Source organism: Actinoplanes sp. NPDC019969 (assembly GCF_055562375.1).
On sequence record NZ_JBVHFK010000002.1, the window covers coordinates 1 to 57,671 of the forward strand.

The window sequence follows — 57,671 nt, forward strand, 5'->3', positions numbered from 1 at the left end:
GACCGACGAATGGGTCGAGGGCCGCCGCTACATGGGCCTAGAGATTCTCGGCAAAGCATGTCTGACCAGCGTCAATGCCGAAAGACACGACACCGAAATCGTCGAAACGACAGCAATCGCCGCATAAGATCAACACACACGGATCAGCGCTGGCCGCCTCTTACACCACGCCAGCGGACGTGACCGAGCGCTGGCGTCCCCGCATCGGCGAGATGCCGTGCGCATAGCTGCCCCCTCCCCGAAGACTTTGGGCTTTCAGGACTTCTGCCTGCGGGGTACGGGTACCGTTCCGGCCGTCAGATCGACAGCGCGTGCTCCATTGCTCCTGAACGCAGAGCGACGGTGATCAACGCCACGTAGTGCGCGCGTGACACTGACCAAGCACGGATTCTGAGGGTCGGTTACCGCCCGCTGAGATCTTGTGCGGTTCACGCTGGTTTTGCCTGCTCAAGATCGGCGGGGTTAGCAATGTGGTGCAAGCAGAGCCGGGTTTCCGGAGCGGCATGCGCAAGATCGGCGGAGGATTTGATCTTGTGCGCTCAGGTCCGATGCCAGGTCCACAGGATCTGTCGCGGGTGGCGGGTGGTCCGGCGGTCAACTGCAGAAGATCGCGAGCATTCACCTGCCCCCGCCGAGCAGGGGCGGAGGGCGCAGGGGACGCGGAAGCAGGCGCGGAGGACCGAAAGCGGGCGCGAGAACGAAGGCAGGCGCGGAGGACGGCGAAATAGGCACGAAGGAGGGCGCGGGCGGGGCCGTCAGGCCATCGATGTCTGGTGGGCGCCGGACGTGGGGGCTGTCCGTGGCAGTGGCACCACCAGGGGCGTACCGGTCGCCGGGTCGGGGACCACCATTGCGCGCAAGCCGAAGACCGACTCCAGCAGGGCCGGGGTCAGGACCTCCTCGGGAGTGCCGCTCGCCACGATCCTGCCGTCCTTCATGGCGATCAGCCGGTCCGCGTAGCGGGCGGCCAGGCTCAGGTCGTGCAGCACCATCACCACGGTCCGGCCCATCTCGGCGTGCAGGCGGCGGACCAGGTCCAGCACGTCGATCTGGTGCGACAGGTCGAGGAACGTGGTCGGCTCGTCCAGCAGCAGCAGGTCCGTGCCCTGCGCGAGCGCCATGCTGATCCAGGCGCGCTGCCGTTGGCCGCCGGACAGGGCGTCGACCGGGCGGTCCGCGTACTCCAGCATGCCGGTCCAGCGCAGCGCGTCGGCGACCAGCTCCTCGTCGCCGCGGGACCACTGCCGGAACCACGTCTGGTGCGGGTGACGGCCCCGCATCACCAGGTCGGCGACGGTGAGGCCCTCGGGCGCGGTCGGCGATTGCGGCAGGACGCCGAGGGTCCGGGCGACGTCACGGGTGGGGGTACGGTCGATCCGGCGGCCGTCCAGCAGCACCTGACCGCCGGTCGGGCGCAGCAGCCGGCCGAGCGCCTTGAGCAGGGTCGACTTGCCGCAGCCGTTGGGGCCGATGATGGTGGTGACCAGGCCGTCGTGCACGTCGATGGAGAGGCCGTCGATCACCGGCGTCTCCCCGTACGCGAGACGCAGGTCCTCGCCGCGCAGGCGGGCGTTCATCCGCTCACCTTCCTTTGTCGCCGGAGCAGGAGCCAGAGCAGGTACGGCGTGCCGATCATCGCCGTGAGCAGGCCGACGGGCAGTTCCTTCGGCGCGATGACCAGTTGCCCGGCCAGGTCGGCGCCGACCACCAGCAGCGCGCCGAGCATCGCCGAGGCCAGCAGCGGTGGCCGGCTGCCCCCGCACAGGCGCAGCGCGACCTGCGGCACGACGAACGCGACGAATTCGATCGGCCCGGCGGCGGCGACCGCGACGGCGGCCAGCGCGGCGGCCACCACGACCACGAAGAGTTGCGCGCCCGGCACGCGCAGGCCCAGGCCACGGGCGGTCTCGTCGCCGAAGGCCAGGATCCGCAGCGCGACGGTGGCGGCCAGGGCGAGCGGCACCAGCACGGCCAGCGCGAGGGCGAGCGGCCCGGCGTGCGACCAGTCCCGGCCGGCCAGCGAGCCGGTGATCCAGATGTTGGCGCGGGTGGCGTCGACCAGTTCGGCCCGGATCAGCACCCAGGAGACGAAGCCGCGCAGGATCTCGCCGATGCCCAGGCCGATCAGGACCAGCCGGAAGCCGTCCAGGCCGCGCCGCCAGGCCAGCAGGTAGACCAGGGTGGCGCTGACCGCGGCGCCGATCAGGGCCGCCGTCGACACGCCGAGGGCGCCGGCCGCCCCGCCGAGCACGATGGCGGCGACCGCGCCGGCTGACGCGCCGGCCGTGATGCCGAGGACGTCGGGGCTGGCCAGGGGGTTGCGGGCGAAGGTCTGGGTGAGCGCGCCGGCCAGCGCCAGGGCGATGCCGACGAGCAGGGCGCAGACCACCCGGGGCAGCCGCAGGTTGAGCAGGATGTGCCGTTCGATGCGGGTGCCGCCGCCGGTGAGCACGTCCCACACGGTCCCCGGGCTGATCGGGAACTCGCCCTGCCCGACCGCGAGCACCGCAAGGGCGAGGGCGCCGGCCAGGCCGAGCACGGTCACGGCGAGGGTGCGCAGCGGCAGGACGGCGGAGACCGGGCCGGCCCGCAGGACCTTGCGCCCGGGGAGGTCGAGCAGGGTCGTCACAGCCGGACCAGCCTGACCCGGCGGACCAGCCAGATGAAGAAGGGCGCCCCGGCGAACGCCAGGACGATCCCGGTCTGGATCTCGGCGGGCCGGGCGACGAGCCGGCCGAGCACGTCGGCGAGCAGCACCGCGATCACACCGAACAGGCCGGCGAACGGCAGCATCCAGCGGTGGTCCGGGCCGGTGAGGAAGCGGGCGAGGTGGGGTACGAACAGCCCGACGAACCCGATCGGGCCGCAGGCGGCGGTGGCCGCCCCGGTGAGCAGCATGATCGCGGTGACACCGGCCACCCGGGCCGTGGTGACGTTCTGGCCGAGCGCGCGGGCCACGTCCTCGCCCAGGCTGAGCGCGTTGAGCGCGGGCGCGTTCACCGCGGCGATCAGCAGTCCGGCCACGATGAACGGCGCCACCTGCCCGGCCGTCTCGATCTCCCGGCCGGCCAGCGAACCGATGATCCAGAACCGGAAGACGTTCAGTGTCTCCGGCGAGGTGACCAGCAGCGATGACGTGAACGAGGTGAGCAGGGCGCTGACCGCCATGCCGGCCAGCGCGAGGGTGACGGGGGTGGGCCCGTTGCGCCCGCCGGCGCCGACGCCGAAGACGAGGACGCTGGCGATCAGCGCGCCGGTGAAGGCGAACCAGATGTATCCACCGAACGTCCCGACGCCCAGCACGCCGATCGCCAGCACCACCGCGAACGAGGCGCCGGCGCTGACGCCGAGCAGGCCGGGGTCGGCGATCGGGTTGCGGGTGTGGCCCTGGATCAGGGCGCCGGCCACACCGAGGGCGAGGCCCACGAGCACCCCGAGGACCGTACGCGGCATGCGCAGTTCCCGCACGACCGCGGTGGCGTCGGAGCCGTCCGGGCTGACCAGGGCCCGCCACACGTCGGCCGGGGACAGGTCCTGCGCGCCGAGGGCGAGGCTGAGCAGCACCGCGGCCCCGGCCAGCAGGATCAGCCCGGCCAGGGCCAGCGGACGGTTCGGGTGGGCCCGGACCTCAGTCTTCAGCGTCATGGTGGTCCAGGTTCACGACGCCGCGTTTCCAGTACCCGTCCACTTCGACGTGTTCCCGGGGCAGCCCGAGCGCCCGCATCTGCCGCCGGATCGGCTTGAGGGCGCCGGCCTCGCCGGCCACCCAGACGAATCCGTCGCCGGCCGGCGCCCGGAAATCGGCGAGGGCGCTGCCCAGCGACTGCCCGGAGCTGCGGTGCACCCAGGTCAGCGTCGTCTCGGGCGTGGTGATCAGCTGCTGTTCCTCGGCGGGGTCGGCCACTTCGGCGTACGCGTGCACGGGCACCCCGGCCGGCACCTGCTCCAGCCAGGCGCCCAGGGCGGGCAGCGCGGTCTCGTCCCCGGCGAGCAGGTACCAGTCGAAGTTCATCGGGTTCACGTACGACCCGCGCGGCCCGAGCACCCCGACCCGCCGGCCGGGCTGCGCGCTCGCCGCCCAGGACGCGCCCGGCCCGTGCCCGTGCAGCGCGAAGTCGATGTCGATCTCCTTGGCCGCTCGCCGCACGTACCGGACGGTGTAGTCACGGAAGATCGGCTGCGGTCCGCCCGGAGCGGGCGGCTCGAAACCCTCGGGGCCGATCGTCGGCATCACCGGCAGATCCGCCCCGGGCGCCGGGAAGAACATCTTGACGTGGTCCTCCGGGGCGGCGTACGCGAAGAGGTCCAGATCGTCGCCGGTCAGCGTGATCCGCGCCATCCTCGGGGTGATCCGCTCGGTGCGCGCCACGGTGAGCAGGCGCGGGACCAGGTCGTGCCAGACGAGCTCGATCTCGCGGACGTCGGTGCTCATGAGGAGTGCTCCTTGAAGAAGGCGAGGATGGCGTCGTTGACCAGATCCGGCTGTTCCAGGTAGCCGTAGTGGCCGGCGTCCGGGATCTCGGCGTACCGGGCGCCCGGGATGCTGCCGGCCAGTTCCCGCCCGCGCGCCGCCGGGGTGATCAGGTCGTCGGCGAAGGAGACGACCAGCGCCGGGGCGGTGATCGTCCGGTAGGCGTCGCGCCGGTCGGTGTCCCAGTCGATCGTCGTGGCCGCACCGCCGGCCGGACGGGACAGTTCCAGGATCTCGAGCCAGTCCTGCGCCTTCTGCGGGTCGGCGAGGGTGCGCGGGGACAGGTTCTGCATGGCCCGGACCACGGCGTCGAAGGCGGGCGGCAGGGTGACCGCGTTCTCCCGCAGCGACAGCTCGGCGGCGGTGAGCGCCCGGGACAGCGCGTCGGGCCGGGCCCGGGAGGCCATCAGCACGGCCTGGCCCACCAGATCCGGCCGGGTCACCGCGAGCTCCTGCACGATGTACGCGCCCAGCGACGAGCCGATCAGGCGGCACGGGCCGCTCGCCGTCTGCTCGATGAAGCCGGCCAGGTCGTGCACCAGCTCCCCGATGGTCGACGCGTCGTCGCGGTTGTCGACGGTGATCGCCTGGAAACCGGCGCCGACGAGAGCCGGGACCTGGTGGAGCGCGAAGGTTCGGCCGCGGGCCCCGCTGCCGGGCACCAGGACGACCGGCGCCCCGGAACCGAACGTGTCGTGGTTCAGCATTCTCGGGCTCCCGTGGTGGTCGTCGGCACCGGGACCCCGCCGGCCAGGCGTACCACGCGCGGGAAGCGCTCGATGGTGGCCTGCCGATGAGCGATGACGATCAGGGTGCGGGCGGTGTGCAGGTGCGCGACGGCGGTCTCGATCCGGTGCGCGGTGGCCGGGTCGAGGTCGGCGGTGGCCTCGTCCAGGACGACCACGTCCGGGGCGAGCAGCGCGGCCCGGATCAGGCCGACCAGCTGCCGTTCCCCGGCCGACAGGTGGGCGCCGCGCGGGCCCAGGTGGGTGTCCAGGCCGTCGGGCAGCGACGCCACCCAGGCGGTCAGGCCGAGGTCGTCGATGGCCTTCATCCGGTCGGCGTCGCCGGGGGCGAGGGCCAGGTTGTCGGCGAGCGTCCCGGTGATCAGGTGCACCTGCTGCGGCACCAGGACCAGGCGCCGCCGCAGCTCCGCGGAGTCCAGGCCGGCCAGATCGGCCCCGCCGAGGCGGACCGTGCCGGTGTCCGGGCTGTACAGCCCGCAGAGCAGCTTCGCCAGGGTGGTCTTGCCGGATCCGGTCTCGCCGACCAGCGCCACCCGGGATCCGGCCGGGAACTCCAGGCTGACCTCGTGCAGCACCCGGCTGTCCCGATACCCGAAGCTGACCCCGTCGACCACCAGGTCCGCGCCCTGGCAGGCGGCGCCGGGGACGCGGGACCCCGGTTCGGTGGCGTCCAGCAGATCCAGCAGCCGGGCCAGGCCGACCTGGGAGCCGACCAGTTCGCCGGCGACATAGGTGAGGTCGTCGACGGAGCTGAACAACTCCCGGCTGGCGAGCACGAACGTCACCACCACGCCGATCGTGACGGCCCCGGCCGAGACCAGGTAGCCGCCGGCCAGCAGCAGCCCGGCGGTCACCACCCCCTGCACGATCCAGGCGGTCTCCAACCAGGTCAGAGCTTTCTGGGTACGGCGTACCGCGGCGAACCATCCGGTCAGCCGGACGTCCAGCCGCTCCCCCCACGGGCCGGCCGCGTCGGCGATCTGCACCTGCTCGCGGGCGTCCAGGGTCTCCCGGACGGTCGCGGTCACCACCGACTCGGCGGCGGCCTCCCCGGCATACGCGTCCCCGGCGGCCCGGCGGAACCGGCGGCCGATGAACCACATGGCCGGGGCGAAGAGCACCACCAGCAGCAGGGCGAGCTGCCACGACGAGGCGAGCAGCACCACCCCGGTGAAGATCACGTAACCGGACAGCGAGATCAGGTCGGGGATCTGCCCGCGGACGAAGGCGGCCAGCTCGGCCACCTCCACGGTGACCCGCTGCAGCAGGTCGCCGCCGCGGTGTGCCTCCAGGAAGCGCAGCGGGGCGGCGGCGATCCGTTCGACGGCCCGGTCGCGCAGGTCGCGGACCACCCGTTCGCCCAGCCGGACGAGCAGGATCTCGGCCTGGCGCAGCAGCAGCATCCGCAGCACGACCAGCAGGGACAGCAGCGCGCACAGCTGCAGCAGCCGGTCGCGGTCGAGGTCGGTGAGCGCGTCGGTGGCCCGGCCGACGACGGCCGGCACCAGGCTGAGCGCCAGGGTGGAGAGCAGGTTGACGGTGACCGCGACGATCAGCAGCCGCCGGTGCGGGCGCAGGTAGGGCCAGACCCGGCGCAGCACGCCGCGCAGCTCGGGGTCCTCGGTGAGCATCCGGATCTCAGCCATGCGTCACCTCGATGCGTGCCGGAGCCGCCGGCTCCGGGGAGGCCTCCAGTTCGATCACCCGGTCGGCGCGGGCGGCGACCGCCGGGCGGGAGGTGGCGGCGATGATCGTGGCGTCCGGCAGCCAGCCGCGCAGGCGGTCCAGCATGCCGGTCTCGGTCGGTACGTCCACCGCCGACGTCACGTCGTCGAGCAGCAGCACGGCCGGGCGGCGCAGCAGGGCCCGGGCCAGGGCGAGCCGCTGCACCTGTCCGCCGGACAACCCGTCGCCGCGTTCGCCGACCTCCGTGTCGTACCCCTCGGGCAGCGCGTCGACGTCGAAGGCCGCGGCCCGGCACGCGCCGCGCAGCTCGTCGTCGGTCAGGTCCGGACGGCCGAGGCGCAGGTTGTCGGCGATGGTGCCGGAGAGCAGCACCGGCCGCTGCGGCACACCGGTGATCCGGGCGCGCAGGTCGGTGAGGGCGGCGGCGGGCAGCGGCACCCCGCCGTACGTGATCGTGCCGGAACTCGGGTCCTCCAGGCGGGCCAGCAGCCGCAGCAGGGTGGTCTTGCCGGCGCCGACCGGCCCGGTGATCGCCACGAACTCCCCGGCGGCGATGCGCAGATCCGGCCAGCCGAGCACGCGGCCGGACGTGGCGGTGGTGGATCCCAGGTCGGCGCGCAGGCCGGTGACCACGAGGTCGCCGCGTGGCGGCAGTGGCACCGGACGCTCCGGGTCGGACACACCGGCCTCGATGTCCAGCACTTCGGCGATCCGGCCGGCGGCGGTCCAGCCCTGGCCGACCTGGGCGAACCGGCCGGTGATCCGTTCCACCTGGAGGCTGAGCAGGCTCATCCAGCCGGCGAAGGTGACCAGCCCGCCGACCGTGAGGTCACCGTCGAGCACGGACAGACCGCCGATCAGGACACCGGCTGCGAGGGCCGCCGCCGGGACGAACGGGGCGTGCGCGGACCAGTTCGCGGTGATCCGGGCCAGGCTCAGGGTGCGGCTGGTGACCGAGTCGCTGCGCTGGTGGTGCCGGTCGACCAGGACCTGTTCGCCGCCCAGGCCCCGGGCGGCGAGGCCGGCGGTGAGCAGGTCCTCGACCGCGTCGGCCCGTTCCGCGTGTGCTTCGGAGACCGCGGCGTTGGCGCGTTCGTAGCGGGGCGGGTACCAGAGGTTGACCAGGATCAGCAGCGGCAGCGTGGCCAGGCCGACCAGGGCGAGGACCGGTTCCAGCAGGGCGATCGACACGATCACCGCGGCGCAGCCGATCAGGCCGCTGAGCAGCGTCGGCGCCCCGGCCAGGAAGGTGTGCACCGCCTCCACGTCCCGGGTGGACCGGGTGATCAGGTCGCCGGAGCCGTGCCGCTGCACGCCGCGCCGGTCGAGGCGCAGCACGTGGCCGGCGAGCCGGGCGATCAGCCGGTTGGCGGTACGCGACGCGGCCAGCACCCCGAACCAGCGCATCCCGGTCTCGCCGCAGGTGAGGGCGGCCGAGACGACCAGCAGGACGCCCACCCAGGCGAGCAGCACACCGGTGTCACCGGCACGGATGCCGTCGTCGAGGGCCCGGCCCAGGCAGATCGGCAGGGCCAGCAGACCGCCCTGATAGATCAGTCCGAAGAGCCAGGCCACGCTCAGACGCGGGCCGCTGTCCCGCAGCGCCCAGCCGAGGATCGGGTGTGGCCGGGCTGTACGCGTCCTCATGATTAGGGCAGCCTAACCTGAGTCTCGGCGAGGCGCGCCACGGCCTCCACGGTCCGGCCGGCGAACAGGTCCCGGGTCCGCAGGCGCACCCCGCGCGCCCGGGCGACGGCGATCAACCGCATCGCCGAGATGCTGTCCGCCCCCAGGTCGAACACGTCGTCGTCGGCGCCCACACCGGACACCCCGAGCACCTCGCCGACCACCGCGCAGAGCACCCGCTCGGTCTCGGTGGCCGGCGGCCTGCCGCTGCCCTCGATCACCGGGGCCGGCAGCGCCGCCCGGTCGATCTTGCCGTTCACGGTGACCGGCATCGCGCCGAGCACGACGAAGGCGGCCGGCACCAGATGCGCGGGCAGCCGGGTGGCGAGGAACGCGCGCAGGTCGGCGGTGGTCACGTCGGCGGGCGCCACCACGTACCCCACCAGCCTTTTCACGCCCTCGTCGTCGCGGACGTCCAACGCCGCCTGCCGCACCGCGGGATGCGCGGCCAGCGCGGCCTCGATCTCGCCCAGCTCGATCCGGAAGCCCCGAATCTTGACCTGGTTGTCGGTCCGCCCGACGAAGTCGATGCGTCCGTCGGCGGTCCACCGGACCACGTCGCCGGTGCGGTACATGCGGGTGCCCGGCGCCCCGAACGGGTCGGCGACGAACCGTCCCGCGGTCAGGTCCGGCCTGCCGTGGTAGCCGCGGGCCACCTGGGCCCCGGCGATGTACAGCTCCCCGTCGACCCCCGGCGGCACCGGCCGCAGCCGGTGATCGAGCACGTAGAGGCTGCTGTTGGTGACGCCCCGGCCGATCAGCGGGCGGGCCGAGTCGCGGACGTTCGCGACGACGGCGTCCACCGTGCACTCGGTGGGACCGTAGAAGTTGAACGCCGCGGTCCCGGGCAGGTGCTGCATCTTCTCCCACAGCGGCTGCGGGATCGCCTCACCGCCGACGCCCAGCACCCGGGGCGGCGTGAGACCGGCCGCGAGCAGCTGTTCCAGATGCGACGGCGCCAGCTCGACGAAGTCGATCCCGCGATCGGCGATGAACGACACCAGCGCCGCCGGGTCCCGGCGGATCTCCTCGGTGACCAGGTCCAGGTGGTGACCGCCGAGCAGGCCGAGCATCGGCTGCCAGGAGGCGTCGAACGCGAACGACCAGTTGTGGCCGATCCGGAGTTTCCCCGGCCCGGCGGGGGACAGCACGTCGCGGTCGTGGTTGGCGAACAGGTTGACCACCGTGCGGTGCGGGACCACCACGCCCTTGGGCCGCCCGGTGCTGCCGGATGTGTAGATCACGTAGGCGGCGTTGTCCGGGGTGAGCGGGGTCGGCACCGGTTCGGCGGGGTAGGCCGCCGCCGGGTCGCCCGTCAGCAGCAGCCGCGGCGCCGCGGCCGGGAGCAGCCCGGCGTGCTCGTCGTCGGTGATCACCAGGACCGGGCCGGCGTCCTCGATCATCAGCGCGATCCGGTCGGCCGGGTAGTCCGGGTCGATCGGGACGTAGGCCGCCCCCGACGCGAGGACCGCCCAGATCGACACCACGATGCCGGTCCCGCGCGGCAGCAGCAGCGCGATCCGCTTCTCCGGGCCCGCGCCGCGGTCGATCAGCAGCCGGGCGAGCCGGTTGGCCCGGGCCGCGAAGGACGCGTAGTCCAGCGTCTCGTCCCGGACCGTCAGGGCCGGCGCGGACGGTGTCTCCGCGGCCCAGCGGTTCAGGATCGCCGGGAGCGTCGACGGGGCCACCGGCATCCGGTCGGCGTTCCAGTCCACCAGGATCGTCCGCCGCTCCGCGGGCGAGACCACGTCGGTGCGTCCCACCGGCAGCGCCGGGTCGGCGGCCAGCGTGGCCAGGATGCCGGTCAGCCGGTCCAGCAGGGTCCGGGCCTGCTCGGCGGTGAACAGGTCGCGGCGGTACTCCAGGTTCAGGACCAGGCCGTCCTCGTCGCCCGCCACGAGGGTCAGCGGGTAGTGCGTGGCGTCGTACGGCCGCACCTTGTCGATCTTGAGTCCGGCCGACTCCTCACCGGCGGCCAGGCTCTCGGCGTCCACCGGGTAGCTCTCGAAGACGGTGAGCGTGTCGAACAGCTCGCCGCGGCCGTGTGCCCGCTGGATCTCGGCGAGACCCAGGTGGTGGTGTTCCAGCAGCCGGGACTGCTCGCCCTGCAGGCGGGTGAGCAGCGCGTGCCAGGGCTCGGCGGGGCGCAGCCGGACCCGTACCGGAACGGTGGTGATGAACAGACCGATCATGTCCCCGATGCCGTCCAGGCCGGACTCGCGCCCGGAGACGGTGGCGCCGAAGACGACGTCGTCGCGGCCGGTCAGGCCACCGAGCAGGACACCCCAGGCGGCCTGGACGATGGTGTTCGGGGTGACCTCGTGCGCCCGGCCGATCCGCTGCAGCGCGGCACGAAGATCGGCCGGCAGCCGCGCGTCGAGGTAGCCGGGCCGGCCGCCCTCCCCCGCGTCCGGCGGCACCACCCGGGTCGCCTCGGTGAGCCCGTCGAGGGCCTCCCGCCACGCCTGCTCGGCGGCGGTGACGTCCCGGGTGGCCAGCCACTCCAGGTGCTCGCGATAGGGCCGGGGCGCGGGCGCGGGGGTCCCGGCGTAACCGGCGAGCAGTTCCCGGACCAGCAGCGGGCCGGACCAGCCGTCCAGCAGGATGTGGTGCTCGGTGCTGATCAGCTGGTGCTGGTCCGGGCCGTGCCGGAGCAGCGTCCAGCGCAGCAGCGGCGGCCGGGACAGGTCGAAGTGGCCGCGCTCCTCGGCCAGCACAGCGTCCAGGTCCCCGCCGTCGACCTCGCGCCAGGGCAGCTCGACGCTCGCCGGGATCACCTGCACCGGCACGCCGGACGGGCTGGTCACGAAGCCGGCCCGCAGGTTCGGGTGCCTGTCGAACAGGGTGGCGGCGGCCGTCCGGAGACGGGCGGCGTCCAGCGGGCCGGACAGGTCCAGCACCTGCTGCACGGTATAGACGTCCATGGCGGACTCGTCGTAGGACGACAGGAAGTACAGGCCGCGCTGCAACGGGGCGAGCGACCAGGCGTCGGCCAGGTCCGGGTACTGCCGCTCCAGCGCGTCGACGTCGTCCTGCGGCAGACTCAGCAGCGGCAGGTCCGCGGTGCTGCGGCCGCCTGTCGCGTCCGGCAGGGCGGCCAGGGCCGCCGTCCAGCGCGCGGCGATCGCGGCCACGTGCGCCTCGTCGAGCACCCCGCCCGGGTACGCCAGGTGCGCCGTGAGCACGCCCCCGACCTCCGCGACGTTGACCTCGAGGGCATGGGTCATCGGGGTGTCCGGGTCGGCGTCGCTGCCCAGCCCGCCGCCGGCGTCGCCGTCGAACCGGCCCAGATAGTTGAAGAGCACCTGCGCGGCGGTGGCCGGCAGCCGCAGCAGCCCGTAGCCGAGCCCATCGCCGGGCACCGCGCGGAGCTGGTCCTTGACCCGCTTCACCGCCCGGTCGACGCCGTCGTCGCCGGGCGTCAGCCGCACCGGGTACTCGGTGGTGAACCAGCCGACGGTCCGGGACAGGTCGGCGCCGGGCACCGCCTCCTCGTACCGGCCGTGGCCCTCCAGCTGCACCCGCACCGCGCCGCCGGTGTCCGGGGCGAGCGCCACCGCGAGACCGGCCAGCAGCAGCTCCGCCACCGAGGCCCGGAACTTCGCCGCGGCCGCGGTGAGCGACGGCAGGGGAACGCTGATCGCCCGGCTGCCGCCGACGGTGTCCCGGGCCGGGTCGACCGGGCGTACCCCCAGCACCGGCTCGGGGCCGGCGATGACCGCGGCCCAGTACGCCGCCTCGCCCGTGCGGTCGGCGGTGGCCAGGCCGGTCGCCCAGGCCCGGAACGAGGTCGGCGCCGGAGCCGGGGCGCCACCCGCCCACAGCGTGCGCAGGTCGTCGCCGAGGATCCGCCAGGAGACGCCGTCGACCACCAGGTGGTGCACGACCAGCAGCAACCGGCCCGGCTCGAACCAGACCGCCTCCATCATGACGCCGGCCGCCGGGTCGAGGCGGGCCACCGCGTCCGCGCGGGCCTGCTCGACGTCGGCGTCGCCGGGCAGCACCGTCAGCCGCGGCGCCCCGCCCCGCGGCGGCACCTCCAGGTGGGTGCCGGTCCAGCGGGCGCGCAGCATCTCGTGGGTGTCGAGCAGGCTCCGCAGGGCCGCGGTGACCTGTGCCCGGGTCAGCCCGTCCGGGACCGGCCACAGCATGGACTGGCTGAACCGGGCCGGCACACCCTGCTCGGCCAGCCAGCCGACAGCCGGGGTGAGCGGGACCGGGCCGGTCGCGGCGACCGCCGGGCGGGCCTGTTCGGTGACCGGCTCGGCAACGGCGGCCAGCGCGGCGACCGTACGCTGCTCGAAGATCTGCCGCGGGGTGATCCGCAGACCCGCGGCCCGGGAACGGGCGACGAACTGCAGGCTGAGGATGCTGTCCCCGCCGAGGGCGAAGAAGCTGTCCCCGGCGCCCACCGCCGGCAGGCCGAGGACCTGGGCGAAGAGGCCGGCCAGGGTCTCCTCGACCGGGTTGCCCGCGGCCGCCGTGCCGACGCTGATCGACGGCTCCGGCAGCGCGCGGCGGTCCACCTTGCCGGCCGCAGTCAGCGGCAGCACGTCCAGGACGACGAAGGCGGCCGGCACCATGTGCTCCGGCAGCGTCAGCTGCTCCTTGATCCGTTCCGGGTCGGCGCTGCCCGTGACGTAGGCGATCAGCCGGTTCCCGCGGACGATCACCGCGGCCTGCCGGACGCCCGGCACCGCCTCCACGGCGGCCTGGATCTCGCCCGGCTCGATCCGGAAGCCACGCAGTTTGACCTGGTCGTCGGTGCGGCCGACGAAGTCGAGGCGGCCGTCGGCGGTGCGGCGCACCAGGTCGCCGGTGCGGTACATCCGCTCACCGGGAGCGCCCCACGGGTCGGCGACGAACCGGGACGCGGTCAGCCCGCCGCGCCCGAGATAGCCGCGGGTCACCGGGGCGCCGGCCAGGTACAGCTCACCGGCCACCCCGGCGGGCACCGGGCGCAGCGCGCGGTCCAGCACGTACGCCCGGGTGTTGCGGATCGGGCCGCCGACGAGCGGGGTGTCGCTGTCGGCCAGATGGGCGACCAGGGTGTCGACCGTGCACTCGGTGGGGCCGTACAGGTTGACCACGGTGCTCCCGGTGTCCCGCAGCGCCGACCAGAGCGCCGGACCGGTCGCCTCGCCGCCCACCACCAGGTACCGCGGCGCGCTGGTCAGCAACGGCAGCAGCGGCTCGGCGAACGACGGGGTGATGTCCAGGTAGTCGATGCCACTGCTGGCGACGTACGCCGCGAGCAGTGCCGGGTCGTGCCGGGTCTCGTCGTCGATCAGGTGCAGCTCGTGCCCGGCGATCAGCCAGAGCAGGCCCTCGAACGCGGTGTCCACCCACAGCGCCGCGGTGAGGGCGGCCCGGATCCGGCCGCCGGTGGGGAAGATCAGCCGCTGGGCGGCATACAGGTTGGCCAGGTTGGCGTGGTCGACGACGACGCCCTTCGGGGCGCCGGTCGAGCCGGAGGTGTAGAGCAGGTACGCGGCGTTGCCCAGCCGGGGCGCCACGGGGGTCGACGACAGGGCCGGGAGGTCGCCCGCGCGCAGCGTCACCACCGCGCCCGCGTCGGCGATCATGAACTCGATGCGCGCGGCCGGCAGCCCGGCGTCGATCGGCAGGTAGACCGCGCCCGCCGCCAGCACCGCCAGCCAGGCGACGACGGCCTCGGCGCCGCGCGGCAGCACCACCGCGACCACCTGTTCCGGCCCGGCGCCGGCCGCGGCCAGCCGGGCGGCGAGCGTGTCCACCCGGGCGCCGAGTTCGGCGAAGGTCAGCGACTCACCGCCCGCGACCAGGGCCGGGACGTCCGGCGTCGCGGCCACCTGCCGACGGAAGATCTCCACGACCGTCTCGGCCGGCCCGTCCGCGACCTCCCCGATCAGCGGCTCCGGCCCGGCGAACACCGGCCGGGCCGACGGGTCGGCGAGCAGTGCCGTCACCAGGCCGGTCAGCTCGGTCAGCACCTGCTCCGCCCACGCCGCGGTGAACTCGTCGGGCCGGTAGTCCAGGCTGAACGTCACCTGCTCCGGGTCCGGCAGCACGGTCAGCGTCGCCGGGTAGTGGGTGGCGTCGCGGCCGGTCACCGCAGCGATCCGCAGCCCGGCGGTCCGCTGCGAGGCGGCCAGGGCCTCGTCGTCGACCGGGTAGCTCTCGAACACCAGCAGCGTGTCGAAGAGCGGCCCGCCTCCGGCCTGCCGCTGGATCTCGGACAGGCTCAGGTGCTGGTGGTCCAGCAGCCCGGCCTGCTCTCCCTGCACCCGCTGGACCGCGGCGCGGAAGGTGTCGGCCGGGTTCAGCCGCACCCGGACCGGCACGGTGTTGATGAACAGGCCGACCATCTCGTCCGCGCCGGGCAGCGACGCCGGGCGGCCGGAGACGGTGGCGCCGAAGACCACGTCGTCGCGGCCGGTGAGCCGGCCGAGCAGCATCCCCCACAGGGTCTGCACGACGCTGTTCAGCGTGACGCCGTGGGCCCGGGCGAAGGCGGTCAGCGGCGCGGCCGGCACGGTCGCCGACAGTTCGGCCGGGACCACCGGGCGCCGGTCCGGCCCGGCGGCGGCGATCCGGGTCGGCTCGTCCACCCCGGCCAGGTACGCCGCCCACGCCGTGCGTGCCGCGCCGGCGTCCTGCCGGGTCACCCAGGACAGATAGTCGCGGTACGCGCGCGGCGGCGGCAACGGCTGCCCGGCGTAGAGCGCGAGCAGGTCCTGCACCAGCAGCGGACCGGACCACCCGTCGAGCAGGATGTGGTGGGCGGTCAGCACCAGCCGGTGGTCGTTCTCGCCGAGCCGGACCAGCACCCAGCGCAGCAGCGGCGGCTTGGCCAGGTCGAACCGGCGGGCCCGCTCCTGGTCCAGCAGCCGGGGCAGCGCCGCCTCGGGCAGCTCGACGACCGAGAACGGCACCTCGACCCGGGCCGGGATCAGCTGCACCGGCTCACCGGTCTTGCGTGGCCGGAACGCGGCACGCAGGTTCGGGTGGCGCTCCAGCAGGCCGCGGATCGCCGCGCGCAGCCGGTCGGCGTCGACCGGCCCGGCGATCTCCAGGACCTGCTGCACGGTGTAGACGTCGGTGTCGGTGTCCGAGAACGCGGACAGGAAGTAGAACCCCTCCTGCAGCGGGGAGAGGGGCAGGATGTCCTGCAGTCCAGCCGGCTTGTCGCTCACAGGTCGCCCCACTCATCCTCGAACTCGTCGATCTCGTCCTGGCTCAGCTGAACCAGCAGGTCGGACGGGGTCAGGCCCGCGTCCAGGTCACCGGCGGCGAGCGCGTCGAGCGCTGTCTCGTACGCGTCGGCCCACGCCTCGACGTCCGCCGCCGCATGCGCGTCGGACGGCCAGGACCAGCGCACCTCCAGCACCGGGCCGGCCGGGCCGTCCAGCGTGGTGATGGTGAGGTCCAGGCCGTGGCTGCTCGGCAGGCCGTCCGGCACCGTGCCCAGGTCCTCCTCGTGCGGCGCCCACATCCCGTCGCCGGCGGTGAACCGGCCCAGGTAGTTGACGAGCACCGGCGGGTTGACGTGCCCGATCCGGTCGCGCAGCAGCCCGTACCCGATGCCGTTGTCCGGCGCCGCCCGCAGCTGTTCCTTGACCTGCTTCAGGTCACCGCCGAGACGGACCGGGTAGGTGGTGGTGAACCAGCCGACCGTCCGGGACAGGTCGGCCCCGGGCACCAGCTGCTCCTCGCGGCCGTGGCCCTCCAGCTCGACCACGATCTCGCCGCCCGGCTGGAGCGTCCGGGCCAGCGCGGTGAGCAGAACGTCCGGCACGTTGCCGTGCACGGCCGCGGGGACCGTGGTGAGCAGCGGGATCGTGCGCTCCGGGGGGAGCGTGCGGACGATCTCACGCACCTCGCCGTGCCAGCGCTTCCCCTCGACGCCGTCGACCGTACGGCGCCAGAACGCCGTCTCCGTGCCCCGCGCGGCCGCCGCGGCCCGCAGGCCGGTGGCCCACTGCCGGAACGAGGTGCCGGCCGGCGCCAGGTCGGGCTGCTTGCCCGCGGTGATCGCCTCCCAGGCCTGCTGCAGGTCGGGCACGATGATCCGCCAGGAGACGCCGTCCACCACCAGGTGGTGAGCGACCAGCAGCAGCTTGCCGGGCGCGGTCACCACCTGCAGCATCACGCCGCCTGCCGGGTCGAGCCGGTCGACTGCCGCGGCGTACGCGGCCCGCAGGTCCCCACCGGCGGGCCGGATCAGCGCGGCGGCGTCCACCGTGCCCACCGGCGGCACGGTCAGTTCGCTGCCGGTCCACCGGGCCCGCAACATGTCGTGCCGGTCCAGAACCGCCTGCAGCGCCGGGATCAGCTCGTCGCCGGTCACCTCGTCCGGGACCCGCAGCAGCATCGACTGGTGGAACCGGTCGATCGGGACCGGCTGGTCCCGCAGCCAGGCGACGATCGGGGTGACCGGCACGTCGCCGAGCCCGGCCTCCGGCGCCTCCGCGACCGTCTCGTCCACGGTGACCAGCGCGGCCAGGGCGGCCGGGGTCTTGGCCTCGAACACCTGCCGCGGGCTGATCCGCAGCCCGGCCGCGCGGGCCCGGGCGACGAGCTGGATGGAGACGATCGAGTCGCCGCCGAGCGCGAAGAAGCTGTCCCCCGCGCCCACCTCGGGCAGGCCGAGCAGTTCCGCGAACAGGTCGCAGAACCGCTGTTCCAGCGGGTTCCCGGCGGCCACCGGCGTGACCGGCGCGAACTCCGGCTCGGGCAGCCGCTTGACGTCGACCTTGCCGGCGGCGTTCAGCGGCAGCTCGCCGAGCGCCACGAACGCGGCCGGCACCATGTAGTCCGGCAGCCGGGACGCGACGTGCTCCCGCAGCCCGGCGGTCTCGCCGGCGACGTACGCGACCAGCTGCCGCGTCTGCCCGGTGTGCACCACGACGGCGGCCTGCCGCACGTCCGGGTGGGCGCGCAGCACGCTCTCGATCTCGCCCAGCTCGATCCGGAAGCCACGGATCTTGACCTGGGCGTCGGCGCGGCCGAGGAACTCGATCCGGTCGCCCACCCAGCGCACCACGTCACCGGTGCGGTAGAGCCGGGCGCCGGGCGCGCCGAACGGGTCGGCGACGAACCGTTGCGCGGTCAGGCCCGGCTGCGCGAGGTAGCCGCGGGCCAGGCCGGCGCCGCCGAGGTACAGCTCCCCGGGCACGCCGGGAGGCACCGGCCGCAGCCGGTGGTCCAGCACGTACGCGGTCCGGTCGTGGTCCGGCCGGCCGATCAGCACCGGGCCCGGCCCGCACTCCCAGAACGTCGCGTTGACGGTGGTCTCGGTCGGCCCGTACGCGTTGATCATGTGATGGGTGGCGGCCCATCGCTCGACCAGCTCCGGCGGGCAGCGGTCGGCGCCGGTGACGACCGTGACGTGCTCGGGGATGCTGCCGGGTGGGAGGGCGCCGAGCGCGGACGGCGGCACCGCGAAGTGGGTGATGCCCCGCTCGGTGACGAACGCCGCGAAGTCCTCGCCGAGCCGCTGCTCCGGCGGCACCACCACCAGGGTCGCCCCGCAGGTGAGGGTGGCCACCAGCTCCGCGACGGTGACGTCGAAGCTGGGCGACGCGAACTGCGTCATCCGGCTGCCCTGACGCAGGCCGAGGGTCTGGTGGAAGGTGCCGGCCATCGCGGCCAGCCCGGCGTGCGGCACCACCACGCCCTTGGGGCGGCCGGTGCTGCCCGACGTGAAGATGACGTACGCCGGGTGCAGCGGGCTCGGCCCACCGTCCAGCGGGCTGTCGTCCGCGTCCTCCGGCAGCGCTCCGTCGAGGGTCAGCACCGGCTGCGCCTCGGCGACGATCGCGGCCAGCCGGTCCGCCGGCTGGCCCGGTTCCATCGGCAGGTAGGCCGCTCCGGACTTGCTGACCGCCAGCTCCGCCACGATCAGGTCGGCCGAGCGGGGCAGGCTGACCAGCACGATCCGTTCCGGTCCGGCGCCTCGCCCGCGCAGGGCCCGGGCCACCCGGTTGGTGCGGGCGTCCAGTTCGGCGTACGTGTACGAGGTCGCCCCGTCGACCAGCGCGACCGCGTCCGGGGTGCGTCGTGCCTGGGCCGCGAAGAGCGCCGGCAGCGTGCTCGCCCGGTGCCCCACCTGCCGGCCCCGGCCGGCGTCCAGCACGGCCGCGCGTTCCGTGGCCGTCATCAGTTCGGCGGCGCCGATCGGCCGGTCCGGGGCAGCGGTCAGCTCGCCGAGCAGCCGGACCAGCCGGGCGGCCAGCAGTTCGGCGGTCTCCCGGTCGTAGAGGTCGGCGGCGTACTCGATGATGCCGTCGAGCCCGTCCACCCCGTGCCGTTCGGTGACCACGATGCCCAGGTCGAACTGGGCCACGCCGGTGTCGATCGGGTGCGGCGCGACCTCCAGGCCGGGCAGGCCGGGCACCTCGGCGGGCACGTGCTGATAGGCCAGCATGGTCTGGAACAGCGGGTTGCGGGCCGCCGAGCGCTCCGGGTTGACCGCCTCGACCAATCGCTCGAACGGCAGGTCGGCATGCGCGAAGGCGGCCAGGTCGGCGGAACGTACCCGGGTCACCAGCTCGCGGAAGGTGGGGTCGCCGGACACGTCGGTGCGCATCACCACGGTGTTGACGAAGAACCCGGCCAGGTCGTCCAGGACCTCCTCGTCGCGGCCGGCGATCGGGCTGCCGAGCGGGATGTCGTCGCCCGCCCCGAGCCGGCTGAGCAGCACCGCGGTCGCCGCCTGGACCACCATGAAGGCGGTGCTGCCGGTCTGCCGGGTCAGGGTGCGCAGCCGCTGGTGCACGGCGGCGGGCACGTCGAAGGTGACGGTGCCACCGAGGTACGACGGCACCGCCGGGCGCGGCCGGTCGGCCGGCAGGGCCAGCTCCTCGGGCGCGCCGGCCAGGGTGTCGCGCCAGAAGGCGGCCTGGCGTGCGGCGCGGCTGTCCGGGTCGGCGGGGTCGCCGAGCAGGTCGCGCTGCCAGAGCGCGTAGTCGGCGTACTGCACCGGCAGCGGCGTCCAGGCGGGGGCACGGCCGGCCTGCCGGGCCGCGTACGCCGTGCCGAGGTCGGTCATCAGGCGTCCTTCGGACCACTCGTCGGTGACGATGTGGTGCAGCAGGAGCAGCAGCGTCGCCCGCTGCGGGCCGGTGACGAACAGGGTCGCCCGCAGCAGCGGCCCGGTGGCCAGGTCGAACACCGCGGAACCGGCCTCGGCCAGCCGGGCGTCCAGCTCCTCGGCAGCGCACTTGAGCACGTGCAGCGGCGTGCCGTCGGCCGGAAGCAGGCGAGCGTAGGGCTGGCCGTCCTCATCGGCGAAAACCGTCCGCAGGCTGTCGTGCCGGGCCACCACGTCGGTCAGGGCGGCTTCCAGCGCGGGCACGTCGAGCGGCCCGGTCAGCGTCTGCGCGAACGCGACGTTGTAGGTCGCGCTCGGCCCGTTGAGCCGGTCGTGGAACCAGAGCCGCCGCTGCGCGAAGGAGAGCGGCAGCCGTTCGCCGTGCTCGCGGGCGGTGAGCGGCGGGCGCTGCTCGGACGCGTCGGCGAGCCGGCGGGCCAGCGCGGCCACGGTCGGCGCCTCGAAGATCGCCCGGATCGAGACGGCCGAGCCGAGCGCGCCACGGATCCGCGCGGCCAGGCTGGTGGCGAGCAGCGAGTGCCCGCCGAGGGCGAAGAAGTCGTCGTGCACACCGACGGCGGGCAGGCCCAACAGGTCGGCATACAAACCACAGAGCACTTCCTCGACCGGGGTACGGGGTGCCGCGGTCACCGCGTACCCCGAGAAGTCCGGCTCCGGCAGCGCCTTGCGGTCCACCTTGCCCGCCGTGCTGGTCGGCAGCACGTCCAGGGTCACGAACACCGCCGGCACCATGTAGTCCGGCAGCAACGAGGCGGCGTGCTCCCGCAACCCGTCCACCGCGCCCACCACATAGGCGACCAGCCGTTGCGAACGGGCCACCACGACCACCTGCTCCACACCCGAATGGGTGCGCAACACGTTCTCGATCTCACCCAGCTCGATCCGGAACCCACGAATCTTCACCTGGTCATCGGCCCGGCCGACATAGTCCAGGCTTCCGTCAGCGGTCCAGCGGACCACGTCACCGCTGCGATACATGACCGTTCCCGGGGCACCGAACGGGTCCGCGACGAACCGTTCCGCGGTCAGTCCGGGACGGTTGAGATAGCCACGGCCCAGTTGGGCGCCCGCCAGGTACAGCTCTCCGGCGACTCCCGGCGGGACCGGTCGCAGCGCCCCGTCCAGGACGTATGCCCGGGTGTTGCCGATCGGCCGGCCCACGAGCGGGGTGTCGCTGTCCGCCACCCGGGCGAGCAGCGTGTCGACGGTGCACTCGGTCGGGCCGTACAGGTTGACGGCGGTGACCGCCGACTCGCGCAACGCGGTCCACAGCGCCGCGCCCGCCGCCTCCCCGCCCAGCGCCAGCGAGGCCGGGACGTGCCGCGGGTCGGTGAGCAGGCCCTCAGCGACCAGGCGGTCGGCGAGCGACGGCGTCACGTCGAGGAAGTCGATCCGGTGTTCGGCCACGTAGTCGTTGAGCAGCCGCGGATCGCGGCGGGTCTCGTCGTCGACGACGTGCAGCTCGTGGCCGGCGAGCAGCCAGAGCACGCCTTCCCAGGAGGTGTCGAAGGACAGCGCGGCGGTCAGGGCCGCCCGGATCCGCCGGCCACCGGACAGCGCCGGGAAGATGACCCGCGCGTGGTGGTGGAAGAAGTTGGTCACCGCCGAGTGCGGCACCACGACACCCTTGGGCCGGCCGGTGGAACCCGAGGTGTAGAGCACGTACGCCGCGCTCCCCGGCAACAAGCGGACGCGCGGGGCGGCCTCGCCCACGACAGCGGGAATCGAACGCAGGACCACCGCCGGGGCCGCGTCCGCCAGCATGAACTCGATCCGCTCGGCCGGCAGGTCGGCGTCGATCGGCAGGTACGCCGCACCGGACGCCAGCACCGCCAGCCACGCCACCACCGAGTCCGCCGACCGCGGCAGCAGCACCGCGACCGTACGCTCCGGTCCCGCGCCCGCGGCGACCAGATGCGCGGCCAGCGCGTCCACCCGCTCGGCGAGCGCGGCGAAGCTGAGCGACTCCCCCTGGAACACCAGCGCCGGCGCGTCCGGCGTCGCCGCCACCTGCCGCCGGAACACGTCGACCACCGACTCGTCGGGCACCGGCATGCCGGTCTCGTTCCACGCGCTCAGCGCCGCCCGCTCGTCGCCGGAGAGCACCGACACCGACGACAGCCGGCGGTCCGGGTCGGCGGCCACCGTCTCCAGCAGCCGGACCACCCGGTCGAGGAGTGCGGCGGCGGCCTCCGCGGAGTACAGGTCGGGCCGGTACTCCAGGCGCAGCCGCAGCCGCTCCTCCGGGATGACGACCAGGCTGAGCGGATAGTGCGTGGCGTCCAGCGGGATGCCGGGCGTGACCGTGAGCCCGCTGCCCGCGGCCATCTCGGAGGGGTCGAGCGGGTAGTTCTCGAAGACGGTCAGGGTGTCGAACAGCCGCGGCAGCCCAGCGAGACGGTGCAGGTCGGTGAGCCCTACGTGCTGGTGCTCCAGCAGGCCGGCCTGCTCGCTCTGCAGCCGGGTGAGCAGGGTCGTCCAGGTGTCGTCCGGTGACTGGCGTACCCGTACCGGAATGGTGTTGATGAACAGGCCGACCATCGCCTCGGCGCCCGGCAGATCGGCCGGACGTCCGGAGACGGTGGCGCCGGCGACGACGTCGTCGCGCCCGGTGAGCTGCCCGAGCAGCACCGCCCAGACGCCCTGCACCACGGTGTTGAGGGTGATCCCCCGCGCCCGGGCGACCGCGGTCAGCCTGTCGAGCGGCAGGAACGCCTCGGCGACCCGCGGGGCTGCCGCGCCTGTCGCGTCCGGCGCGACGAGCGTGGGCTCCTCGACGCCGGACAGCGCCGCGCTCCAGGCCGCGTCGCTCGCCGCCGGGTCCTGCCGGGCCAGCCAGGCGAGATGATCGGTGTACGGGCGGACCGGCGGCGGGTTGCCGCCCGCGTAGAAGGTGAACAGATCACGGATCGCCAGCGGGCCGGACCAGCCGTCCATCAGCAGGTGATGCTGGGTGAACACCAGCACGTGCCGGTCGGCGCCGGTCGTGACGAGGGTGCACCGCAGCAGGGGCGGGGCGCTCAGGTCGAAACGCTCGGCCCGGTCGGCGGCCAGCACCTCGTCGATCGATCCACCGGCGGTCAGGTCGACGTGCCGCCACGGCACGGTGACCCGGGCGGGGATCACCTGGATCGGGCCGCGGCCGAGGTCGTGGACCGCGCCACGCAGGTTGGGATAGCGGCCGAGCAGGGCGTCCATGGCCGTGTGCAGCCGGGGGACGTCCAGCGGGCCGGTCAGCTCGTACTGATCCTGCACCACGTAGACGTCCGCGCCCTCGGTGGCGAACGACGACAGGAAGTGGATGCCCGCCTGCAGCGGGGACAGCGGCCAGGCGTCGACCAGGTCCGGCACCCGGCGCTCCAGTTCGTCCACCTCGGTCTGGCGCAGGTCGAGCAGCGGGAAGTCGGACGGGGTGCGCCCGCCCACGCCCGGCTCCCGGGCCAGCGCGGTCAGGGCGGCCACCCAGCGGCCGGCCAGCCCGTCCACCGACGGCACCCGGTGCGGCAGGTAGGAGATCCGCAGCCGCAGCACCGGCCCGTCCGCGGTGTCCGCGGTTCCGGCGTTGACGCTGATCGGGTAGTGCACCGGGATGTCGGCGTCGACGGTGACCGCCGGGGCGGGCAGCTCCGGCGCGGGTGAGAACGGCTGCCCGGTCGAGCCGTCGAACCGGCCCAGGTAGTTGACCAGGATCTCCGGGTGCCGCCGGCCCTTGAGCTGGTCGCCGCCCAGGTGGCGCAGCAGGCCGTAGCCGATGCCGTGGTCCGGTGCGGCCCGCAGCTGCTCCTTGACCTGCTTGATCGCGGCCGTGGCCGACAGTCCGGTCGCGTCGATCGCCACCGGGTACTCGGTGGTGAACCAGCCGACCGTACGGGTCAGGTCGGCGCCCTCGACCAGGTGCTCCTCCCTGCCGTGCCCTTCCAGCCCGACCAGCAGCGGCCGCCCGGCGGCCTGGGCGAGCGCGGTGAGCAGCACGTCCGGCACGCCCGCGTGGTACGCCTCGGGCAGCGTGGTCAGCAGCGCCCGGGTCACCTCCGGCCCGACCTCGACGGTCAGCTCCCGCAGGTTTCCGGCCACGTCCTCGGGCGCCGCCGGAACCGGCGTGCCCTCGGTCGTCGCCTGCCAGTACCCCAGCTCACCGGCCCGTGCGGCGGCCAGCGCCGGCAGGGACCGGGCCCAGACCCGGAACGAGGTGCCGGCCGGGGCGAGCTTCTCCCCGGCGCAGGCGCGGGCCAGGTCGTCGAGCAGGATCCGCCAGGAGACGCCGTCCACGACCAGATGGTGGGCGACCAGCAGCAGCCGTTCCGGCAGGCGGACCACCTGCAGCATCACGCCGTCCCGCGGCGACAGCCGATCCACCGCGGCCTCCAGCGCGGCGGCCGGGTCGAGGTCCGACGTGCTGATCAGGTCGGTGGCGTCCCGGTGCGCCGGCACGTCCAGCGTGTCGCCGGTCCACCGGGCCCGCAGCAGGTGATGGGTGTCCAGCAGCGCCTGCACCGCGGTGGCCAGGCGGCCGGCGGTGAGGTCGGCGGGTGCGTGCACGAGCATCGCCTGGCTGTACCGGTCCAGGTCGACGCCCAGGTCACGGGCCCACGCCAGGATCGGGGTGAGCGGCACCTCGCCGACCCCGCCGGCGTCGGCGACGGCTGCGGTGGCCACCTCGGCGACGGCGGCGAGCGCGGCGGGGGTGCGCAGGTCGAACACCTGCCGCGGGGTGATCCGCAGACCGCCGGCGCGGCTCCGGGCGACCAGCTGGATCGAGACGATGGAGTCGCCGCCGAGGGCGAAGAAGTCGTCGTGCACACCGACGGCGGGCAGGCCCAACAGGTCGGCATACAAACCACAGAGCACTTCTTCGACCGGGGTACGGGGTGCGGCGGTCACCGCATGCGCCGAGAAGTCCGGCTCCGGCAGCGCCTTCCGGTCGACCTTGCCCGCCGTGCTGGTGGGCAGCGCGTCCAACTCCACGAACACGGCGGGCACCATGTAGTCCGGCAGCAGTGAGGCCGCGTGGTCACGCAGCCCGTCCACCACCCCGACGACATAGGCGACCAGCCGCTGCGAGCGGGCGATCACGACCACCTGCTCCACACCCGGATGAGTGCGCAGCACGTTCTCGATCTCGCCCAGCTCGATCCGGAAACCGCGGATCTTCACCTGGTCATCGGCCCGGCCGACATAGTCCAGACTTCCGGCGGCGGTCCACCGGACCAGGTCCCCGGTGCGATACATCCGCTCACCGGAATCACCGAACGGGTCGGCTACGAACCGTTCCGCCGTCAACCCCGCACGGCCCAGATACCCGCGGGCCAGCTGCGCGCCGGCCAGGTACAACTCACCGGTCACTCCGACCGGCACCGGCCGCAGACCGCGGTCCAGCACATACGCCCGGGTGTTCCCGATCGGCCGGCCCACCAGCGGACTCTCGCTGTCGGCCACCCACGCCAACAACGTGTCCACCGTGCACTCGGTCGGTCCGTACAGGTTGACCGCCGTGGTCGACGACTGACGGAGCGCCGTCCACAACGCCGCTCCGGCTGCTTCACCACCCAACGCCAACGCCGCCGGTACGTGCCTCTCGCTACTGAGCAGGCCTTCGGCCACCAGCCGGTCCGCCAGCGACGGCGTCACATCCAGGAAGTCGATCCGCTGACCGGCGACATAGTCGTTGAGCAGCCAGGGGTCACGCCGCATCTCGTCGTCGACGACATGCAGCTCGTGGCCGGCCAGCAGCCACAGCACGCCCTCCCACGACGTGTCGAACGACAGCGCCGCCGTCAGCGCGACCCGGATCCGCCGCCCACCCGACAGCACCGGGAAAAGCACCTCGGCATGGTGGGTGAAGAAGTTGGCCACCGCCGCATGCGGCACGACCACGCCCTTGGGGCGGCCCGTCGACCCCGACGTGTACAGCAGATACGCCGCCGACCGGCCATCGATCTCCACCCGCGGAGCGACACCACCGGCAACCCCGGTGGCGTCCCGCAGCACCACCACCGGCTGCGCATCCGCGAGCATGAACTCGATGCGCTCCGCCGGCAGATCGGCATCCACCGGCAGGTACACCGCACCGGCCGCCAGCACCGCCAGCCACGCCACCACCGAATCAGCCGACCGCGGGAGCACCACCGCGACCACCCGCTCCGGCCCGGCCCCCTCGGCCACCAACCGCGCCGCAAGAGCGTCCACCCGCTCGGCCAGCTCCGCGAAGGTCAGCGACACACCACGGAACACCAGCGCCGACGCGTCCGGCGTCGCCGCCACCTGACGACGGAACACCTCGACCACGGATTCGGCAGGAACCGGCCGGGCCGTCGCGGTGCCCCAGGTCAGCAGGTCGGCGCGCTCGTGGGCGGTGAGCAGGTCGATGTCGCCGAGCCGGACGTCGGCGTCCGCGGCCACCGCCTGCAGCAGGCGGATCAGGCGATCGCCCATCGCCCGTACGGTGCCCGGGTCGAAAAGCTCGGTCCGGTACTCGAAGGCGGCGGCGATCTCGTCGCCCTCCTCCGCCAGGGTGATGCTGAGGTCGAACTTCGCCGTGCCGGTGTCCACGAACCGGGTGGGCCAGCCCTCGACGGCGGGCAGCGCGTGCTGGTACGCCACCATCACGTCGAACAGCATCCGGCGGTCCGGGGCGAGCGCGTCCAGGACCCGGTCGTAGGGCACGTCGGCGTGGGCGAGGGCGGCCAGGTCGGCGTCCCGTACGCGGGTCAGCAGCTCGGCGAAGGTCGGGTCGCCGGACAGGTCGGTGCGCAGCACCACGGTGTTGACGAAGAGGCCGACCAGGTCGTCCACCTCTTCGCCGGGCCGTCCGGCGACCGGGGCGCCGAGCGGGATGTCGTCGCCGGCGCCGTGGCGGTGCAGCAGGGCGGCGGTCGCGGCGTGGGTCAGCATGAACATCGTGGTGCCGGTCGCCCGGGCCAGCGCCCGCAGCTCGGCGACGAGGCCGGCGGGCACCGTGACGGTCTCCGTCGCGCCGGCCGACGTCGGGGTCGCCGGGCGCGGCCGGTCGGTGGGTAGCGGCAGCAGCGGGGGCAGGTCGCGCAGTGTCTCGCGCCACCAGTCCAGGTCGTCGCCGACCGGCAGCGCGTCCTGCCAGCGGGCGAAGTCGGCGTACCGGACGGCGGGGAGCGGCAGTTCCCGGCCGTCGTGGGCGGCGGCCAGGTCGGACAGCAGCGGGGTGAGCGACCACTCGTCGGTGGCGATGTGGTGCGCCACCAGGAGCAGCACGTGCTCGCCGTCGGCGACCCGGTGCAGGTGCGCCCGGATCGGCAGGTCGGTGGCCAGGTCGAAGGGCCGGCGCACCGCCTCGGCCAGGTCGTCCACGCGGGTGATCTCGATGTCCGGCGCGGGCAGCACCACCTGGTACGGCAGGCCGTCCTCGCCGGACCGGTACACCGTGCGCAACGGCTCGTGCCGGGCGACGACAGCGGTCACCGCGCGGGCCAGCGCCGCCTCGTCCAGCGGGCCGTGCAGCGTCACCGCGAGGGGCAGGTGATAGGTGGGATCGGCCCCGTCGAGCTGGTGCAGGAACCACATCCGGCGCTGGGCGGCGGACAGCGGCGGGCGCTCGACCGGCGGCAGAGCGACCAGCGGTGGCAGGTCCGTGGCGCGTTTCAGCAGGCCGGTGAGGCCGGCCACGGTCGGCGCATCGAACACGTCCCGGATGCTGAGTTCACGGCCGAGGACGGCCCGGACCCGGGCCACCACCCGGGCCACGAGCAGGGAATGCCCGCCCAGGTCGAAGAAGTCGTCCCGGACACCGACCGCGTCGAGGCCGAGCACCGAGGCGAAGATGTCGCAGAGGATCTCCTCCAGCACGGTGCGGGCGGCGCTGACGGGCGACGTCTCGAAGACCGGGTCGGGCAGGGCGTTGCGGTCCAGTTTGCCGTTCGGGGTGGTGGGCAGCTCGTCCAGCACCATGACCGCGGCCGGCACCATGTAGTCCGGCAGGAAGTCGCCGGCGAACGACCGCAGCGCCGCCGGGTCGGCGTCCCCCACGACGTAACCGGCCAGGCGCCCGTCGCGCAGCACCACCGCGGCCCGGGTCACCGCCGGATGCCTCAGCAGCACGGCCTCGATCTCGCCGAGTTCGATCCGGAAGCCGCGGAGCTTGACCTGGTGGTCCACCCGGCCGAGCACGTCCAGGGTGCCGTCGGCCCGCCAGGCGGCCAGGTCGCCGGTGCGGTACATCCGGGTGCCGGGCGGCCCGTACGGGTCGGCCACGAACCGGCCCGCGGTCAGCTCCGGGCGGCCCAGATAGCCCTGCGCCACGCCGTCGCCGGCGATGTACAGCTCGCCCGCCACCCCCTGCGGGACCGGCCGCAGCGCCGCGTCGAGCACGTACACCTGGGTGTTCAGAATCGGTCGCCCGATCGTCGGCGTCCCGTCCGTGACGATCTCCGCGGCGGTCGACCAGATGGTCGTCTCGGTCGGGCCGTACAGGTTGGTGACGCCCGCGGTGTTCGCCCGCAGCCGGTCGGCCAGCTCGGCGGGCAGCGCCTCGCCGCCGACCAGCGCCCGCACGCCGGGCAGCGAGGATCCGGCGATCTCGCGCCACAGCGTCGGCGTGGCCTGCAGCACGGTCGCCCCGGACTCCGCGACCAGGGCCTCCAGCACCGCCGGGTCCTGCACGCTCTCCTTCGGCGCGAGCACCACCCGGGCGCCGCTGAGCAGCGGCAGGTAGAGCTCCAGCCCGGCGATGTCGAAACTGACGGTGGTCACCGCGAGCAGCCGGTCGGTGCTGCTCAGCGGGATCAGGCGCCGCATCGCGAGCAGGAAGTTCACCAGGTTGCGCTGGGTGACCACGACACCCTTGGGGCGCCCGGTCGACCCCGAGGTGTAGAGCACGTAGGCCGGCGCGTCCGGCGCGATCACCGGCTCCGGCAGCGGACCGTCCGCCGGGTCGCCGGCCCAGTTCTCGTCGATCAGCAGGATCGGCGCTGCGTCCTCGATCATCAGGGCGAGGCGCTCCGCCGGGAAGTCCGGGTCCAGCGGCAGGTAGGCGGCCCCGGTCCGGGCCACCGCGAGCAACGTGACCAGCAGCCGTGCCGACCGCTTGAGGCAGACCGCGACGATCGTGCCGGGTCGCGCGCCACGGGCGGCGAACCGCCGCGCCAGTTCCGCGACCTCGGCGTCCAGCTGCGCGTAGCTCAGCGACGTCACGCCGTCGGTGACCGCGATCAGGTCCGGGGTACGCGCCACCTGCTCGCGGATCAGCGTGCTGAGCGACGCGCCGGGCAGCGTGGCGGCGTCGCCGGTGCCGTCGGCGAGCAGCCGTTCCCACTCGGAGCGGGTGACCACGTCGAGCGCGCCGACCGGCTGCCCCGCGCCGAGGGTGGCGAACCGGTGCAGGAACTCGGCGAGCCGCTCGGCGTGCTCGGCGAGCCGCTCCGGCGTGTACAGCGCGGGATTGGCGTCCACGGTCAGGCCGAGCCGGCCGTCGCCGCGGTCGTCGAGGGTGATCGACAGGTCGTCGACCGGTCCGGCCGAGCGGTAGACCGGGCGGCCCGGGTTGCCGCCGAACGACAGGTCCACCCCGAACGGCTTGATGTTCACCCACGGCCCGACCAGGCGCTTGTCGCCGCCGAGCAGCTTCAGATCGCGGCGGATGTCCTCGCCCCGGTAGCGCTGGTGCTTCCGGATCGCCTTCAGCTCGGCGGCCACCGCGGCGATCAGCGCGCCGGCGGTCTGCCCGGCGTCGATGTGCAGGCGCAACGGCAGCACGTTGACGGCGGTGCCGGGCACCTTCGCGGTGACCGAGCCCAGCCGGCCCATCACCGGCAGGCCGAGCACCACGTCGGCGGCCCCGGTCAGCCGGTGCAGGTAGATCCCGACCGCGGCGAGCAGCGCCTCGACGCGCGTCGCGCGTACCTCCGCGGAGAGCGCGGTCAGGCCCGCGGTGACCGTCTCGGGAAGCTGATACTCCGCGCGGCGGAAGGAGTGCGCGGTACGGGCGGCGCCCGGCGCGAGCCCGGCGACCGGCGGGCAGTCGGCGAGACGCCGCGTCCAGAAGTCGCGGTCCGCGGCGAACTGCTCGCTGCCCCGGTACGCGATGTCGGCGTCGACCATGTCGCGCAGCGGCCGGAACGTCGGCGCCGCCGGCTCGGTACGAGCGGCCAGGGCGGTGTAGATCTGGGCCAGCCGGTGGGTGAGCAGCGCGAAGGTGTACGCGTCGAGGGCCAGGTGGTGACAGGTCTGGAACCACAGCTGCCGGTCGTCGGCGAGCCGCAGCAGGGCGTGCCGGAACACCGGGCCGGTCCGCAGGTCGATCACCTCGGCCAGGTCGGCACGGATCCACGCCTCGGCGGCGGCGTCCGGGTCGGGCTCGCCGCGCAGGTCGACGACGGTCAGCGTGCCGGTGATCGCGTCGTCGACGATCTGCCGCGGCTCGTCGTCCGGGCCGGTGATCCGGAGCCGCAGCACGTCGGTCTCGGCGACCAGCCGCCGCCCGGCCTCGGCCAGCGCCGCCAGATCGAGGACGCCGTCGATGGCGACCCCCGCGCCGGTGTTGAAGATCGGATTCGTGGCGTCGATCTGCTGGGCGAACCAGACCCCGGCCTGGGCGGCGGTCAGGGGTAGCTGCACGATGTCGATCTCCTGGTTCAGGGCACGGGGGTACGACCCGCCGTCGTCTACCGGGACGGCGGGTCGGTTACGGCGTGGGGTCAGGCGGTCATTTCGCGGATCAGGCTGGCCGGGCGCATGTCCGTCCAGTTCTTCTCCACGTACTCCAGGCAGTTGGCCCGGCTGTCCTCGGGGTGCGCGACGGTCCAGCCGGCCGGCACGTCGGCGAACGACGGCCACAGCGAGTGCTGCCCCTCGTCGTTGACCAGCACCAGGTAGGTGGCGTCGTCGTCCTCGAACGGGTTGGTGGTCATCGGGCCGGCTCCTTCTGCTGTGCGGTGATGAGGTCCCACCAGCCGTTGACCGTGGGCTGCTCGGCGAGTTCGACGAAGCCGACCTGGACGCCGCCGGAACGCCAGCGCTCGACCAGGACCATCAGCCGGATCGAGTCGAGCCCGACGTCCATCAGGTCGTCGTCCGGGCCGAAGCTGTCGGCCGGCTCGTCGATCACCTCGGCGATCTGTTCCTGCAGTTCGGCTGCCGAGGTGGGCAGGGTGGCGCTCATCGGATCTCTCCCGTGGTGACCAGGGTGCGGGGTTCCGCGGCCGGAACCGGGTGGCGCTCGGCGAGGCCGGCGGCGACCGAGGCGACGATCTCGCCGGAGCGGACCGCCACGGCGGAGAGCAGCGTGGACGTTATCCCGTGCGCGTGTTCGGTGCCGCCCTGCAGGTAGACGCCGGCGTGCAGGTCCGGGTCGGTGACCACCCGGTAGTCGCGGCCGATCCGGAACGCGCCCTCGTCGTCGCGGCGGCAGCGCGGTCCGGTCGCGCCGAGCAGCCGGCCCGCGTCGACCGGGCGGTAGCCGGTGGCGAACACGATCACGTCGGCGCTCAGCGGGGTCCGCTCACCGGTCGGCATGTGCTCGACCACCACGTCCAGGCCGTCGGCGCGGGGCGTCAGGGCGGCGATCCGGGAGGCGTTCATCATCCGCAGCCGCGGCTTGCCGAGCAGCTGCTCCTGGTACGCCTTGCGGTACAGCTCGGTGATCAGGTCGCCGTCCACCACCGAGTAGTTGGTGTTGCGGTGGTAGTCGAACAGCATCCGCTTCACGTCGGCCGGGGCGTCGAAGTAGACGTCGACGGCGGCCGGGTCGAAGATGCCGTTGGCGAAGTTGCTGTCGTCGGCCGGGCTGTAGCCGTACCGGAAGAAGACCGAGCAGACCTCCGCGCTCGGGTAACGCTCGTGCAGGAAGGCGACCGACTCGGCGGCGCTCTGCCCGGCGCCGACCACGACGAAGCGTTGCGGCAACGGCTCCTCGAAGGTCGCGGCCCGGTGCAGGATGTCCAGGTTGTGCCAGACCCGTTCGCCGGCGGTGACCTCGGGCGGCAGGCTGGACTCCAGGCCGACCGCGACGACCACGTTGCGGGCCCGCGTCGTCCGCACCTCGCCCTCGTGGACGGTGATCACGTCGACCGCCCACGCCTCGCCGTCGGCGTCCAGCACCGGCACGACGTCGGTGACGGTGTGCCCGTACGCCACGGTGTGCGCCATCCGGGCCGCGGCCCAGCTCAGGTAGTCGTGGAACTCCACCCGCAGCGGATACATCGTCTTGTAGTTGATGAAGTCCGACAGCCGGTCGTGCGCGTGCAGGTAGGACACGAAGCTGAAGTCGCTGGCCGGGTTGCGCATGGTGACCAGGTCCTTGAGGAAGGACACCTGCATCGTGGCGTTCTCGAAGAGCATGCCGCGATGCCAGCCGAACTCGGCCTGCTTCTCCAGGAAGACCGCCTCGATGCGGTCCTCCAGCCGCTCACACCGGGCGTTGTGCTCCTCGACGGCGATGGCGAGAGCCAGATTGGACGGTCCGAAACCGATGCCGACCAGGTCGTACACGGTGTAGTCCGAGGGAACCAAGTCAAGGCCCTTCCAGGAGAGTCGAACTCGGCGCGTGCCAGGTTAGGCTAACCTAACTAAATCCGGTGCGTAAAGCGGGCCCGGGGTACGTGAGGAGCGCCGCACGCTTGTGCCCCAGATCGACCTCAGCCAATTCCTCGAAGCCCGCGCCGACGAACATCCGGCGCGCCATCAGGTGTCGCGCATCCGGGTCGGCGAGCACCCGGCGGCATCGCGCGTCAGCCGTGAAGAGGGCCGCCACCAGCGTTTTCATCAATTCCCTGCCGACGCCCCGGCCGGTCTCCGACAACGGCCCGACGGCGATGTGCACACCCAGGTCGTACGGATCGGCGGGGTAGTGCCGGCCCACCACGTCACGCGGCGTGCGGTAGACCTCCAGGTAGGCCAGATCCCGCCCGTCCCGCGCGGCGATCAGCGGCCGGGTGCACTGGCCGGCCAGCTGGTGGCGCAGCACCGCCGCCCAGCGCTCGACCGGCCAGGCCTGCTCCCAGAACCGGTCCACATGCGGGAGCGCCATCCATCCGGCGATCAGGCCGGCGTCGCGGTCCGGGTCAGCGACCCGGACCGCCCACGGTGGAGCCAGGACAGGTACGGGCGGCGGCCCGGCCGACAGGACCGCGGGATCGAGATCGTCGGCCCGTTCCCGTGAGGACGCGGGCGACCAGGCCGCCGCCCCCGTCACTTGGCCGCCGCCGCGGCGATCTTCGGCAGCACGGTGTCGATGGCGTGCTGGATCGCCAGCGGGCTGGGGTTGCGCAGCGCGGTGAACTCCCCCAGGTCCAGGGACACGTACTTGCCGTTCTTGACCGCGTTCATGTTCTTGAACAGCGTGTTGTTCTCGATGGCCGTCTTGAACTGGGCCTCGGCCGGGTAGATCATCACCACGTCGGCGTCCAGGTCGGCGATCTTCTCCAGGCTGAGCGTGACGGCGAAGTCCTCGCTCTTGATCGCCTTGACGGCCGGGGTCAGCTCCATGCCGTACCCGTTGAACATCTTGACGCCGGAGTCCTCCGGCGAGCGCAGCACGCCGATGGTGCCGGCCTCGAACGCCTGCGCCAGCGTGAAGGTCTTGCCGACCAGCGCCGGGTACTGGGTCTTCACCCCGGCGACCTTGGCCTCGACGTCCTTGATCACCTGCTCGCCCTGCTCGACCTTGCCGACCAGCTTGGCGACCTGGCGGAGGGTGGTCTGCCAGGAATCCTCGAACGGGCCGGACTCGTACGCGGTGGTCGGCACCAGCGGCGACAGCGCCTTGTACTCGTCGTCGATGTAGTAGTCGCCGCCGGCCAGCACCAGGTCCGGGTTCAGCGTGGCGACCTTCTCCGCGTCGACGCCCTTCTCACCCACCTCGAGGACGGTCGGGGTGCCGGTCAGCTTGGGCTTGGCCCACGGGGTGACGCCACCCTCGTGCACCGAGGCGCCGATGCCGACCGGCTGGACGCCGAGCAGCAGCAGGGCGTCGAGGTCGGCGTCGGACAGCGCGACGATGCGCTCCGGCGCCTTCTCCAGTGTGGTGGTGCCGAGCTTGTGCGTGATCGAGACGGGGTACGCGCCGGCGGCCGCGGAGGGCGCCCCGGCCGTCGGAGTCTCCGCCTCGCTCGTCCCGCAGGCGGCGAGCGAGCCACCGGCGAGAGCGAGCGCGAGCACGGAGGTCGAAGCGCGCAGACTGAATGACATATCGACTCACCTTACGTTCTTAGGTGTGCCTAACCTAAGTGACGCTGGCTGGTCGCTTCAACCCAGGGTGCCGCCCCGCACCGTCCTCAGTCGCTGCGGTTCTCCTGGACGTGGGCGCGCATCTTCACGAAGTTGCTCATCCGGTTCCAGGGCGACCGGGTGATCCAGTCGTCACCGATCACATCGAACAGGCTGCCGGCCGCGTTGTACTGTCCGTTCAGGCCCAGGGCGAAGGCGAGCTGGTTCCAGACGATCGGGGTCAGCAGGGTCTCCTGGTAGTCGTCGTGGAAGGCCGAGCCCTGCAACGCCTCCCAGATCTCGTCGATGACCTCGTCGCGCTGGTAGTACTCGTCGAAGTTCGCCCGTTCCTCGGTGGTCGCGTGCTCGTAGTGCGCCATGGCCACCAGCACCGGGATGTGGGTGCCGGGGCAGGCCGCGGCCCGGGTCCGGGCGAAGTCGAACATCGCCTCGGTGCTGCCGCTCCACTTGGGCTTGAGGCCCTCCATCATCTGCCAGTGGCCGAAGTAGTGGATGGGGTCGGCCTTGATCAGCCCATCGAAGCGCCGCCAGCGCTCCTCCTCCGGAAGCTGGCGGGCCCGGCCGAGAGTGATCAGGCTCTTCCAGGCGTCGGCACAGCCGGGATCCCGTTCCACGACCTCGTCGAGGCAGTCCTCGGCCTGGCGCAGGCGGTTGAACCAGACCTTCCAGGCATCTTCACTCACCGTATCGGCCGTGCCGCTGCCCCGTGCGTCCCAGGCCCAGTGGACCAGCCGGACGCCGCGGACCAGCAGCGGCAGCGTCGAGCCGGGCTCCTCCCGGATCGGCCCCTTGATCCACTCCTCGAGGCCTTCGGCATCGGCCGCGACGCTCAGGTAGTACGAGCGGTTCTCCGGGTCGGGCCGGGACAGGATCTCGCGCGCGGTCGCCCAGTCACGCTCGCTCAGCGCCTCGTCCAGGCGTTCGGCCTCGGGGTCGCCGTAGTAACTGAGGAACTCCGGGCCCTCGGGCTCCGCCGCTTTCTTCTTCTTGAAAGACCACACGGCCGGTGAGCCTAGGCTCCGCGCGACTCCCCCGGAAGATCGAATCCCTGCGCCGTACGCGGCCCGTCTTGACAGGTGACCAAATGGTCACATAACTTGGAGTCATGACGGACGACGACCGGGTCTTCAAGGCATTGGCCGACCCGAGCCGCCGGTTCCTGCTCGATCTGCTCTTCGCCCGGGACGGCCGCTCCCTCTCCGAGCTGGAGAGCGAGCTGGAGATGACCAGATTCGGCGTCGCCAAGCATCTGCGGGTGCTGGAGGAGGCCGGGCTCGTCGTCGTCCGGCGCTCCGGCCGGGAGAAGCTGCACTACCTCAATCCGGTGCCGATCCGGCAGATCCACGACCGGTGGATCGACAAGTTCACCGAGCAGCACGTGACCGCACTCATCGATCTGAAACGAACGCTGGAGGAAGAGTCATGAGCGACACCCAGGTCTTCCGCATCTGGATCAAGGCGTCGGCCGACAAGATCTGGACGGCCATCACCGACCCGGAGTGGAACGCGAAGTACGGGTACGCGGCACCGCAGTTCTACGAGCTGGAGAAGGGTGGCCGGTTCCATTCCACGGCCACCGCCGAGATGAACGCGTACGCGTCGGCCAACGGCTTCGCCCTGCCTGAGATCATCATCGACGGCGAGGTGCTGGAGGCCGAGCCGCCGCGGCGCCTGGTGCAGACGTGGCGGATGCTGATGGACCCGACCACGGCGGCCGAGCCGTTCACCACGCTGACCTACGACATCGAGGAGTCGAGCCCCGGCGTCTGCCGGCTCACCATCACCCACGAGACGCCGGGCGCGCCGGCCACCGCCGCGATGATCCTCGGCAACCCGGAGGCCGGGGCCGAGGGTGGCGGCGGCTGGGCGTGGGTCCTCAGCGACCTCAAGTCGCTGCTGGAGACCGGCAAGATCCTGACGCAGGCGTAAGCCGCGCCGGGCCCCGGTCCGTGCCCGCCCGCGGCACGGACCGGGGCCCGGTCACCCGACGTAACGGCGGGCGGTCGAGCGGCGCTGCGTCTCGTCCAGCCGCCCGAGACGGGCCTCCACCACGGCGGGCCGGGGACGGCGGTCGGTCAGCAGCCAGCCGAGACCGCGCAGCGCGTCGACCGCACCGAGCAGCGACGTCCGGTCCCGGGGCACGGTCCGGGCCAGGAAGAGGGTGCGGCGGACGGCCGGGCCGAGCGGCCGCCGCAGCCAGGTGAACCAGAGGGTGTTGCGCAGCCCGACCCGGCGGCGGTGGGTGCTGTCCCGCAGCTTCGACGCCCGGTGGTGCACGGTCAGGTCCTCCAGGTAACACAACTCCCATCCGGCGGCGATCAGGTCGGTGGCCAGCAACTCCTCCTCGCCGCCGAGCCAGAGCCGCTCGCTGAAACCGCCTGACGCCTCGAACGCGTCCCGCCGCACCACCGAGGCGCCGGCCAGGAAACTGCCGAGCGCCGGGCCGGGCAGCCAGTCCGGCGCGGGAACCGGCGAGTCGCGCAGCTCGGCCACGATCGGGTCCTCGACACCGGCGGGCTCGACCACGATCCGGGCGTTGACCAGGGCGAGCCGCGGGTGGGCGTCGAGCGCGTCGGCGGCCCGGGCCAGCGAGCCGGGGCTCCACCAGGTGTCGTCGTCACAGAAGGCGACGTACGGGGTGCGGGTACGGCGTACCCCGATGTTGCGGCCGACCGCCCCGAGATTCTCGCCGAGCGCGACCACCTCCACGTCCGGATACCGACGCCGGACCGCGTCGGCGGTCCCGTCCGTGGAGCCGTTGTCGACCAGCACCACGTGCGGCCGCTCCGGCAGCTCCCGCAACCGCCGCACACAGGCCAGCGCCTCCTCACGCCGCTGCCAGGTGATGACGACGGCGCTCACCCGCGGATCCCCCATGAAAAATCTTTCCCCCTCGTCGCGGAACAGTCGCGGAACGCGGGCCCGCATACCCCGGATCCGGTTATTCGCACTTCTTCTGGGCACACGGTCGGTACGCCGGACACTCCGGTGTGCGAGGACGAGGAGGCGATGACGTGGACCCCCGCGATCTCTACCCGAAGCCGGAACTGGACGGCGGCGACCAGCAGCCACCCGGCCTGACCTCGGCCATGCCGGACCGGCCGGATCACGGCGAGGAGTCCTACCGGGGCTCCGGGCGGCTGTCCGGCCGCAAGGCGGTCATCACCGGCGGGGACTCCGGGATCGGCCGGGCGGTGGCCATCGCGTACGCGCGGGAGGGCGCCGACGTGCTGATCTCCTACCTGCCCGAGGAGGAGTCGGACGCGGCCGACACGGTCCGGTGGATCGAGAAGGCGGGCCGCAAGGCGGTGGCCGTGCCCGGTGACATCTGTGACGAGGCGCACTGCAGGGCGATCATCGACCGGGCCCGGCAGGAACTCGGCGGGCTGGACATCCTGGTGAACAACGCCGCTTACCAGATGCAACAGCCGGGCGGCATCACCGACATCACCGATGAGCAGTTCGACCGGGTCATGAAGACCAACCTGTACGCGATGTTCTGGCTCTGCCGGGCCGCGGTGCCGCACATGCCGGCCGGCTCCACGATCATCAACACCGCGTCGATCCAGGCCTACCTGTCGTCGAGCGCGCTGCTCGATTACGCCACCACCAAGGGTGGCATCGTCGCCTTCACCAAGGCGCTCGCCGAGGACCTGGCGGAGAAGGGCATCAGGGTCAACGCGGTCGCGCCCGGGCCGATCTGGACGCCGCTGATCCCGGCGACCATGACCGAGGAGAAGGTGAAGAGCTTCGGCGGCGACACCCCGCTCGGCCGGGCCGGGCAGCCCGCCGAGCTGGCCCCCGCCTACGTGTACTTCGCGAGCCAGGAGTCCAGTTACACCACCGGCGAGGTGCTCGGCGTCACCGGCGGCAAGCCGGTCAGCTGACCGGGACAGCGCCGATCGCGCCGCCGGGGAGAACCGGCGGCGCGAAGCCGGCGGGTCAGAACAGGCCGGTCACCCAGTTGACGGCCTCCATCACCCACGTGGTCTGCCGGAGGAAGGCGAACCCGACGCCGGCCAGGAAGACGCCGGCGACCATGTGCGCGCCACGGGCGGTGTGCCGCGGGCGGCCCAGCCGCTGCTCGAGCACGAGCCGGCCGACCAGCCGGGCCAGCGCGAACACGCCCGCGGCGACGGCCAGCGTCACCAGGAAGACGATCAGCGCGCTGAACAGGTCACCGTCCGACGACAGCGCCCAGATGCCCCAGCAGACGAAGGAGAACAGCACGGCGGCGCTGCTCCACTCGCCGCCCCGGCGCAGCCGCCGGATGTGCCAGCTCAGGCTCCGCTGCGGCTCCTGGTGGCGCTCGTCGGGCCAGCCCGTGCCGGTCGGCTCGTGGCCGGCGCCGACATGCCCGGTGAACTGGCCGGTGAACTGCTGGGTCCGCTGGGTCACGCTGGCCCGGCCCCGGCTGAACGGCGACGCCTCGGGCGCCTGCGCGGGCGGGGCGGTGGGGGCCGCCGGCGCGGGGACGGCTTGCACGGGTGTGGTGGGCGCCGGCTGCTCCGGCACGGCGTCCGGGGTCGTCTGCCTGGTCGGCTGATCGGCCCATGGGTCCTGCGGCGGCATGTCGAGCGTCCGCTCGGACCACTGCGGTTGCTCCGGCATCGTTCCCCTCTCGGCTTGCGGTCGGTGACCGGCGATCCCGGCGGTCGGTGACCGGCGACAGTTCGAGGGTAACGAGCCCGCAAATAGGTCGCCGCCGCCCGCAGCAGTCCGTTACACACATGCCATGAAGGAAGAGATACCGATCCGCCCCACCACCCCCGCGGACTTCCCGGCGATCTGCGACCTGCTCGGCACGGTATTCCACGAGGATTTCAGCGGCGAGCTCAAGGAACTCGAGGCGGAGATCGTGGAGTTCGACCGCTCGATGGTCGCCGACGACGCGGGGCGGGTGGTGGGACACACCCTGGCGTTCACCCGCGACTTCACGGTGCCGGGGGCGGTGGTTCCGGCGGCGCACGTCTCCGGGGTCGGTGTCCTGCCCACCCACCGGCGGCGCGGTCTGCTCAGCCGGATGATGCGCCGCCAGCTCCACGAGATCGCCGACGCCGGCCGGGAGAGCGTGGCGGTGCTCTGGGCGAGCGAGAGCGCGATCTACCCGCGGTTCGGGTACGGCCCGGCCGCGTCCCGCCTCTTACTCAACATCATGAACCGTGAGGTACGTCTCCCCGCCCCGCCCGCCGAGCCCTCCGGCAGCCTGCGGATGGCCGATCCGGAGAGCGCGCGCACCGACATCACCAAGGTGTACGAGCAGCTGCGCCCGGAACGGATCGGCTGGTCCAGCCGGGACGACCGCTGGTGGCGTTACGTGCTGTCCGATCTGAAGGACCAGCGCGACGGCGCCACCAAGCGGTACGCCGTGGTGCACGACGGCCCGGACGGCCCCACCGGTTACGCGCTCTGGCGGGTCAGCGACGGCTGGACGCATCACGGCCCGAACGCCGAGGTGCAGGTCCGCGAGGTAGCCGCCGCCGACCCGGCGACCTATCTGGCGCTCTGGCGGTTCCTGTTCGGCATCGACCTCAGCCGCAGCGTCACCACCCGCCTGGCCGCCGTGGACGAGCCCTTGCTGTACCTGGCCGACGAGCCGCGCCGGCTCGGCCCCTCGATGATCGACGCCCTGTGGGTACGCCTGGTGGACGTGCCGCGCGCACTGGCCGCCCGCCGCTACGCCGCCCCGGTCGACGTGGTGCTCGAGGTCACCGACCCGATCCTGGCGGGCAACAACGGCCGCTGGCGGCTCACCGGCGGGCCGGACGGGGCGACCTGCGCCGCGACCACCGACCCGGCCGACCTGACCTGCTCGGTGACCGACCTGGGCGCGGTCTACCTGGGCGCCACCAGGTTCGCCGCGCTGGCCGCGGCCGGCCGGGTCCGGCAGCTGACCGGCAACGATCCGACGGTCGCGTTCGGCTGGAACCGGCTGCCCAGCCCGACGGAGGTGTTCTGACCCGATGCCCGCGGCGGTACCGTCGGTGGCATGGGCCAGCCCGAACGCCGACGCCGCCGTGTCCGTCCCGCCACGGCATCCGCCGACCAGCCCACTGACACCCGAACCGGCGAACCCGCCGGCACGCCGCCTGCCGTGCCGGTCCCGGCTCCGCCCCCGGTCCCGGTCCCCGCACCGCCGCCGGTTCCTCCACCGGTGCCGGTTCCGGTTCCTCCGCCGATGCCGGTTCCGGCGCCCCCGGCCGTGGTGACCGGCGAGGGCGACGGCCCACGCCAGGCAACGGCCGACAACAGGCAGAAACCGGCGCAACCGGCCCGTGGCGGCTATCCACGCCGGTCCGGTCCAGGGCCCGGCGGCGGTGACGAGCGGGAGTCCGAACGCGGCCTGCGCGGCCTGGTCGGCTCCGGGTCGTCACAGGTCAGCGTGGGCGCGGCGCTGCGCGCCCGGGACGCGTCCCGTCCCACCGACGACGACCTGGCCGAGGCGGAGGCGAACCTGACGATCGTGCGGCGCAACTGGCTCCCCCGCGAGGAACTGCCCCGGCGGTGAAAAAACCCCGGCTGGTTGTCAGGGCTGTCTCGACGGCGTCGAGACAGCCCTGACAACCAGCAGGGGTCGGAGAAGGGGTGCGGTCAGGCGGTGGTGCTGGGCTCCGGCAGCTCCGGCAGCTCGCGGGCGACCTCGTAGTCGGCGAGCTGGGAGATCCGGCGGGCGTGCCGGGCGTCGCCGGAGAACGACGTCGCGATGAACGCCTCCACGAACGCCGTGGCCTCGTCGAGGGTGTGCTGGCGGGCGCCGATCGCGATCACGTTGCTGTCGTTGTGCTGCCGGGCCAGCTCGGCGATCTCGGCCTTCCAGACCAGGGCGGACCGGACGCCGGGGACCTTGTTGGCGGCGATCTGCTCGCCGTTGCCCGAGCCGCCGATCACGATGCCGAGCGAGCCGGGGTCGGCGACCACCTTCACACCGGTGTGGAAGCAGAACGCCGGGTAGTCGTCCTCGGCGTCGTAGACGTGCGGTCCGACGTCCACCACGTCGTGCCCCTGCTTCACCAGGTGGTTCACGAGGTGGTTCTTCAGCTCGAAGCCGGCGTGGTCGGAACCAAGGTAGAGACGCATGATGGGAAGTCTTTCAGAAGGTGAGGGCCGAACGCAGGGCGGACGCCACCTGATCAGCCGCGGTTCGCGCGGCGTCGATGGTGGCCAGTTTCCGGGCGAAGCCGTGGTTCACACCCATGTAGCGGGTGTGCACCACCGGGACGCCCGCGGCGATCAGCGCGTCGGCGTAGTCGGCGCCCTCGTCGCGCAGCGCGTCGTACTCGGCGGTGATCAGCAGGGTGGGCGGCATGCCGGCCAGGTCGGCGGCGGCGAGCGGCGCCACGTCCGGGGTGAACCGGAGCATCGGGTCCGGGACGAACGTCTCCCAGGCCAGCTTCATCGAGGCCCGGTCCAGGCCGTACTCCCCCAGCTCGTCGTAGGACTCGGCGGCGGTGAGCGGGTCGATGGCCGGGTAGATCAGCACCTGGAAGTCGAGCGGGGTGGCGGCGTCGCGCTGCCGGCGGGCGGTGACCGTGGCGAGCTGGCCGCCCGCGCTGTCCCCGCCGATCGCCAGCCTGGACACGTCCAGCCCCAGATCGCCGCCGGACTTGCGCAGGTACCGCAGCACGGTCTCGGCGTCGTCCAGCGCGGCCGGGAAGACGTGCTCCGGAGCGAGCCGGTAACCGGCGGACACCACGGCACAGCCGGAGCGGTCGGCGACCCGCCGGCAGAACCGGTCGACGGTCTCGATGCTGCCGTAGCACCAGCCGCCGCCGTGCAGGTAGACGAAGACCGGGGCGCCGATCTTCCCCGCGTAGAGACGGCAGGGCACACCGTCGGCGTCGAAGTCGGCGACCACCGGCAGCGGCAGCGCCGGGCCGGTCTCCGCCTCGTTCGCCTCCTCCATCGCGGCCCGCACCCCGAGCAGGCGCTGGTAGGGGTCGGCCGCCAGTTCCTCCGGAGACGGCCGCCGCCGCAGCTGGGCGGCGGCCGTGACCTGCGGGTGCAGCATCAGCGGAGGTCGGCGACGACCAGGCCGCCGCGGGCCTTCGGAGTGAACCAGGTGCTCTTGCGGGGCAGCTTGAGCCGCTCCAGGTTGACCTCGACGAAGTCGTCGACGGTGACCGGGGCGATCAGGACCGCCAGCTCGGCGCGGCCGGCGTCGACCTCGCCGCGCAGCCACTCGACCGGGTAGTCGCCGCCGATGTAGGAGATCCGCTTGTCGCCCGGGTCGAGTCCCAGCGCGTCACGCAGCAGGACCCGCTCGACGAGGGCGTGGTCCAGGTTCTCCACCGTGCTGCCGGCCGGGTCGGCGGGCAGCCCGAGGGCAAAGGTGCGGCCGGCGGCGTACACCTCGACGGTGCCCTTGGCCGGAAGCTGCGCGGGGCGCGGCAGCTCGGTGACCGTCGCACCCGCCGCGCGGAGCCGGTCCAGCAGCTCGTCGACGGGCGCCGGCAGCTCGCTGATCAGGCGGTTGTAGGGCTGGATGAAGACCGAGGCCGGCGTGGTCACGACGGCCAGGAACCGCTCCAGGCCCCCGGTCTGCGCGGCCAGGCTGCGGTGGTTGCCGTCGGCGACCACCAGCTCGCCGCCACCGGCGAGGGCCAGCAGCTCGTCCTGCTGGTCGCCGGGGCCGAGAGGCCAGATCGCGTGGGTACGCCCACTGGCGTCCACATCCGTCGCGGCCGGCTCGCCCGCCGCGCCAACCGCCCGGGCCAGCGCCGCGTGCAGCTCCTCGCCGCGCCCGGTCTGCAGCAGCAGCACGGGCGACAGCAGCGCGCCGACCGCCTCGGCCAGCGCGACCCGCTCGCGGACCTTGCTGATGAACACGTCCTCGTTGCGGATGACCAGGCCCGGCTCGTCGGCGCTGGTGGAGATCTGGCCGGTCTCGACCATGCTCCACAGGCCGTAGGCGGGGGCCTCGCCCGGCGCCGTGATGCGGTAGAGCACCACGACGTGCTCAGCCTGCCGGTACTTCTCCTCGGCCTGATCGCGCTGCAGGCGGACAGCGGCGTCCGGCAGCGACTCGAGGAAGGACTTCCCGAGGGACTCGGGCGCGAGGTGCGGCATCTCCACGGCCAGCGCGCTGTGCGGGTTGGCGGTGATGATGTCGGTGATTTCGGCGTCGTCGGCGAACTCGTCGTAGTTCTGGGCTCCGGTGCCACCGGTGGTGATCCAGGCCCGGCTGATCGGGTGCACGACCGTCATGGCTGGCAACTTACCCGGCGAGCCTTCGGTGCCTGCCCACCGGCATGTTTCCTCGTGACCTGCTCAACTGCGCGGTGCGGTGCGGGTTCACCGCGCGTTCCACCGGCCTTGCCGTGACGGTCACCGGAGGAGCGAGCATAACCGCGACATCCGGGGGCAAATCGTCCCAGGCTCCGCGCTGGACGCTGATGCTCGAGCCGACCGATTCAGTTTCCGGCATTACCCGCCTCCGCGCTGGATGAGGTGTACGTCACCTCATCCAACGACGGATTCCGGGCCGGGCATCGCTTTTTTCAGCGAACGCCACCGAACGGCAACTCAGTCGAAGATCGGGCCCAGGTCGCGGCTGCGCTTGAGCTCGTAGAAGCCGGGGGTGCCGGCGACGAGCACGACGCCGTCCCACAGCTTGCCGGCGGCCTCGCCCTTCGGCGCCGGGGTGATGACCGGGCCGAAGAAGGCGACGGTCTCGCCCGGGTTCGGGCCGGGGGCGTGGATCACCGGGGTGCCCACGTCGGTGCCGACCGGCTTCATCCCGGCGTTGTGACTGGCCCGCAGAGCCTCGTCACGCTCGCCGGTCTTCGCGGCCGCGGCCAGCTCCGGGTCGAGGCCCACCTCCGCCAGGGCCTCGCGGAACAGGTTCTCGTCCTCGATGTCGTATTTCTGCAGGTGAATGCGGGTGCCGAGGGCCGTGTAGAGGTCACGCAGGACGGCCGGACCGGCGGCCTCGGCAGCGGCGATGCAGACCCGGACCGGGCCCCAGCCCTTGGCCAGCAGCGTCTTGTACTGCTCGGGCAGTTCGTCGCGGCCCTCGTTGAGCACCGAGAGACTCATGACGTTGAAACGGACGTCCAGCGGACGGACCTTCTCCACCTCCAGCAACCAGCGGGAGGTGATCCAGGCCCACGGACACAAGGGGTCGAACCACATGTCGACAGTGGCGCGTTCAGTCATTCTTCGATCTTCCTCCTTTTTCGGTCGCCGGTCGGGGTGAGTTGTGTCGCCGTCGCCGCATAGGCTGCGGGGAAACGCAGTCAGCTCGAAGGAGAGTGCACGTGGCCGGTGTTCACAACCTGACCCAGGTCGAGGCTGCGGAGCGTGGTCGATTGCTCGAGGTGACCGGGTACGACATCACCCTCGACCTGACCGACGGGCACGGCAACCCCGGCTCCGAGACCTTCAGGTCCACCTCAGTGATCAACTTCCGGTGCGCCGAACCGGGCGCCACGACGTTCGTCGAGGCGGCAGCCGCGCGGATCCACTCCGCGACGCTGAACGGCGAACCGCTGGACCTCGGCTCCTGGTCACCCGAGAACGGCCTGTCGCTGCCCGGCCTCGCCGCCGAGAACACCCTGGTGGTGTCGGGCGACTTCGGATACTCGGCCAGCGGGCAGGGGCTGCACCGCAGCCTCGACCCGGTGGACAAGGAGGTCTACCTCTACAGCCAGTTCGAGACGGCCGACGCGCAGCGCGCCTTCGCCTGCTTCGATCAGCCCGACCTGAAGAGCGTGTTCACCTGGCACGTCACGGCGCCGGGGCACTGGAAGATCGTCTCCAACATGCCGGTGGACGGCGAGGAGAAGGCCGATTCCGGGGCGAAGACGACCCATTTCGCCACCTCGCCGAAGATGAGCACGTACATCACGGCGATCTGCGCCGGGCCGTACCACGAGATCCGCGACTCGCACGACGGCATCGAGCTGGGCGTCTTCTGCCGCGCCTCGATGGCCCGGTACCTGGACGCCGACGACCTGTTCCTGGTCACCAAGCAGGGCTTCGACTTCTTCCACGAGAAGTTCGGCGTTCGGTACCCGCTGCCGAAGTACGACCAGCTGTGGGTGCCCGACTTCAACGCCGGCGCGATGGAGAACTTCGGCTGCGTCACGCACGCCGAGTCGCACTACATCTTCCGCTCGCAGGTCACCGACTACGAGTACGAGCAGCGCGCCAACACGATCCTGCACGAGCTGGCCCACATGTGGTTCGGCGACCTGGTGACCATGCGCTGGTGGAACGACCTGTGGCTGAACGAGTCGTTCGCCGAGTGGGCGAGTCACTGGTGCAACACCGAGGCCACCCGGTTCGGCGACGCCTGGACGACCTTCCTGTCGATCCGCAAGACCTGGGGTTACCGGCAGGACCAGCTGTCCTCCACCCACCCGGTGTACTGCGAGATGCCGGACCTGGAGGCGGTCGAGGTCAACTTCGACGGCATCACGTACGCCAAGGGCGCCAGCGTCATCAAGCAGCTGGTCGCCTACGTCGGCCTGGACCCGTTCCTGACCGGCCTCCGGGCGTACTTCACCAAGTACGCGTGGGGCAACGCCACCTTCGACGACCTGCTCAGCGAGCTGGAGGCGGCGTCCGGGCGGGAGCTGCGCAAGTTCGCCGCGCAGTGGCTGGAGACCGCGCAGGTCAACACGCTGCGCCCGGTCGTCGAGGTGGACGGGGACGGCCGCTACACCAGCGTGGTGGTGCAGCAGGAGGCGCCGGCCGACTACCCGACGCTGCGCACCCACCGGATCGGTGTGGGCCTGTACGACCTCGACGGCGACCGGCTGGTCCGGCGCGAGCGGATCGAGGTGGACGTGGCCGGGGAGCGTACCGAGATCGCCGCGCTGGCCGGTGTGAAGGCCCCGGACCTGCTGCTGCTCAACGACGAGGACCTGACGTACGCGAAGCTGCGGCTGGACGAGCGGTCGCTGGGCACGCTGGTCGGGCACATCGCCGGCTTCGACTCGTCGCTGCCCCGGGCGCTGTGCTGGGCGGCCGCCTGGGACATGCTGCGCGACGCCGAGATGGCGGCCCGCGACTACGTGGCCCTGGTCGTCGCCGGCCTGCCCGCCGAGGACGACATCAACCTGGCCACGGCGACGCTGCGGCAGGCCGCGACCGCGCTGGCGACCTTCGCCGACCCGGCGTGGGCGCCGCAGGGCTGGGCGCAGCTGGCCGGCCTGGCCGGCGCTCAGGTGGCGAACGCGGAGCCGGGCAGCGGGTGGCAGCTCACCTGGGCCCGGGCGTTCGTGACCGCGGCCCGCACGCCGGACGAGGCGGCCGTGCTGCGGGGCTGGCTGAGCGGCGAGTCGCGGCCGGAGGGCCTGGTCGTCGACACCGAGCTGCGCTGGTCGCTGCTGCAGGCGCTGGCCGCGCTGGGGGCCGCCGCCGAGTCCGAGATCGACGACGAGCTGGCGGGCGACAAGACGGCCAGCGGCGAGCGGGAGGCCGCGGTCGCCCGGGCGCTGCTGCCGACCGCGGAGAACAAGGCCCGGGTGTGGGCGGACCTGACCGGTCCGCAGGCGCCGCCGAACTGGCTGAACCGGTCGCTGCTGATCGGGTTCCAGAGCACCCGTCAGGTGGCGCTGACGGCCCCGTACGCCGAGAAGTTCTTCGCGGTGGTCGGGGACGTGTGGGCCCGCTCGGACAGCGAGCCGGCGCAGGAGTTCGCCACTATGGCGTACCCGGTCTACCAGATCAGCGAGGAGACCGTGGCGCTCACCGACGCGTGGCTGGCCCGTGACGGTCACCCCGCGTCGCTGCGGCGGCTGGTCGCCGAGGGCCGGGACGGTGTGCTCCGGGCGCTGAAGGCCCGGGCGAAGGACACCGCCGCGTCCTGACCGGAAGTGATTACCGGCCCGTCCCACTTTCGTGGGGCGGGCCTTTCACATGCCACAACATGCCTGTGGATAACACGTCAGAAACAACTCTGTGTGAGTAGGCTGGCACTCCGCGGTGATGGAGGTGGTCCGTGACGATGCTGAGCCAGGGTTCCCCGGTGCGCTGGTCCGCGCCGGAGGGCCGGTGGACCCAACCCGACCTGCAGTTGTTCCCGCAGGACGGCCACCGGTACGAGATCCTCGACGGCTGCCTGCACGTCACCCCACCGCCCGACGACCGGCACGACTCGCTCGTCGAGTCGGTGGTCGCGACGCTGCGCGCGGCCGCCCCGCCCGGCTGGTGGGTGTGCGCCCGGCTCGGCATCGCGATGGAGGCCAGCAACCTGGTGCCGGACGTGACAGTGCTGCGGCCGCACTCATCCGGCTCGATCTGGGTGGACCCGGCCGACGTCGCGCTGGTGGTGGAGGTCGAGACGGCCGAGACCCAGCGGTACGACCGGCTGCTCAAGCCGGACGTCTACGCGGCAGCGGGCATCCCGGCGTATTGGCGGGTCGAGGCCGGGCCGGTCCTGCGGGCGTTCACCCTGGACCAGGACGGGGCCTACCGACCGGCCTGTGACGTCGAGACCGAGGAGCAGGTCAGGCTGGACAGCCCGTACCCGCTCCGGGTCAATCCCGCGGTCTGGCGCTGAGCCCTCGGTCAGCCGCGACCGGCGTGGGTCGCCAGCTGGTCGATCCCGATCATCAGGCCACCGGCCAGGTCACCGCCGGCGAAGGCCGCGGCCATCGACAGGCCGGCGAGTTTCGCGTCCCGGTTGGAGATGCGCTTGCGCGCCTCGGAGCCGGTGACGATCTCCAGCTTGCGCTGGTTCGGCGAGATCGCGACCAGCACGGACCGCTGCGGGTTGCGCGTCTGGGCGTGCAGTTTCTCCGCGGACGCGCGCAGCGGCTCCTCGATCGGGCCGAGGTAGATGCTGAAGTTGAGGCCGGTCACCTGGTCGGCGATCCGGAGCGCCTCGTCGAGGCGGAGCAGCTGCCGGGTCGTGAACGGACCGTCGACGGGCTGCTCGAGCGGGGTGACCTCACCAACTGTCACTTGCGCCTCCTGTAGGACCGGGCCGGACCGGAGCGCCGGAACTGTCCTCGATGACCAGTCCGGAGTGGCCGTCCGCGGCCGGAAGAACATGCTGCGGCGTGGCGGTGAACCACATCGCCGGGAAGTCGTAGGGCCGGCCCGGACGGTAGCGGCGAGACGGCTTGGACCGGTCAGAACCGGCGAGCACGATCGTCGCGATCGTCCCGATGATCGCGGCCGGAATGATCACAAAGACCAGAACGGTGCTGATTACTGACAACTGAACGCCCCCAGGCGCCGGTGATCCGTCTTATTCCGAACATCAATCACCGTAGCGGAGCGCATGTCGTCCCGGAGCGTCGGGTCTCGAACCGGGGTCTCACGCCGTCGGGATCTACGCGGAATGGGCGTGCAGGTGCGAAAATCACCCTCACGCGCCGTCCGCGTACTCTCCGTCGCGAACGGCAGAAGGGGGATCCCATGCGCACGTTCGTCCCCGCCGTCGCTGCGGGTCTGGCCATCGCCCTGACGGGCGCCTCCCCGGCCGCGGCAGCGGCCACCTTCATCGAACTCAACCCCAGCACGGTGCGGGCCGGTGACGAGGTCGCGCTGCGCGCATCCTGCGACGACAACCTCAAACCGGCCACCGTCACCAGCGAGCCGATCGGTTCGGTCACGGTCTCCCCGGAGTTCGGGTTCCTGACCGCGACGGTACGGGTCCCGGCCGACACCGAGACCGGCGACTACCCGGTGGCTCTGCGCTGCCAGCAGGGCGGCGCCGCCACGACCACGCTGCACGTGGTGGCCAAAGTGGTGCCGAGCAAGGGCCCGGCCACCGGTGGCGGCGGCACCGCGGCCGGCGGCACGACCGGTCCGCTGCTGATCGGCGGTGGCCTGGCCGCCCTGCTCGCCGGGCTGGTGCTCGGCGTCCTGTCGCTACGCCGCCGCCGAGTCGGCTGAGGGCGCGGCGTGACGAGCGGAGAACGACAGCCGGCCGGCCCGCGCGTGCCCGCGGCGGTGGCGCAGAAACGGCCGGCCCAGGTCATCACGGCGCCGCCGCCCGGAGTGGTCACCGGCCCGCTGCCGCCGACGCCGGTGCTCCGCGGACGTTCGCCCTTTCGGATCGCCCTGCCGCGGAAGGTGCCGAAGCCCCAGCCGGTCCGCGGCCGGCGGGGCGGGATGATCGGGGTGGCCGCGTTCGTCCTGGTCTTCATCGGACTCTTCGCGTTCGGGCTGGGTCTCGGCTTCGCGACCGGGTTCGACGTGCGCGGGCTGTTCCGGGGGCCGGACGAGCCGCCGCCGCGGGAGTTCCCGGTGATGGAGCCGAGCCGCCCGGAGCGGCTGGAGATCCCGGCGATCGCGGTGTCCGCGCCGGTGCACGAGGTCGGGCTGGCCGGCGACGGGTCGGTGGGCGTGCCGCCGCTGCAACGGCACAACGAGGCCGGATGGTTCGAGGGCGGCCCGACGCCGGGGCAGTTCGGGCCGGCCCTGATCGTGGGGCACGCGGACACCCGGACCGGGCCGTCGGTCTTCGCCCGGCTGGACGAGATGCGGCCGGGTCAGCAGATCACGGTGCGCCGCTCGGACTCCTCGGTCGCCGTGTTCGAGGTCAACTCGGTGGAGACCTTCGACAAGGACGAACTGCCGGCGCAGCGCGTCTACGGCGATTACACCCGGCCGTCGCTGCGGCTGATGACCTGCGGCGGGAAGTGGCTCGGCGGGGAGGAGGGCTACGCCGACAACGTCGTCGTCTTCGCCTCCCTGGTCACCGCCCGGGACGCTTAGGCGGCCTGCGCCGTCTCGGCCGGGCCGGTGGGGACGGTGGGCAGGTCCAGCCAGTCCATCCAGCGGGGGTCGGGGGTGCGGTGGCCGAGCACCCGCCAGGCCACCCCGCGCGGGGCGGCGGGCGCCGTGTGCAGCCGCCAGCCGAGCTCGGCGGGGGTCTTGTCGCCCTTGCTGTGGTTGCACTTGGCACACGCGGCCACCACGTTGTCCCAGGCGTGCAGGCCGCCGCGACTGCGCGGGAAGACGTGGTCGATCGTCTCGGCGGATCCTCGGCAGTAGGCGCAGCGGCCGCCGTCACGAGCGAAGATCGCCCGGCGGGACAGGCCGACGTGGGTGCGGTAGGGCACTTTCACATACCGCGTGAGACGAACCACGGACGGGACCGGAAGTGTGTGATGCGCGCTGTGCAGGATGCCGTCGCCGTCCGAGACGCACTCGGCCTTGGCGGTGAGGACGAGGATGGTCGCCCGACGCACTGATACGACGCACAGCGGCTCGTATGTTGCGTTCAGCACCAACGCGGAAGAGCCAACCGTGGGTCGTATGTCAGGCATCGCGTTCACCCTTCCGGAGTGTGTTGCTGCTAACCGCTCCCATAGCCCATGCGTGTGTGATGTGGGCCTCGTCGAACGGGACCCGTGCGCCAATAGTCCCTGATGAATAACCAAATTGCGAGCACAATCTGTGGCCGCCCGGTAAACGTCTGAGGGTCTCGGACAGCCGGACCCGGTACCTTGAGTCCCCGTGTTCCCCTTAGCCGCCCCGGCCTCCCCGACCCCGACGCCCTCCGACGTCTACGTGACACCGGTGTGCAACGACGACGTGCTGTGCAGCCGGATCCTGGAGTGGAGCAACGGCAACGAGTGGCTCGCCACGAGCAGCTACGTGGTGCTGATCAAACCGCTCCGGATCATCGGCATCATCCTGGTGGCAATGCTGATCCGCTGGCTGCTGCACCGCGGCATCTCCCGGCTGGCCACGACGACCTCGCGGGCCTCCATGCCGGCGCTGCTCAAGCCGCTCAAGGAGAAGGTGACGGTCACCGCCGAGGAGGGGACGTTCATCCCCGAGCGGCGGCGGCAGCGGGCCGAGGCGATCGGCTCGGTGCTGCGCAGCTTCGTCAGCGCCATCGTCTTCACCATGGCCGCCCTGCTGGTGATGGGTGAGCTGGGCTTCAACCTGGCGCCGCTGCTGGCCAGCGCCGGCATCGTCGGCGTGGCCCTCGGCTTCGGCGCGCAGAGCCTGGTCAAGGACCTGATCGCCGGCCTCTTCATGCTTCTGGAGGATCAGTACGGGGTGGGCGACACCGTCGACCTCGGCGAGGCCACCGGCGTGGTGGAGAGCGTCGGCCTGCGGATCACCACGGTCCGCGACGCCCGCGGCGTGCTGTGGTACATCCGGAACGGCGAGATCATCCGGGTCGGCAACAAGAGCCAGGGCTGGGCGATGGTGGTGATCGACATCCCGATCGGCTTCGTCAACTCGGAGGAGGCGATCGCGGTGCTGAAGGTCGCCGCCGAGCAGGTGGCGCACGACCCGGAGCACGAGACCGGCTTCCTGGAGCCGCCGGACGTGATCGGTGTCGAGCAGCTCACCGTGGACGGCGCGGTGATCCGCACCATCGCCAAGACCACCGCCGACAGCCAGATCTCGATCCAGCGCGACCTGCGCCGGGCGCTGACCGAGTCGCTCGAGTCGACCGGCCTGTCCGAGCGGATCGCGGCGTCCCGGCTGCTGCCGCGCAGCGCGGTTCCGCCGGCGTGGCTGGGCGGGGGCGCCGCGGCGGCCGAGCAACCGCCGGCCGGGCAGTCCGGTGGCGCGACCTAGGATGGGATCGTGACCGACGCACCGACCTTCTTCGACGCCGTCGGCGGCGAGCCCACGTTCCGGCGCCTGGTGGACAAGTTCTACGAGGGCGTCGCGACGGACCCGCTGCTGAAGCCGATGTATCCCGAGGAGGACCTGGGACCGGCCGCCGACCGTCTGACCCTCTTCCTGATGCAGTACTGGGGCGGCCCGAGCACGTATTCGGACGCGCGCGGCCACCCCCGGCTGCGGATGCGGCACGCGCCGTACCAGGTCGACGAGGCCGCCCGGGACGCCTGGCTGCTCCACATGCGGGTGGCGGTCGACTCGCTCGGCCTGCCCGAGGCGCAGCGCACGACCCTCTGGGACTACCTGGAGCGGGCCGCCTATTTCATGGTCAACACGGAGCCCACGCACTGACAGTGACGCATGCGGCGGTGACTCGTTGATCGCAATGTCACTCGCGATCTCCGGGGAGCCGTCTCATGCGCCGTCGCCTGCTCGCTGCCGCCGCCGTCGCGGCCATCGCCGTACCGGCGACGACGGGATCCCTGCCGGCAAGCGCTGACACCTATCACCCGACGGTGGTGTCCGCCGATCCGGTGGATTTCACCCCGCACGTGCTGGACGGGACGGTGTGGTCGCTGGCGGTCGTCGGTGACACGGTGGTGGTCGGCGGGGCGTTCAACAAGGTCGCCGACAGCAGCCGGCGGTTCACGTACGAGCGCAAGAACATCTTCGCCTTCGGGCTGCACGACGGCCTGATCCGGACGTTCGCCCCGGAGGTGGACGGCGCGATCTACTCGCTCGCGCCCGGGCCGGACCACTCGGTCTACATCGGCGGGGCGTTCAAGAGCGTCAACGGGGCCGGGCAGCGGGCGGTGGCGCGGGTCTCGCTGCGTGACGGCAGCCGGTACCCGTCGTTCAACCCGCGGATGAACTGGGGTGACGTCCGGGGGCTGGTCACCCGGGGGGAGCGGCTCTACGTGGGCGGGACGTTCTCGGCCGTCAACGGGGTGCCGCGGGTGGGGCTGGCGCGGCTCAACGCGTACACCGGGGTCGTGGACCAGGGGTTCGACGCGCGGCTGGCCGGGCCGGGGCTGAAGCGGACCCGGGTGGAGCACTTCGACGTCTCAGCCGACGGCAGGAAGCTGATCGCGGTGGGCGCCTTCCTGAAGTCGGGGACGGCGGACCGGACGCAGATCGCGCTGTTCGACGTCGGGGGCCCGGGGGCGGCGCTGACCGGCTGGTACACCGACGCGTTCAAGCCGGAGTGCATGAAGGGCTTCGACACGTACCTGCGGCAGGTGAAGTTCTCGCCGGACGGGTCGTACATCGTGGTGGCGGCCACCGGGCGGGCGTCGTCGGCGCAGAAGCTGTGCGACTCGGCGGCCCGGTTCGAGACCCGGACGGCGGGGCCGCAGAACCCGACGTGGGTGCAGCGGACCGGCGGGGACTCGCTGTACGCGGTGGCGATCACCGGGCCGGCCGTCTATCTCGGTGGGCACCAGCGGTGGTTCGACAACCCGTACGGCTCGGACGGCAGCGGGCCCGGCCCGGGCGCTGTCTCCCGCCCCGGCATCGGCGCCGTCAACCCGAGCACCGGCAAGGCGCTGGAGTGGAATCCCACCCGCTCGCGCGGCGTCGGGGTCCGGGCCTTCCTGGTCACCGAGGGCGGCCTGCTGGTCGGCTCGGACACCGACCAGCTGGGTCGCGAGTACCACGGCCGGATCGGCATGTTCCCGCTGCGCTAGCCCACTTCACGTGTGTTGAGCTCGGCCGTCAGGCGCGCCCGAACTCCACACGCGGGGTCTAGAGCAGGGCGCCCTCGTCGTGGAGCCAGTCCACGAAGGAGGTCGCCACGGCGGCGCCGCAGTCGAGCAGTTCGACCAGGAGGGTGTCGTGGACTCCGGCCGCGAGCGGGACCTGCAGCTCCGCGTAGATCGGGAGCTGCCCCCGCTCGGTGGGGTCACCGACGTAGGCCTTGCAGAACCGGCGCGTGTGATTCCACTCGTTCACCACCCGGTAGGCGCGGTCCGCCCAGTCCGGAGGGACCGTCGCATGCGGACGGGCCCGCATCACGAGGATCTCGTCGTCCGGCCCCTCCAGGGTGAACAGCACGGCATGCCGCTCCCACATGGCCAGCAGGCTGCCTCCGCCGTCGGCCAGGAACCGGATGTCGAGCACATCGAGAGCCTTGCCGACGCGCGCCAGCTGCACCGGCATGATCGCATCGGTCGACCCGCTCGAAGACAGGTCGGCCGGAACCCCGGAGCGACCCGGCTCACGCTGGGCCGGGACACCGACGCGGACGGTGCCCTGCACCGCCACCTCGCCACCGGCATCCGGCTGCGCGTTGCCCGCAGCCGTTCCCGGGCGCCATGACCACCACGGCATCGTGTGCACCTCACTCCCCAACGGACCCCATGCTGGACGTTGCAGTGGACCCGAGGGCCGACGGTACCCGCAGCCTCCGCGAAGGTCATCCCCCCAACGGGAGGGCGGGACCGGATGAAGGATGCAAGGTCACCCTTTCGGGTTACCCGACATCGGCATAACGGTCAATTTGTGAACGCTCTGTCTCCACGCCACTCCATATGGTGCGGAAATTCCCACCCAGCCGCCGGTGACGCGTACCCTCGCCTCGATCGGATCAGCGTCCCGCGGGCCGAGGAAACCCATCCGGGCGACCGCCTGCACGAGCCGCTGGGAGATCCGCACCGGCTCCCCGGTGTCCGGAGTGACCACCAGCGCCACGTGATCGAGGAGGGCGTCGCGCACCGCCCGCTGACCGACCGCCCGGCCGGCCATCCCGCCGGCGGCGACCTCCCGCAGGGTTCCGGCAGCGGCGGTGGCCAGCCGTGCCAGCTCGGCGCCGGAGACCGATTCGACGGCCCGGCTCGCGGGTGGCGGCAACGGCCAGCGCCAGTCGGTGTCCCGCCGTTCCGGCAGGGTCTCCCCGCTCGCGGCGAGGACGGCCAGCAGCGCGGCCGCCGACACCGTGGCGTCGCCCGGCCCGGAACCGGCCACCTCGCGGGTGACCAGCACGTCCCAGGGCAGGCGGGCCCAGAGCGCGGTCCGCCCGCCGGCGGACCGGAGACGGACCGGCGCGGCCGGGTCGAGCCGGGTGAGCCGTGCCAGGAACGCGCCCGCGTCGGGAACCCCGAGCAGGCCGTGGGAACTCATGACCGGTCCTCGGTGGGCGTGTACGGCTTGAGGAAGTCCTTCTCCGCGTCGGAGAGCCGGCGGGGATGGTTGTTGACCAGGTTGTACGGCACGCAGACCGACTTCGCCCGGCTGGCCAGCACACCGTCGTCGAACAGCTCGTAGGAGACGGTGAACGCCGCCGCCCGCAGCTCCGACACCCACATCTCGATGCGGACCGGGTCCCCGAAGTCGACCGGCCGCAGATAGTCGATCTCGTGCCGGGCGATCACGATGCCCTCCTCGAAGGAGCCCAGGCCGTGCGCCCGGGCCCCGACGAAGAACATCGCCACGCGCGCCTCCTCGTACAGGGTGAGGAAGCGCGCGTTGTTGACGTGCCCGTACGCGTCCATGTCGGACCAGCGCAGGGACACGTCATAGACGAAACGATCAGTCACGGGTGAGCTTGCGGTAGGTCACCCGGTGCGGACGGGCCGCTTCGGCGCCGAGACGGTCGATCTTGTTCTTCTCGTACGCCTCGAAGTTGCCCTCGAACCAGAACCACTTGTCCGGGTCCTCCTCGGTGCCTTCCCACGCGAGCATGTGGGTGGCGACCCGGTCGAGGAACATCCGGTCGTGGGAGATGACCACGGCGCAGCCGGGGAACTCCAGGAGCGCGTTCTCCAGGCTGGAGAGCGTCTCCACGTCCAGGTCGTTGGTCGGCTCGTCGAGCAGGATCACGTTGCCGCCGATCTTCAGCGTCATCGCGAGGTTGAGCCGGTTCCGCTCGCCACCGGACAGCACCTTGGTCGGCTTCTGCTGGTCCGGGCCCTTGAAACCGAAGGCGGCGACGTACGCCCGGGACGGCATCTCGACCTTGCCGACCATCATGTGGTCGAGACCGTCCGAGACGACCTCCCACACCGTCTTGGTGGGGTCGAGGCCGGCGCGGCTCTGGTCCACGTACGACAGCTTGACCGTCTCACCGATGCGCACCGCGCCCTCGTCCGGCTGCTCCAGCCCGACGATGGTCTTGAACAGGGTGGTCTTGCCGACGCCGTTCGGGCCGATGATGCCGACGATGCCGTTCCGCGGCAGCGAGAACGACAGGTTGTCAATCAGGGTCCGCCCGTCGAAGCCCTTGGTCAGCCCGTTGGCCTCGATGACGGTGTTGCCCAGACGCGGGCCCGGCGGGATCTGGATCTCCTCGAAGTCCAGCTTCCGGGTCTTCTCGGCCTCGGCGGCCATCTCCTCGTACCGGTCGAGCCGGCTCTTGCTCTTGGTCTGCCGGGCCTTGGCGTTGGACCGCACCCACTCGAGCTCCTCGGAGAGGCGCTTCTTCATCTTGGCGTCCTTGCGGCCCTCGACGGAGAGACGCGCGGCCTTCTTCTCCAGGTACGTGGAGTAGTTGCCCTCGTAGCCGATCGCCCGGCCGCGGTCCAGCTCGAGGATCCAGCCGGCCACGTTGTCCAGGAAGTACCGGTCGTGGGTGATCGCCAGGACGGTGCCGGCGTACTTCGCGAGGTGCTGCTCCAGCCAGTGCACGCTCTCGGCGTCCAGGTGGTTGGTGGGCTCGTCGAGCAGCAGCAGGTCGGGCGCCTCGAGCAGCAGCTTGCAGAGGGCGACCCGGCGGCGCTCACCACCGGAGAGCTGGGTGACGTCGGCGTCCGGCGGCGGGCAGCGCAGCGCGTCCATCGCCAGCTCGAGCTTGGAGTCGACGTCCCACGCGTCGAGGTGGTCGAGCTCCTCCTGGAGCTTGCCCATCTCCTCCATCAGCTCGTCGGAGTAGTCGGTGGCCATCTGCTCGGCGATCGCGTTGAACCGGTCGAGCTTGGCCTTCGTCTCCGCGACGGCCTCCTCGATGTTGCCGAGGACGGTCTTCTCATCGTTCAGCGGCGGCTCCTGCGCCAGCATGCCGACGGTGTAGCCGGGCATCAGCCGGGCCTCGCCGTTGCTGGTCTTGTCGAGCCCGGCCATGATCTTGAGCAGGCTGGACTTACCGGCGCCGTTCGGGCCGACGACACCGATCTTGGCGCCCGGCAGGAAGCTCAGCGTCACGTTGTCGAGCACGACCTTGTCGCCGTGCGCCTTGCGCGCCTTTTCCAGGACGTAGATGTACTGGGCCACGGTGTGCCCTACCTCCGAGATCGTGGATTTGTCGGTGCCGTAATCAAAGGACAATCTTTCCAGGTACCCCGCCGGAAGCGAACGGCAACCCCGGGCTGTCACCCTGAGACGGCCGGCTCCTCGCGGACGAGGGTCCCGTCGGGCTGGGTGATGCGCAGCCGCGCGCTGGTGACCGAGAAGACCTTGCCGTCGACCGACGTGGCCGTGTAACCCTCGTCGCCGTCGGGCCGGGCGTTGTGCAGGAAGAGCGCGGTGGTGTTCTCCTTCCAGGTGTCCCGGCTGCCCCGGTTGGCGTGGTAGAAGAAGTTCCCGCCCTGGTCCTGGCAGATCCACACCTCGGACTTCTTCGTCTTGAGGTAGAGCACCCGGCGCAGTTCCCCGACGGCGCCGGCCCATCGCCCGGCCTCCTGGGTCTGCTCCAGGCACGGCTCCTTGCCGATCAGCTCGACCGCGGGCGCCGACGGGGCGTCCCACACCGACTCCGACGGCGCCGGCTCCGCCGTCTCCCGGCGTTGCTCGGCGAGCAGATAACCGCCGACCATGCCCACGATCGTCAGCAACACCGTGGCGATCACCACAGGGAAGAACAACGGCTGCCGTCGCTGGGAATGATCATCGTGCGGGGTCACCGGCACAGGATGGCACCCCGGCCCAACCCGGTCCATCACGGTCTGTTCGGCTGATAAGCCGTAGGGGCGGTGCGGAAGCGAGAGCTTACCCACAGTAGGCTCACGTTGGGAACAGAAACCACTCGGAGGTGTACTCAGCGTGGCCCAACGAAGTTCCTTCGTCGTCGTCGCCAACCGTCTGCCAGTGGACGAGGTCACGACGCCGGATGGTGATAAGCAGTGGCGGCCCAGTCCGGGCGGCCTGGTGACAGCCCTGCATCCGGTCCTCACGGAGCATCACGGCACCTGGATCGGCTGGGCCGGCGGGACCGGTGAGGCGCCCGAGCCGTTCGACCTCGAGGGCATCCACATCCATCCGGTGCCGCTCAGCGCCGAGGAGCTGGAGCGCTACTACGAGGGCCAGTCCAACGCGA

Annotated in this window: 42 protein-coding genes (1 of these 42 running past the window's edge); 13 read left to right on the plus strand and 29 right to left on the minus strand. The window is 72.4% G+C overall.

Annotated features, from left to right (window positions below; translation table 11 throughout):
* Positions 1-755: 755 nt before the first annotated feature.
* The 15 genes from ACZ3II_RS06625 to ACZ3II_RS06695 all read right to left on the minus strand — a co-directional run bounded on the left by ACZ3II_RS06625 (position 756) and on the right by ACZ3II_RS06695 (position 34,878).
* Positions 756-1,577, minus strand: a complete 822-nt coding sequence (locus tag ACZ3II_RS06625) for an ABC transporter ATP-binding protein (RefSeq protein WP_465516636.1) — start codon at positions 1,575-1,577, stop codon at positions 756-758.
* The gene (locus ACZ3II_RS06630) at positions 1,574-2,629 is read right to left on the minus strand and encodes a FecCD family ABC transporter permease (RefSeq protein WP_465516637.1); all 1,056 of its coding nucleotides are present in this window, start codon (positions 2,627-2,629) and stop codon (positions 1,574-1,576) included. Before ACZ3II_RS06630 ends, ACZ3II_RS06625 begins: the two co-directional genes overlap by 4 nt.
* Positions 2,626-3,645: a FecCD family ABC transporter permease gene (locus ACZ3II_RS06635; RefSeq protein ID WP_465516638.1), complete on the minus strand. Its 1,020-nt coding sequence runs from the start codon at positions 3,643-3,645 to the stop codon at positions 2,626-2,628. Before ACZ3II_RS06635 ends, ACZ3II_RS06630 begins: the two co-directional genes overlap by 4 nt.
* Complete coding sequence (locus ACZ3II_RS06640; protein WP_465516639.1) at positions 3,629-4,432, minus strand: siderophore-interacting protein; 804 nt, start codon at positions 4,430-4,432, stop codon at positions 3,629-3,631. Before ACZ3II_RS06640 ends, ACZ3II_RS06635 begins: the two co-directional genes overlap by 17 nt.
* On the minus strand, positions 4,429-5,178 hold the full coding sequence (locus tag ACZ3II_RS06645; RefSeq protein WP_465516640.1) for an alpha/beta fold hydrolase: 750 nt from the start codon (positions 5,176-5,178) through the stop codon (positions 4,429-4,431). Before ACZ3II_RS06645 ends, ACZ3II_RS06640 begins: the two co-directional genes overlap by 4 nt.
* Complete coding sequence (locus tag ACZ3II_RS06650) at positions 5,172-6,863, minus strand: ABC transporter ATP-binding protein (RefSeq protein ID WP_465516641.1); 1,692 nt, start codon at positions 6,861-6,863, stop codon at positions 5,172-5,174. Before ACZ3II_RS06650 ends, ACZ3II_RS06645 begins: the two co-directional genes overlap by 7 nt.
* Positions 6,856-8,550, minus strand: coding sequence for an ABC transporter ATP-binding protein (locus tag ACZ3II_RS06655; RefSeq protein ID WP_465516642.1), 1,695 nt, complete (start codon positions 8,548-8,550; stop codon positions 6,856-6,858). Before ACZ3II_RS06655 ends, ACZ3II_RS06650 begins: the two co-directional genes overlap by 8 nt.
* 2 nt (positions 8,551-8,552) lie before the next feature.
* On the minus strand, positions 8,553-15,764 hold the full coding sequence (locus ACZ3II_RS06660; RefSeq protein WP_465516643.1) for an amino acid adenylation domain-containing protein: 7,212 nt from the start codon (positions 15,762-15,764) through the stop codon (positions 8,553-8,555).
* A complete protein-coding gene (locus tag ACZ3II_RS06665) occupies positions 15,761-30,268 on the minus strand; it encodes an amino acid adenylation domain-containing protein (protein WP_465516644.1) in 14,508 nt (4,835 codons plus the stop codon). The genes ACZ3II_RS06660 and ACZ3II_RS06665 overlap by 4 nt, the downstream gene beginning before the upstream one ends.
* 80 nt (positions 30,269-30,348) lie before the next feature.
* The gene (locus ACZ3II_RS06670; protein ID WP_465516645.1) at positions 30,349-30,561 is read right to left on the minus strand and encodes an MbtH family protein; all 213 of its coding nucleotides are present in this window, start codon (positions 30,559-30,561) and stop codon (positions 30,349-30,351) included.
* The gene (locus ACZ3II_RS06675; protein ID WP_465516646.1) at positions 30,558-30,812 is read right to left on the minus strand and encodes a phosphopantetheine-binding protein; all 255 of its coding nucleotides are present in this window, start codon (positions 30,810-30,812) and stop codon (positions 30,558-30,560) included. The genes ACZ3II_RS06670 and ACZ3II_RS06675 overlap by 4 nt, the downstream gene beginning before the upstream one ends.
* Positions 30,809-32,161 carry a lysine N(6)-hydroxylase/L-ornithine N(5)-oxygenase family protein gene (locus tag ACZ3II_RS06680; RefSeq protein WP_465516647.1) on the minus strand — a complete coding sequence of 451 codons (1,353 nt, stop codon included), beginning with the start codon at positions 32,159-32,161 and terminating at the stop codon, positions 30,809-30,811. The genes ACZ3II_RS06675 and ACZ3II_RS06680 overlap by 4 nt, the downstream gene beginning before the upstream one ends.
* A 52-nt stretch (positions 32,162-32,213) precedes the next feature.
* The gene (locus ACZ3II_RS06685) at positions 32,214-32,843 is read right to left on the minus strand and encodes a GNAT family N-acetyltransferase (RefSeq protein WP_465516648.1); all 630 of its coding nucleotides are present in this window, start codon (positions 32,841-32,843) and stop codon (positions 32,214-32,216) included.
* On the minus strand, positions 32,840-33,838 hold the full coding sequence (locus ACZ3II_RS06690; protein WP_465516649.1) for an ABC transporter substrate-binding protein: 999 nt from the start codon (positions 33,836-33,838) through the stop codon (positions 32,840-32,842). Before ACZ3II_RS06690 ends, ACZ3II_RS06685 begins: the two co-directional genes overlap by 4 nt.
* An 86-nt stretch (positions 33,839-33,924) precedes the next feature.
* Positions 33,925-34,878, minus strand: a complete 954-nt coding sequence (locus tag ACZ3II_RS06695; protein WP_465516650.1) for a hypothetical protein — start codon at positions 34,876-34,878, stop codon at positions 33,925-33,927.
* Between the two features lie 104 nt (positions 34,879-34,982).
* Between ACZ3II_RS06695 and ACZ3II_RS06700 the strand changes: the two genes are divergently transcribed.
* Positions 34,983-35,303: an ArsR/SmtB family transcription factor gene (locus ACZ3II_RS06700; protein WP_465516651.1), complete on the plus strand. Its 321-nt coding sequence runs from the start codon at positions 34,983-34,985 to the stop codon at positions 35,301-35,303.
* Positions 35,300-35,806, plus strand: coding sequence for an SRPBCC domain-containing protein (locus tag ACZ3II_RS06705; RefSeq protein ID WP_465516652.1), 507 nt, complete (start codon positions 35,300-35,302; stop codon positions 35,804-35,806). The genes ACZ3II_RS06700 and ACZ3II_RS06705 overlap by 4 nt, the downstream gene beginning before the upstream one ends.
* A gap of 51 nt (positions 35,807-35,857) precedes the next feature.
* On the opposite strand, the gene ACZ3II_RS06710 is transcribed toward ACZ3II_RS06705, so the two are convergent.
* Complete coding sequence (locus tag ACZ3II_RS06710) at positions 35,858-36,739, minus strand: glycosyltransferase family 2 protein (RefSeq protein WP_465516653.1); 882 nt, start codon at positions 36,737-36,739, stop codon at positions 35,858-35,860.
* Between the two features lie 152 nt (positions 36,740-36,891).
* Between ACZ3II_RS06710 and ACZ3II_RS06715 the strand changes: the two genes are divergently transcribed.
* Positions 36,892-37,764: an SDR family oxidoreductase gene (locus tag ACZ3II_RS06715; RefSeq protein ID WP_465516654.1), complete on the plus strand. Its 873-nt coding sequence runs from the start codon at positions 36,892-36,894 to the stop codon at positions 37,762-37,764.
* A gap of 55 nt (positions 37,765-37,819) precedes the next feature.
* Here the strand turns inward: ACZ3II_RS06715 and ACZ3II_RS06720 are convergent, their stop codons facing one another.
* The gene (locus ACZ3II_RS06720) at positions 37,820-38,488 is read right to left on the minus strand and encodes a DNA-directed RNA polymerase II (protein ID WP_465516655.1); all 669 of its coding nucleotides are present in this window, start codon (positions 38,486-38,488) and stop codon (positions 37,820-37,822) included.
* A gap of 124 nt (positions 38,489-38,612) precedes the next feature.
* On the opposite strand from ACZ3II_RS06720, the gene ACZ3II_RS06725 reads away from it, so the two are divergent.
* Together ACZ3II_RS06725 and ACZ3II_RS06730 are read left to right on the plus strand one after the other, a co-directional pair.
* Positions 38,613-39,836 (plus strand): GNAT family N-acetyltransferase, encoded by a 1,224-nt coding sequence (locus tag ACZ3II_RS06725; RefSeq protein ID WP_465516656.1) that lies wholly within the window; start codon positions 38,613-38,615, stop codon positions 39,834-39,836.
* A 219-nt stretch (positions 39,837-40,055) separates the two neighbouring features.
* Positions 40,056-40,385 carry a hypothetical protein gene (locus tag ACZ3II_RS06730; protein ID WP_465516657.1) on the plus strand — a complete coding sequence of 110 codons (330 nt, stop codon included), beginning with the start codon at positions 40,056-40,058 and terminating at the stop codon, positions 40,383-40,385.
* A gap of 83 nt (positions 40,386-40,468) precedes the next feature.
* On the opposite strand, the gene ACZ3II_RS06735 is transcribed toward ACZ3II_RS06730, so the two are convergent.
* The 4 genes from ACZ3II_RS06735 to ACZ3II_RS06750 form a co-directional block, all read right to left on the minus strand.
* Entirely contained in the window at positions 40,469-40,954 is a 486-nt protein-coding gene (locus ACZ3II_RS06735; RefSeq protein ID WP_465516658.1) for a ribose-5-phosphate isomerase, read from the minus strand.
* 13 nt (positions 40,955-40,967) lie between these two features.
* Positions 40,968-41,885: an alpha/beta hydrolase gene (locus tag ACZ3II_RS06740; protein WP_465516659.1), complete on the minus strand. Its 918-nt coding sequence runs from the start codon at positions 41,883-41,885 to the stop codon at positions 40,968-40,970.
* Positions 41,885-43,081, minus strand: coding sequence for a DUF1015 family protein (locus ACZ3II_RS06745; RefSeq protein WP_465516660.1), 1,197 nt, complete (start codon positions 43,079-43,081; stop codon positions 41,885-41,887). Before ACZ3II_RS06745 ends, ACZ3II_RS06740 begins: the two co-directional genes overlap by 1 nt.
* Positions 43,082-43,399: 318 nt before the next feature.
* Positions 43,400-44,032 (minus strand): mycothiol-dependent nitroreductase Rv2466c family protein, encoded by a 633-nt coding sequence (locus tag ACZ3II_RS06750; RefSeq protein WP_465516661.1) that lies wholly within the window; start codon positions 44,030-44,032, stop codon positions 43,400-43,402.
* A 101-nt stretch (positions 44,033-44,133) separates the two neighbouring features.
* Between ACZ3II_RS06750 and pepN the strand changes: the two genes are divergently transcribed.
* Entirely contained in the window at positions 44,134-46,692 is a 2,559-nt protein-coding gene (gene pepN, locus ACZ3II_RS06755; protein ID WP_465516662.1) for an aminopeptidase N, read from the plus strand.
* A 137-nt stretch (positions 46,693-46,829) separates the two neighbouring features.
* The gene (locus ACZ3II_RS06760) at positions 46,830-47,384 is read left to right on the plus strand and encodes a Uma2 family endonuclease (RefSeq protein WP_465517238.1); all 555 of its coding nucleotides are present in this window, start codon (positions 46,830-46,832) and stop codon (positions 47,382-47,384) included.
* A gap of 8 nt (positions 47,385-47,392) precedes the next feature.
* Here ACZ3II_RS06760 and ACZ3II_RS06765 read toward each other — a convergent pair whose 3' ends face one another.
* Both ACZ3II_RS06765 and ctaJ read right to left on the minus strand, forming a co-directional pair.
* Entirely contained in the window at positions 47,393-47,788 is a 396-nt protein-coding gene (locus ACZ3II_RS06765) for a DUF5130 family protein (protein ID WP_465516663.1), read from the minus strand.
* Complete coding sequence (gene ctaJ / locus ACZ3II_RS06770; RefSeq protein WP_465516664.1) at positions 47,775-48,017, minus strand: aa3-type cytochrome oxidase subunit CtaJ; 243 nt, start codon at positions 48,015-48,017, stop codon at positions 47,775-47,777. The genes ACZ3II_RS06765 and ctaJ overlap by 14 nt, the downstream gene beginning before the upstream one ends.
* A 230-nt stretch (positions 48,018-48,247) precedes the next feature.
* Between ctaJ and ACZ3II_RS06775 the strand changes: the two genes are divergently transcribed.
* Positions 48,248-48,727, plus strand: coding sequence for a hypothetical protein (locus ACZ3II_RS06775; protein ID WP_465516665.1), 480 nt, complete (start codon positions 48,248-48,250; stop codon positions 48,725-48,727).
* Between the two features lie 9 nt (positions 48,728-48,736).
* Complete coding sequence (locus ACZ3II_RS06780; protein WP_465516666.1) at positions 48,737-49,552, plus strand: class F sortase; 816 nt, start codon at positions 48,737-48,739, stop codon at positions 49,550-49,552.
* On the opposite strand, the gene ACZ3II_RS06785 is transcribed toward ACZ3II_RS06780, so the two are convergent.
* Positions 49,549-50,106, minus strand: coding sequence for an HNH endonuclease (locus ACZ3II_RS06785; protein WP_465516667.1), 558 nt, complete (start codon positions 50,104-50,106; stop codon positions 49,549-49,551). The two genes, ACZ3II_RS06780 and ACZ3II_RS06785, sit on opposite strands and share 4 nt — an antisense overlap.
* A 190-nt stretch (positions 50,107-50,296) precedes the next feature.
* Between ACZ3II_RS06785 and ACZ3II_RS06790 the strand changes: the two genes are divergently transcribed.
* The 3 genes from ACZ3II_RS06790 to ACZ3II_RS06800 all read left to right on the plus strand — a co-directional run bounded on the left by ACZ3II_RS06790 (position 50,297) and on the right by ACZ3II_RS06800 (position 53,112).
* Complete coding sequence (locus ACZ3II_RS06790; protein ID WP_465516668.1) at positions 50,297-51,379, plus strand: mechanosensitive ion channel family protein; 1,083 nt, start codon at positions 50,297-50,299, stop codon at positions 51,377-51,379.
* A gap of 6 nt (positions 51,380-51,385) precedes the next feature.
* Entirely contained in the window at positions 51,386-51,778 is a 393-nt protein-coding gene (locus ACZ3II_RS06795; protein ID WP_465517239.1) for a globin, read from the plus strand.
* Between the two features lie 65 nt (positions 51,779-51,843).
* Positions 51,844-53,112, plus strand: coding sequence for a delta-60 repeat domain-containing protein (locus tag ACZ3II_RS06800; protein WP_465516669.1), 1,269 nt, complete (start codon positions 51,844-51,846; stop codon positions 53,110-53,112).
* Between the two features lie 58 nt (positions 53,113-53,170).
* On the opposite strand, the gene ACZ3II_RS06805 is transcribed toward ACZ3II_RS06800, so the two are convergent.
* The 5 genes from ACZ3II_RS06805 to ACZ3II_RS06825 form a co-directional block, all read right to left on the minus strand.
* Complete coding sequence (locus ACZ3II_RS06805) at positions 53,171-53,755, minus strand: type III secretion system chaperone family protein (protein ID WP_465516670.1); 585 nt, start codon at positions 53,753-53,755, stop codon at positions 53,171-53,173.
* A 129-nt stretch (positions 53,756-53,884) separates the two neighbouring features.
* Positions 53,885-54,544: a DUF8185 domain-containing protein gene (locus ACZ3II_RS06810; RefSeq protein ID WP_465516671.1), complete on the minus strand. Its 660-nt coding sequence runs from the start codon at positions 54,542-54,544 to the stop codon at positions 53,885-53,887.
* Positions 54,541-54,960, minus strand: a complete 420-nt coding sequence (locus ACZ3II_RS06815; protein WP_465516672.1) for an acyl-CoA thioesterase — start codon at positions 54,958-54,960, stop codon at positions 54,541-54,543. The genes ACZ3II_RS06810 and ACZ3II_RS06815 overlap by 4 nt, the downstream gene beginning before the upstream one ends.
* The gene (gene ettA / locus ACZ3II_RS06820) at positions 54,953-56,629 is read right to left on the minus strand and encodes an energy-dependent translational throttle protein EttA (protein WP_465516673.1); all 1,677 of its coding nucleotides are present in this window, start codon (positions 56,627-56,629) and stop codon (positions 54,953-54,955) included. Before ettA ends, ACZ3II_RS06815 begins: the two co-directional genes overlap by 8 nt.
* 98 nt (positions 56,630-56,727) lie before the next feature.
* Positions 56,728-57,258, minus strand: coding sequence for a hypothetical protein (locus tag ACZ3II_RS06825; protein ID WP_465516674.1), 531 nt, complete (start codon positions 57,256-57,258; stop codon positions 56,728-56,730).
* A 139-nt stretch (positions 57,259-57,397) separates the two neighbouring features.
* Here ACZ3II_RS06825 and ACZ3II_RS06830 point away from each other — a divergent pair, with 139 nt between their 5' ends.
* Positions 57,398-57,671, plus strand: the start of a protein-coding gene (locus tag ACZ3II_RS06830) for an alpha,alpha-trehalose-phosphate synthase (UDP-forming) (RefSeq protein WP_465516675.1). It continues 1,133 nt past the right edge of the window; 274 of the gene's 1,407 nt are visible here — the first part of the coding sequence; the start codon lies at positions 57,398-57,400; its stop codon lies beyond the right edge, outside the window.

Coding starts and splice junctions, on each gene's coding strand:
- ACZ3II_RS06805 (WP_465516670.1), bottom strand. CDS start 53,755: ATGCCGTGGTGGTCATGGCGCCCGGGAACGGCTGCGGGCAACGCGCAG.
- ACZ3II_RS06690 (WP_465516649.1), bottom strand. CDS start 33,838: ATGTCATTCAGTCTGCGCGCTTCGACCTCCGTGCTCGCGCTCGCTCTC.
- ACZ3II_RS06700 (WP_465516651.1), top strand. CDS start 34,983: ATGACGGACGACGACCGGGTCTTCAAGGCATTGGCCGACCCGAGCCGC.
- ACZ3II_RS06650 (WP_465516641.1), bottom strand. CDS start 6,863: ATGGCTGAGATCCGGATGCTCACCGAGGACCCCGAGCTGCGCGGCGTG.
- ACZ3II_RS06655 (WP_465516642.1), bottom strand. CDS start 8,550: ATGAGGACGCGTACAGCCCGGCCACACCCGATCCTCGGCTGGGCGCTG.
- ACZ3II_RS06775 (WP_465516665.1), top strand. CDS start 48,248: ATGCGCACGTTCGTCCCCGCCGTCGCTGCGGGTCTGGCCATCGCCCTG.
- ACZ3II_RS06760 (WP_465517238.1), top strand. CDS start 46,830: ATGCTGAGCCAGGGTTCCCCGGTGCGCTGGTCCGCGCCGGAGGGCCGG.
- ACZ3II_RS06750 (WP_465516661.1), bottom strand. CDS start 44,032: ATGACTGAACGCGCCACTGTCGACATGTGGTTCGACCCCTTGTGTCCG.
- ACZ3II_RS06785 (WP_465516667.1), bottom strand. CDS start 50,106: ATGCCTGACATACGACCCACGGTTGGCTCTTCCGCGTTGGTGCTGAAC.
- ACZ3II_RS06705 (WP_465516652.1), top strand. CDS start 35,300: ATGAGCGACACCCAGGTCTTCCGCATCTGGATCAAGGCGTCGGCCGAC.
- ACZ3II_RS06730 (WP_465516657.1), top strand. CDS start 40,056: ATGCCGGTTCCGGCGCCCCCGGCCGTGGTGACCGGCGAGGGCGACGGC.
- ACZ3II_RS06675 (WP_465516646.1), bottom strand. CDS start 30,812: ATGAGCGCCACCCTGCCCACCTCGGCAGCCGAACTGCAGGAACAGATC.
- ACZ3II_RS06735 (WP_465516658.1), bottom strand. CDS start 40,954: ATGCGTCTCTACCTTGGTTCCGACCACGCCGGCTTCGAGCTGAAGAAC.
- ACZ3II_RS06800 (WP_465516669.1), top strand. CDS start 51,844: ATGCGCCGTCGCCTGCTCGCTGCCGCCGCCGTCGCGGCCATCGCCGTA.
- ACZ3II_RS06745 (WP_465516660.1), bottom strand. CDS start 43,081: ATGACGGTCGTGCACCCGATCAGCCGGGCCTGGATCACCACCGGTGGC.
- ACZ3II_RS06635 (WP_465516638.1), bottom strand. CDS start 3,645: ATGACGCTGAAGACTGAGGTCCGGGCCCACCCGAACCGTCCGCTGGCC.
- ACZ3II_RS06645 (WP_465516640.1), bottom strand. CDS start 5,178: ATGCTGAACCACGACACGTTCGGTTCCGGGGCGCCGGTCGTCCTGGTG.
- ACZ3II_RS06670 (WP_465516645.1), bottom strand. CDS start 30,561: ATGACCACCAACCCGTTCGAGGACGACGACGCCACCTACCTGGTGCTG.
- ACZ3II_RS06720 (WP_465516655.1), bottom strand. CDS start 38,488: ATGCCGGAGCAACCGCAGTGGTCCGAGCGGACGCTCGACATGCCGCCG.
- ACZ3II_RS06640 (WP_465516639.1), bottom strand. CDS start 4,432: ATGAGCACCGACGTCCGCGAGATCGAGCTCGTCTGGCACGACCTGGTC.
- ACZ3II_RS06725 (WP_465516656.1), top strand. CDS start 38,613: ATGAAGGAAGAGATACCGATCCGCCCCACCACCCCCGCGGACTTCCCG.
- ACZ3II_RS06625 (WP_465516636.1), bottom strand. CDS start 1,577: ATGAACGCCCGCCTGCGCGGCGAGGACCTGCGTCTCGCGTACGGGGAG.
- ACZ3II_RS06740 (WP_465516659.1), bottom strand. CDS start 41,885: ATGCTGCACCCGCAGGTCACGGCCGCCGCCCAGCTGCGGCGGCGGCCG.
- ACZ3II_RS06810 (WP_465516671.1), bottom strand. CDS start 54,544: ATGAGTTCCCACGGCCTGCTCGGGGTTCCCGACGCGGGCGCGTTCCTG.